Origin of the sequence: uncultured Microbulbifer sp. (assembly GCF_947498635.1) — a bacterium.
GTDB lineage: Bacteria > Pseudomonadota > Gammaproteobacteria > Pseudomonadales > Cellvibrionaceae > Microbulbifer > Microbulbifer echini.
Map to the genome: position 1 here is coordinate 1 of NZ_CANMKV010000025.1, position 57,671 is coordinate 57,671.

The window sequence follows — 57,671 nt, forward strand, 5'->3', positions numbered from 1 at the left end:
TAGGGTCTATCCCTACGCCGCAAGTTTTCGTATAGGGCTCCACCATGCTGTTTATCAGCCCAGACATGCAGATAAATGGTTTCATGGCTGATTAGCAGGTTTTCTTCTTGCTCTAACCAGCCGGAAATTTGCTCTGGGCTCCATTGCAGCTTCAGCTTGCACTCTATCAGTGCAATGGTCTTGGGTAGCATCTTTGTTGGCTCTTTCGCCTGTCTACGACGCTCTTCTGCCATCTGTTGCGCTTGTTTATAGCGGTAGCCATTGCCACCTCGATTGCGAGCCAATTCCCTACTAATCGTAGGTTGGCTAACCGCAGTCTCTCTAGCGATTGCTCTCTGGCTCCAATCACTTTTCTTTAGTGCCCAAATCTGGCATCGTTGCTCTTCGGTCAGCTGTCGGTAGCCTTCTGTCATCACTTAATCTCTTGGCGGAGAAGAAGCAGCAGATATTACCTTCAGCTGACCGTTCTTTTCCAGGTGATTAACTGATGCACTTCAGAGTTGAATGCAGGCAAATATACCATCAGGATACCATTTAGTAAGTAAGCGGAAAACTTGCCTTGATTTAACTTCCTCCATCCTAACTTCAACCCGAAGGGAATTAGACCCTCATGCTACATATTTAATCGAGCAAGGACTGATGCAAAGTGTTATTCTCTGCAAAACCATATGCCTGCCATGTTATGGGTATCAACTATTCCACTAGATTCTATCCCCCCCACCACCAGACACAAACAAATTTAAGACAAATTCAACATACTCTCAAATAGAATTACGCTTTTATTACCACTTCCTTAATCTTAGGGAAATTGTCCTGACTCACGGATATCCCACCCAGACCTACCCCCCACTCAACCACTCTACGATTAAGCTTTAACCTCCTACATTAACCCTCTAAAACCTTTCATAGCACCTCTCCAGACAAATAAAAACTAACAAACTTATAAATATACTGTTTATCTCAGGCACTAAAAGACAGCAAATACTCCACCTGGAGCTCACCGGTTACTAGATTAACTATTACCTTAATGAAAAATCATGAATGGAAGTATGCCAAACCATCACAAACACCGAATTCACACCCATATGTGTCAAATTTATTTCAAAACACATGAAAAAACCAATTATTAAGGGTATTAGATACTCTTAAGGTAGCAAGGGCACAATTGATGACTACGGATTCCAGTATGAGAAAGCACTTAAATATCAATCTGACGCCAACCATTGAAACAAGCGCCGGCCTCATCATCGGCACAAATGTCAGAAATCTGGGTGTTTATAAATTCCTTGGGATTCCATACGCACGGCCTCCGATAGGGGAGTTGCGCTGGCGACCACCAGCGGAACCCCCTACTTGGGAGGTTCCATTTCATGCAGAAGATTTTGGCAAGCCAGCCGCGCAAAACCCTTCCAGTCTAATGGAGGTACGTGGCCGAAATGGGGAAACTCCAGAGAGCGAGGAGTGCTTACACCTCAATATATTCTGCCCAACTATTTCCCCACTAAAAAAACTCCCAGTAATGTTCTGGATTCATGGAGGCTCTTTCTACATGGGATCTGGCTGTCAAGCCATTTACAATGGCTCACACCTAGCAGCTACTGGCCGAGCCATTGTTGTCACTTTCAACTATCGTCTAGGTTCTTTCGGTTTCTTACGTCTAAAAGATCTCAGCAACATACCTTCTTCAGGTAATGAAGGAATTATGGATCAAATTGCCGCTCTAAAATGGGTCAAGAATAATATTGCAGCATTTGGTGGCAACCCCAACAACATTACTCTTTTTGGTGAATCCGCCGGTGCCATGAGCATTACCTCTCTACTGAATATTCCAGGATGCCATGGGCTTTTTAGTCGCGCCATAGTTCAAAGTGGACACCCTAAAGCTCTCCACACCATCGAAAGTGCCAACAATATAGCTGAAGCTTTTATCTCTCATCTCGATAAAATTAGCCGTAAAAAGCCGCTACTCAAATGCTCCAGTAAAGAGCTTCTAGAAGCGCAAGATATAATCATCAAAGATAAAAGCATGTCCAATAAATGGGGGCAACTGCCTTTTAAACCCGTCGTTGATCATGAACTCATAGATAATATTGAGCATATAAATACTGCAAAAAATAGTAAACAACCGCCCCTGCTATTAGGTAACAACCTGGAGGAGTGGAATTTATTTAGTGTCCACATCCCAGACACATACACGCTTAACTATAAAAAGATTTGCCAGCATTTAGAATGGTTAATACCTGAAAAAAAACTAAAGCCTATTATCCTTTACTACCACCAACAAGCCGAGCAAGCAAAAGATAATTTATGGCCTGCATGGAGTAAAACCTGGAACTTAATGCTGACAGACATGATATTCACACTGCCAGGATTGAGGCATCTGGACCGTCATCAGGGAGACTGTTATCATTATCACTTCACTCAACCTCTTGCTGCACAGCCTATACTAGGCGCCTGTCATGCCGTAGAGCTTGGCTATGTCTTTGGAACTCATGCAGAAGAATCACTGCAAGTACTTTATGGTGGTGAAACTGACCCCCATCTACTGAGTGCCACTATCCAGGAGGCTTGGTTGGGCTTTGCTGAAAGAGGTATTCCTGGAGATGACTGGCCTGTATATACAGGTATAAACAGTAAGTGTTTTGGCAAAAATCCAAAAGGACGCGAATTTAACACGGAAAAATTACTCAATTTATGGCAAGATATCCCCGATGAGACTTTAAATAAGTATCTATAACTCTCTATTAATATGATACAAATTTTATTAGCACGCCACGGTGAGGCCGCCAAAGGCAATTCGATTGTTGATCCTGCACTCACGCCCCTGGGGCACAAACAAGCAATTCAATTGGCTAGCAGTTTCTCTAAAAACACTTACTTAAAATTAGTAAGCAGCCCTAAATTACGCGCCCAACAAACCGCAAAACCCTTAGCTGATAAGTTAGGCACCTCTATCTCCTTAGAAAATCGAGTGAGTGAAATCCCCAGTTTCATTAGAACAACGCCTCTCCTGGATACGCTCACTGCTGAGTAAGGAGTGGGACCCGAGTAATCGACAACAAAAAGACTGGCGAGATGGAATTAAAGATTACTTATTGAGCATTGAAGAGGACACCATCATATTTTGCCATTTTATGGTCATAAATTCGGTTGTTGCACATATATTAAATGATAACAAAGTACAACAATTTAGGCCCGACTATACATCTGTTACTCAACTTCAACTCAGTGACAGTCATCTAAAGTTAATTAAGCTTGGCAGTGAAAGAGACTGTCAAATCAATTAACCATTAAAAAACCTCACCACTCACCAACTTAAGCTACCAAGCGCAATACACGAATATGGAGCCAAATCTAGGCCCCACACCAAAAGTAAAATCTATATCAAACTTTTATTGACCACCTCGAAAACATCCTTTGAGAGACTACCTGAGTTAAGAACATCCTGAAGTGCGTTTTTCATTTTATCTGATAGATTTCCAGTATATTTTTTCCACCGCGTGATAGGAATCACAAGGCGGGCAGCTATTTGTGGGTTCAATTTATCCAGGGCAACAACCTGCTCTGCGATAAATTTATAACCACTTCCATCTTCCTTATGGAACTGTTTGTAGTTTCTATTAGCAAAACCACCAATAACTGCTCGAACTTTATTAGGGTTTTTGAGTTCAAAGGCCGGATGCTCCATCAAGGTTCTGATATTTTCCAAGCTGCCGTAACGTGAACTACTACTTTGCAACCCAAGCCAGAGCTCCACAACCTGAGTATCCCCTTGCCAATGTTGATAAAAGCTTTGTATTGCTGCTTCGGCTTGAATTGCATCCCCATGATTGATCAGCCCTCTAAGGGCAGCCGCACTGTCGGTCATATTCTCAGCCATATCGAACTGCTTTTCCACCAAATCTAATGCATCATCTTTTTCTGTTACTGCGAGATAGGATAAGCAGATATTTTTTAAACTACGCCCAGCAATATCTTTTGCATTTGGATCGTAGGGTTTAACCACATTAAGCTCTAAGTATTTTTCTTTCAATTCAGGCGCTAAAGTATTCGCCAGAGTTTCACTTAAAAATTCTCGAGCCGCCACTATAGCCCCAGCATCGACAGAATCATACATTTCCGAAATCGACTGTTCACTTGGTAAAGTTAATATCTCTGCCACTAGAGCCGGATCCAATATACGGCTTTTTAATACATTCCGGTAGGCTTCAATCAGTTCAGACGACACCTGTAAAGCTTTACCATCTCGGTAATCTTGCTGGATATTAGATAAAGCCATAAATGCCAACCGCTGAGAAGCATCCCAACGATTAAATGTATCTGAATCATTACGCATCAAGAAGATGAGTTCTTTCTCTGTATATGAATAACGCACCTTCACTGGCGCAGAGAAGCCACGCAACAGTGAGGGTAGAGGCTTTTCTTTTATTCCATTGAACTCAAAATTCTGCTCAACATTCCTAACCTCCAAAATTTCCTCGGTGGATCCTTCATCACTCAGTATACGGTCATGGCCATTTCCATCTAGAAGGCCGATTTTTACCGGTATGTGAAACGGCAACTTTTCCTTTTGATCTGGAGTAGGAGGACATGTCTGGCGAATATTTAGAGTGTAAATACCTTTTGATTGATCAAAATAATCGCTTACAACCAAAACTGGGGTTCCAGCCTGACTGTACCAACGACGAAACTGAGCCAGGTCAACCTGATTGGCATCCTCCATCGCCACAATAAAGTCTTCACAGGTTACCGCACATCCATCATGACGCTCAAAATATAGATCACTCCCTCGACGGAATCTCTCCTGCCCCAGAAGGGTATGAATCATACGAACAACTTCAGCACCTTTTTCATATACGGTTAAAGTGTAGAAGTTAGATATTTCCATGTAGGATTCAGGCCGAATTGGATGAGCCATGGGTCCGGCATCTTCTGCAAACTGACTGGTACGCAGCAGAGACACATCCTCAATTCGTTTTACCGCCCGTGAATTTAGATCTGCAGAAAATTCAGCATCTCGAAATACTGTAAACCCTTCTTTCAAACTAAGCTGAAACCAATCTCGACATGTCACTCTATTGCCAGACCAGTTATGGAAATATTCATGACCAACAATTGACTCTATCCGCTGAAAAGCCGAATCCGTTGCCGTTTCAGGGCTAGCTAATACACAGGCCGAATTAAAAATATTTAGGCCCTTATTTTCCATGGCACCCATATTAAAATGGTCTACCGCCACAACCATAAATATATCCAGGTCGTACTCTCTGCCATACATTTCCTCATCCCAACGCATCGCTTTTTTCAAAGAGCGCATCGCGTGATCGCATTTCCCGATATTTTTTTCTTCGGTATAAATCCTTAGCTTTACTTCGCGTCCACTAACAGTGGTGAAAGTATCATCTCTATGTTCCAAATTCCCAGCCACCAAGGCAAACAAGTAGGCGGGCTTGGCAAAAGGGTCTTCCCAGGTGACAAAATGTCGCCCATCCTCACAATAACCACGATCAATTTCATTACCGTTAGAAAGCAATACAGGAAGTATTTTTGACGACACTATCGTGGTGGTGAACTTTGACATCACATCAGGTCTGTCAGGGTAAAAAGTAATTTTCCTGAAACCCTCGGCCTCGCATTGCGTGCAGTACATGTCGTTGGAGAGGTATAAACCCTCTAGCGAAGTGTTGTCCTCTGGATTGATTCGGTTGTAGATTTCCAGTAGAAACTCTGGCTTCTCAACGGTGAGGATCAAACCTTCGGGTGTTTCTTGATAAGACGCGGGAGGAAGAATTGAGCCATCGACAGCAACAGATATCAGCTCCAAGTCAACGCCATCTAATAGCAATGGTGGCAAGCCTTCGCCCGCCTCATGATTCCGACGAACGCTAAGCTGAGATTTTACCAGGGTGGCCTTGGGCTCCAGTTCGAAGTGTAGATCGGTACTATCCACCAAGTAATCTGGAACTTGATAGTCCTTAAGATAGATAGTCTTCGGCTGGGCATCTTGCATGATTGAAACATCCTCAATAAATGTGTTCCCAACGGAACGGTAAGGATTCAATAAATTGGGGTTAAAACTGTCATTACAAGTTAAGAATTCCCGCCGACGGCCCTAGCCGATAGTTCATAAGCCAGCTGGACCAGCTTACGTTCTTGTGAACCTACTTAGAACCCATCTCGACACTAGCATAATTCAAATTTATCTAGCTATTACATACCCACGTTCAACACCAGGTAAAGGACGGATAGATGTTGACTTGCAAATAACACAGAAGGTACCCGTATGGGTAACAAGTTGATCGCTTTACTATTCCTAGTTGGGACGCTGCTGTTCAGAGTAGGTACTCCCAGCTCCGCATCCACCTGGCTGAGGAAGTTAAATCCCGCATGGATACCCTTAAATTGGCATGCATGTACAGTCACGCGCCCACAAAAAAACAATAGAAGGATGACAACCAATAGTTAAAAGCTATTTAAAAAGACCTTAACTCTAGAGTAAATCCCCGCAAAATTTAGGGCCCTACATATCAAAAAGCACCCTTTACCAGTTCGTAATAATGCCTTTGGGGCCCAAGACTGCTTTAATGACTATGTACACCTCTTTTGAAGGCAGTCTTTAAAACCATCCCATTACCTCATGGCTATTCACTTCAAACCTATGCGTAATAGAGCTGAATGTGTGGCGCTTGCAGCTGTTACAGGAGACGGTGACTGAAGCTCCATGACTGAGCATTCAACCCCGCTTACGGTGACCGATTAATGAACCATCCCAATAGTTAACAATCGAACAGGCATAATCTTTTATTGTAATTTTGATAAGATAACCCTTTGCAAAGCCTGCAGAATACAGGTTCTCATGTTCTGCAGCTTTTTAGCGATCACACAAAGATACCTCCTTATCTGGAGTTTAGAGGTTTAACGTGCGAAAACCCCGCATTGTTGTCATTACAGTATCCGTATGCCTAGCCACCTTAGTTCTTGGTAGCTGGTGGAAAAAAGACGCGGTTGCCCCCCATCTAATTAACCTACTGGCTGGGGAGGTTATCATTCAACAAATATCTGGGCTCGAACTGAGTTTTTGGGAAGCATCAATCGAAAAAATCCAGATTAAGCAGGACCGAAATAGTGATCTAGTGCTTGACAAAGTTAAGATATCCAATCCTTTTTATTTAATCTTTAACCGGGGTAAAACTCGAAAAACTGCGTTATTTATCGATAAGCTGACACACGTTACACGAAAAGAAGTTGACTCTGACACACAAGATACTCTTCCAAACGACCCTATCGATGATAATATTTTTTCTCTAAGCCAGGCTATACAAGACATAATCCTCTATATACCAGACAATATATCCGTAAAGACAATAGAGCTTAACGAAGATATCTTTTTTGGACCTCTTGAAATTTCCCGTAACGAAAAAACTATCCGTATAAAATCCCCCTACAAATCGGCAGAATATGGAACATTTTACTTTTCATTACTTGCAAAATTATCTACAAAAAAAGTTAATTTTAATCTAGAATTTGGTTCATCCCTCCATACTTCGTCTTCCGAAGCCGTGCTAACGCTTTTAAAAGGGGAAAATAGTCAGTGGAATCTCGACGCCCATTTAATCTCAAACCTGAAATTAATTGCCCCCATACTGGGGGTTGTACAAGGGCTGACTGTAACACCATCAGATATAATAGAGACAAACGGACAGCTTTCTATCAACACCAGCGCTCTTGTTCCGGATAATCTTTCCTTTAAACAAGACTATAAAAATATTTTTTTTCAACTTGAAAGTAATGCACTGGAAGTGTCAATCCCCACAAAAGTATTGAATAGCAAGTTTAAGGCTCGACTATCCACTCACTCACCAATAGCCGTCAGACTTAGATCTCTCTCTCCCCTTCTACTCGAATCCGCCACAGGATCTGGATCAATTGAAATCTCATCTGAAGACGGCATAGCCGGCGAGAATCTCCTAGTAAACATGACATTCGACGCTATCAAACAAGGGGCTCCTCCCATAATTCAGGCAGAGGGTTCTCTTTTCCCAACTGCGTTTGAACCTGTATTACAGTCCACTCTAGGGAGAAGGTACACAGCCCCATTACACTTAACCCAACCAAAAGGTGAATTAAAATTCAAAGCCGAAGCTTCTTTGAATCCCATTGGAGCCCCCTCCACCGAGCAAGACTGGCTCAATAAGATTAGCCTTACCCTACTGCCAGGAAGCAATCTTCAGTTCGATATTAAAATACCCGAACTGCCAAAAAAGTCTCCCTTGTATTCAACTGGCCTGAACCGAAGTCAGTTTAGAATGGAGATCAAAAATAAAATTCAGCTCACAGGCGAGCCTGCTTCATCTTACCCTCTTGCAGTCAAGATCACTGAGGGGGCGTTTGACTCTCAATTAAAGTCAAGAGATTACGCTGTATCAATGTATTCACAGCTGAGGAATATTCGTTGTCATATTGATAAAAACGCTGAATGTATGTTTGAGGTAAATACGAAAATTCCAACTATTGTTGATCCTTCAACAGGGTCCACCTTTAACAACCTAGACTCCTCCGCCAAAGTACACATTCAATCAAGCAGTAACACTCAAGAGTTAGTGCTTGAGCAGGTCAACGTTGTATATGAAGAACTAAAGGATAAAGATTTTATAATCAACAAGGGAGATGTTCAAATACCTAAAGTCAATTGCACCTTTTCAGTGAACAATACTAACTGCGCTATTAATCAGTGGAATATCCATTTTGAAAAATTTACTAGCGAATATTTCACTTTATCCGGCGGTATTAACTTTAGTAAGTTTTATTTTAAGGAAACCGAAGGCAACACTGAACTTAGCAGCAACTATTCAGCGAGCAAATTAAAAGTAGAAACACCTGAAGACTACTCTTTTGAAACCTCCCTTACAGGCTCTCTTTTCCTCAGCGGGGATAAGATACAGGGGCAAAGTCAACTCCAAGCCAACGCCCTAACAGTAAACTCACGCTGGCATCACGATGTAAAGTTAGCTACCGGTGCCATTCAATTCTCATTACCCAAAGCCAGTTTTAACTCCGAGATACCACTAAGCCAGACGGTCCAAGGTTTACCAGTGGATCTCGTTTCTGGAGCACTTACCGCCGAGGGAACCCTATCCTGGCCTCAGCATCAAAATGATACTGTCAACTTAATTCTCTCTAATATTGCCGCTATCCATGGTGGTAGTTTCGCTACCGGAATAGAGGGGAAAATCCAATTGGAAAATGATGGCAGGCATTGGTTTACGCAAGAGCCTTATCCCCTGACAATACAATCTATTGATGCCGGACTACCTTTAAGCAATATCCACTTTTCACTGTCCCTTAACAAGGAACAGGATCTTCTGTTGGAGAATTTTACTGCCGAATTTCTTGACGGAAAGTTGAATTCTGAAACCTTGAGCTGGAATCTAACGAATAAAGAGCGCAGCAGCATCCTGCATGCCCAGAATGTATCCTTAGAAAAACTGGCTAACGAGACCGAGTCGGAAAATTTCAAGGCCAGCGGGCGTCTCAACTTGACAATCCCTATCTCTACAGGCCCAGATGGCGTCACCGTAAAGAATGGGTCCCTGGAAGCAATAGAGCCTGGTGGACGATTGAGATATTACGATGCATTTTCTCCCCAGATGCTCGCAAGTAACCCACAGCTTAAGATGATTGCCAGTGCTCTCGAAGACTATGATTTCCGGACGCTGGAGGGCAACTTACAATACCCTCCCAGTGGAGACCTCCAACTAAGTCTAAAACTTGTGGGGCATAGCGAGTCAATGGACTCCGAGCGGGATCTGGTTATTAATCTCAATCTCGAGAATAATATTCCTGCGATGTTACGCTCTTTGCAAGCCAGCCGCGACCTGACAGAAGCCCTACAAAAGCGACTGGACCAATAGGTTGGAGGTGAAGTAGGCTCTCACCAGCCAGGACAGAAGACCTGTAAATTCAGAGCTGGTTAAGGTTGAACCAATATAATAGGGGCAATGTGGCCACCTCCGACACAGATGGCGAATCTGGCCTGAATTTTGAAACAACGACTCAAGATGTAATAAATAAAAGGTACCTGTGCGGTACTGTAAGGAGTATCAGATGAGGGCCAGCCGGCTGATTCCCATAGGGTTACTATACGCTATGGTTGCTACAGGGTGTACGCCAACGGTGGCGGTTAAGGCCCCCAGTGAGCCAATTACTGTAAACCTGAATGTTAAAATTGAGCATGAAATCCGAGTCAAAGTAGACAAGGATCTCGAAAACTTGTTTGACGACAAGGAAGGCATTTTTTGAGGAGGCACAAGATGAGTATGGTAAAAAGAGTTCTCTTATTGTGGGGCTTGATCCTGGCGTTACCCGCCTTGGCAATCTCCCTGGATGAAGCAAAAAAACAAGGGCTAATAGGAGAGGCTAATAGCGGTTATATCGCTATCGTAGACGCTAGCTCGCCGGAGCTGGAAAAACTGATAAAGAAAATCAATGCCGAACGCAAGCAGGCCTACACCGAGATTGCCAAAAGCCACAATGTTGATATCGCTCAAGTCGCTGCTCGTGCGGCTGAAAAGTTAGAGGCCCGCCTATCCCGTGGTGAATACTATCAGGATAATCTTGGGCGCTGGGTAAGAAAATAATTTTGGTAAGGCTAAACGGCCTACCAGCGCATCAGCCTTACATCAGCAGCCTCTCCCAGAAAACCCCACGAAATACGACTTTCATGGGGTTTTCTTTTTGAGGGGCCAAAATTAGAGATTTCCAAACAGGGATTGACCATCAAGCCCCTGCTTTTCCATTACTTCACGTAGGCGCTTGAGTGCATCAACCTGGATTTGACGAACGCGCTCACGTGTAAGGCCTATTTCACGCCCTACTTCCTCCAGAGTACTCGCCTCAAAGCCACGCAATCCAAAACGCCTGGAAACAACTTCACACTGCTTGTCAGGAAGTTCACCAAGCCAACGGTTAATGCTATCGAAAAGGTCGCTATCCTGAAGCAACTCTGCAGGATCAGACTCCTGCTGGTCAGGAATAGTATCGACCAATGTCTTCTCTGAAGAGGGGCCAATAGGGGTATCTACGGAAGTAACCCGTTCATTGAGCCCCAGCATCCGCTCAACATCTTCTACAGGTTTCTCCAGTAACGTGGCTATCTCTTCTGCAGATGGTTCGTGATCCAGCTTTTGAGCAAGCTCACGGGATGCACGAAGATACACATTTAACTCTTTTACCACATGAATCGGCAGGCGAATAGTCCGAGTCTGATTCATTATGGCTCGTTCTATTGTCTGACGTATCCACCAGGTGGCATATGTAGAAAAGCGGAAACCACGCTCTGGATCAAACTTCTCAACAGCGCGAATTAACCCGAGATTACCCTCTTCGATTAGGTCCAATAGTGCCAAGCCACGACTGACATAACGACGAGCAATCTTCACAACAAGGCGCAAATTACTTTCAATCATGCGCTTTCTTGCCGCAGCATCACCACGTAAAGCCTTGCGTGCGTAATAGACCTCTTCTTCGGCAGTCAGTAGGGGGGAAAAGCCAATTTCATTTAAATAGAGTTGAGTAGCGTCCAGGTTTTTCTGTAAATGGCCATCGCCATCCAACCTGCTGACCCTGCTCTTCTCGGCGGGGGAGGAGACGGAGTTATTTTTTGCCGTATTTCTCCGCGTACGGCCGGTACCTTTTCCTTCTTTTGGGTTTAGTTTCTGCTCATCATTCTCTACTGCCAACTCAGGAGGAAAGTCTTCTGCCTGGCCAGCCACTGACTGGTCTTGCCGTTGTGCTTCCATTTCCCCTGCTCCTTGTACTTTGCCAATATCAACCGCGTAGCATGCACTCAGAACCGATCAAATATCGACCAGATCTCTGCACATGTGCGACAGCCACTGAATCGGCCTGACCCTTCGGTCGCCACGATTTCAGTGACTACCTCAAGTGGTATTAGTTAAAAGTCCATTTTTATTTACAGAGCTTCGCGACCCCCTTCCGACTCACGGTAGATAAGTGAGAGGATTCACTGGCTGACCGTTCTTACGTATTTCAAAGTGGAGCTTGTCGCGGTCGGTACCACTTGAACCCAGTTCCGCTATCCGTTGCCCCGCTTTGACCTTGTTGCCCTCCTTCACCAATAAACGATGATTGTGGGCATAAGCACTCAGATACATCTCATTGTGCTTGACGATCAGCAGTTTGCCGTACCCTCTCAATGCACTACCAGCGTAGATAACAGTGCCATCAGCTGCTGCCAGTACAGATTCTCCCTTTTCACCCGCGATATCAACACCCTTGCGCAGGGGGTCTCCAGAGCGGAACTTGCTAATGACTTGCCCACGGGCAGGCCAGCGCCAATGGATCGGCCCTGTGTGCTTGGTTAGCGCTTTTTGGCGCGTAGAATTTTTCGTTAAAGATTTTTTATTCTTGGCGGAAATAACTTTTTTTGAGGGTGCTGGCTTGTTCGCCGTTTTAGCTGGGGTTATCACAGGTCTGGAAGCAGTGCGGATAGGTGCGCTACCGCTGAGTTTAAGACGCTGGCCAGGATAGATGTTATAGGGCGTTTTGATGCCATTGATGGCCGCAAGCCGGCGAAAATCTTTACCGTAACGCCAGGCGATCGAATACAGGGTATCCCCCCGGCTCACAGTATGATAGTTGAGCCGGATGCTGGGAGGCTGCTTTAGGGAACTGCTGGGCGCTCTGTGGCCGGCGCAGGAAGCCAGGGCCACGATCATGGTACTAACGCCCAATATCTTTAACACCAAAGTCAAAAAATGACCAACATTAAGGATATTGTTCCGCCAAAAAAGGCCTTCAATACGTCGTAAAAGATGACATTCCATTATTCTCTTTTTACATCAGACCACGGCATTTATGGAAAAAGTGTCTAAAGAAAAGCTCTAAAAATCACTGAAAAAGCTTCATAAAAAGCTGCCACACCGAGATATTCCAGATCTTATTGCGGTGTGGCGCAGGATTTTCCTCGTTGAGCCCCTCCAAAATAATCAATAGCGAGAACCAGTACCACGGCGACCAGCGCAACTGTAATTGCGGCACCTATATGGGCGCTCTCGCCGGTTTGCGCCATAAAGTTTGATGGAGAGGTATTACTCAGAAGAGGGGCTAGCTTAGTGGAAACCCCCTCCGCATTATCCATCGGTAACTTCCATGGCCAAATGATCTTCAGGCTGCCCAGTAGAATTCCGCCAAGAAATGCCAGTGTGCGGGCAATATATTTATGCATCAACCAAGAGAGTAATCGACTAAAGAGCATCAGTCCCAGGGCGGCGCCTGCTGCGAAGCATAGTAAATTCGTTATCTGTAGCGTATGTACCGCTGTAAGTACTTTTGGGTAAATTCCTATCATTAACAGGATGAAAGCACCGGAAATCCCAGGCAAAGTCATGGCACAAATCGCCAGCGCACCCGATAAAAATAAAGTGAGTGGCGTCGCAGGAATTTCGCCTGGACGAAGCTCACTCAGAGCAATAGCCAGGGTAACACCCAACAATAGGAAAGCTATCGTCGATGGAGACCACCTGGGTATATTGCGCAGTATGGGTAGGATTGAAGCCAAAACTAAACCGAAGAAGAATGCCCAGACCAGTATTGGATACTCCTGCAGTAGGATGCTGATAACGCGTGCAAGGCTGAAAATACTGATCAACACCCCTAAAAACAGGGATAAAAGGAAGCTTCCATTAATATACTTCCAGGCTGCCGATAGCCCTTGCTCTCGCCATATTGTGAAGCAGTGCGGACCAATCCGGCTGAGAGATTCGATTAATTCCTGATAGATACCGGTGATAAAGGCGATAGTACCGCCGGAAACACCCGGAACCACATCTGCGGCCCCCATCCCCATCCCGCGTAGAACCACGCCTGGGTAGCGGCTTTTGAAGAGCCCAATAAATTTCATCGAACAACACCACTGAGCAGAGGTACAAAGCGCACTGCCTCTAGTTTTTCTACATCGAATTGATCGCTATCCTGGCGACGCGAAATCATCATCAAGTACTGTGTCTCTGCCCCCACCGGAATAACCAATACACCATCAGGACCCAACTGTTGCTTCAGCTCATCGGGGACTGTCGTAGGTGCCGCTGCTGCCAAGATTGCATCGTAAGGCCCTTTTTCGGGCCAGCCAAAACCACCGCTGCTGAGATTGTACTCAATATTTTGATAACCCAGCTCAGTGAGACGTCGGCGTGACTTCTCTAGCAGGGGTTCGACACGCTCAACCGAAAAAAGTTGTTCAACCAGCCGAGAGAGTATTGCAGATTGATAACCAGAACCAGTACCGACTTCCAAAACTCGACGCAGGGACTTGGCCCGGCTCAGCAGCAGTTCGGTCATACGCGCGACAATGTAGGGCTGGGATATCGTTTGGCCATAACCAATCGGTAAGGCTGTATCCTCATAGGCACGGATAGCCAGGGCTTCATCCAGGAATAAATGTCTGGGGGTTGAAGCCATCACATCGAGGACAACTTCATTGCTAATGCCCTCATCCCGCAGTCGCTGTATCAGGCGATTGCGGGTACGCTGGGAGGTCATTCCCAAACCTTCGTGTCTCAAGCGGTCCATATGCTGTTTAATTCCTTCGCCTATATATCACTCTCGCTTTCAGTCACAAATTTTATGTGTCCGAGTTCACATTGACCAGCTGCGCTACCTCCCTAAGCAGGGCCGTTGCGAATGCGCCGGGAGGCAGAGCAAACTCCAGAACCAAGTCGTCAGACTTCCATTGATAACGGAAAGCTTCAGGACACAAAATTAATGGCCGGCGCTCCTGCTTGAGTCCACAGTGCTCCAGCCAGTTACACCAAGCCTGCCACGCCTCCAGAGTACTCTGTTCCAGTTCGCCCTGAGCACCACTGGAGAGGTTTCGTCCACGCCCCCACAGTGGGCCACTGGGCCCGCTCTGCGGCTCACCATCGAGACACTGTTGCCAGCTTCCACGACTCACTCTCTCAGCTAACACCTGATTGAATAGCCAGCTGCGCGCAGCCGACATGGCAAAAGCTTTTTCACTCTTACGGCAGCGTCCCTCTTCTTCTGCAAGTTGGCGTGCCAAGTCCAGATTACCGCCATCAATGCCGAAACGCTGTTCGCCAAAATAATTTGGGATGCCATTGCCAATTCGCTCGAGAACGCCCTCTGCAGCCTCGCGATCACCGCGAACATTGCGTAGTCGAATTTTAAATCGATTTCCGGCGTGCTCACCGCGACGCAGCTTGCGTGCGCCCCGGAAAGCCTGTAACAGAGAAATTTCATCGCTGTTGATCTGTGACCAATCCGCCTCTGGCTTCTGCCCGAGCCAGACACTAAACCATTGGGTGGTAACCGCGTGTCTATCCTTCAACCCGAAATAGCTCACATCCAGCGGGCGGACTCCGGCAAGCTTGGATAGCTGTTTTGCCACCCAAGCAGTATTGGCACCGCGCTTTTTGATATGCAGGTATACGTGTTCGCCACCTTCAGCAGGCTCGGGAAATGCCAGCTCATCGACGACAAAATCTTCCGCTTCAGTACGAAAATCTGCAGTGATGGGTGCCCCACCCAAAGCATAGGGCCAATTTAAGTTCCAAACCTCAGACATCATGGCGCCCCAGTAAAACAATAGCCTGCGCCGCAATACCCTCGCCACGCCCGGTAAAACCGAGTGTTTCCGTTGTCGTCGCCTTCACGCTGATATCGGCAATATCGACACAACAATCCTCAGCAATCGCACTGCGCATCGCTTCAATGTGCGGTGCCATCTTTGGCGCTTGGGCAACCAGGGTGGTATCTGCATTTACCAGACGGTACCCCTTATCCTTCAGTAAAGCTAAAACATGTCGCAATAAAGTGCGGCTATCGGCACCGCTGTAGCGCTCATCGGTATCGGGAAAGTGGTGACCAATATCACCTAGGGCCAGGGCGCCTAGCAGCGCATCACACAGGGCATGCAGGAGTACATCTCCATCCGAGTGGGCCTTTAAACCATACCGGTGGGGAATCTTTACCCCACCCAGCACCACATGATCACCTGGGCCAAACGCATGCACGTCAAAGCCCTGGCCAATTCTAAAACTCACTATCGCTTATCCTCGGTGGGAGCGTAGCGCAGACGTAGGATTGCCTCTGCCACTACGATATCGGAGGGGTGGGTTACTTTGATATTGTCACTCTGTCCTTCAATAAGCTGGGGAGAGTGGCCAAAAAATTCGAGTGCGCTGGCTTCATCGGTTATAGCTGCGCCCTGATTCAAGGCCTGACTGATACAGTTACGCAGCAACTCTAAGGGTGCGCGCTGTGGGGTCTGCGCGAGCCAGATCTGAGTGCGATCTAGCGTGCGCTCAACAAAGGTCGCCCCCCCCGTATCACAGCCTTGTTTTACCGTGTCACCAGCCGGTCGCGCCAATAGCGCGGTGGCAGAGACTTCGCGATCGAGCAATGCGGTAATGTCCCCCAGCGCTACGCAGGGGCGTGCGGCATCGTGGACTAGCACTGGCGTATTCGCCGACTCCCGCTCAGAAAGGAATTCCAGTGCCGCAAGAACAGAATCCGCCCGCTCATCACCACCAACGACCCTATGGACCTTGGGGTGGTTCGCTTCTTTCAGGTGAGAGAAAAACGCATCCTCCGCCGATAAAGCCACAACAATTCCGGCAAGTCCGGGCCAACTCAAAATATTCTGTAATGTCAGTGACAATAGCGGGCGCCCCAGTAAGGGCAAATACTGCTTGGGGCGATCGGCCCCCATACGCTTGCCGACTCCGGCAGCGGGGACAACCACCCAATAATCTGTAATCACTTTTTAGCCTCTTCCGAATCCAGGAAGATAAACAGGGTTTCCCCTTCCTTTATAAATCCCAGGTCATAGCGCGCCTTGGCTTCGACACCATCGGTGCCCACTTTCAAGCTTCGTACTTCCCGCAACAGTTGACGATTTTCCCGCGCCAAAGCGGCATTTTTTTCCTGCTGCTGGGCGAGCTGTCGTTTGAGTCGGGTAACTTCGGCGAGACTGCCTTCACCGACCCAGAGGCGGTACTGAGTGGAGAGCAGTATGAAGGTGAGAATTGCCAGCAGCCATTTCATACGAGATTACGATATTTTGCTGAGCGTAATAAAACCGGCTGGTGGGGCATTACATGCCCCACCAGCCTACTTATGTTAAGCAATAGCGTTATTTGAATTCAGCACGGCCGCGGTAGGGGGCAGCACCATTTAGCTCAGCTTCGATACGCAACAGGCGGTTATACTTGGCGACACGGTCGGAGCGACACAGAGAACCGGTTTTAATCTGGCCTGCAGCAGTGGCAACAGCCAAGTCCGCAATGGTCGTGTCTTCAGTCTCGCCGGAGCGGTGGGAAATCACAGCGGTATAACCGGCGTCTTTGGCCATCTTAATTGCATCCAGGGTTTCGGACAGAGAGCCGATCTGGTTGAATTTGATTAGGATAGAGTTGCCGACACCTTTCTCAATGCCTTCTTTAAGGATCTTGGTGTTGGTCACAAAGAGGTCATCACCTACCAGCTGTACCTTGTCACCGATTTTATCAGTCAGCGCCTTCCAGCCGTCCCAGTCGCTCTCATCCATACCGTCTTCGATGGACAGAATCGGGTAGTTAGAAGACAGGTCGGCCAGGTAGCTGGCAAAACCTTCGCTATCGAACTGTTTACCTTCGCCGGCCAAGTCATATTGGCCATCTTTGTAGAATTCGGAGGCGGCGCAATCCAGAGCCAGAGTAATATCATCACCCAGGGTATAACCGGCTTTTTCCACCGCTTCAGCAATAACTTTCAAGGCAGCTTCATTCGAAGGCAGGTTTGGAGCAAAGCCACCTTCATCACCAACTGCGGTATTAAGATTGTTGCTGGATAGCACTTTCTTCAAAGCGTGGAAAATCTCCGCTCCCTGGCGCAAGGCTTCTGCAAAGCTCTCCGCCTTAACCGGCTGCACCATAAATTCCTGGATATCCACATTGTTGTCGGCGTGCTCTCCACCGTTGATGATATTCATCATCGGAACCGGCATAGAGTATTCACCAGGTGTACCGTTTACTTCAGCAATGTGTTGGTACAGAGGGATTTTTTTCGAGGCTGCCGCCGCCTTCGCTGCCGCCAGAGAAACGGCGAGGATGGCATTGGCACCCAGCTTGGCTTTGTTTTCGGTACCATCGGCGTCGATCATGGCCTGATCGAGTGCACGCTGATCGGCTGCATCCATACCCTTAAGCAGGTCGGCAATGGTCGTATTGATATTTTCAACCGCCTGCAATACGCCTTTACCCAGGTAGCGACTCTTATCACCATCGCGCAATTCGAGAGCTTCACGGGTGCCGGTAGAAGCGCCGGAAGGAGCACAGGCGGAACCGATAGAACCGTCTTCCAGGATTACATCAGCTTCGACGGTAGGGTTACCGCGGGAATCCAGCACTTCGTAGGCTTTAACAGCGACAATTTTGCTCATTGACAATGGGCTCCGTATTGGTACTAACTTAAACAGTTACTAACTATTAAATAAGTTACCACCTGAAAGTGGTTACTTTTTAGAAAAGAATTCGTAAATTACTCGCGCCTGGCCTGTTACGGCGATGCTCCAACAATTCCAATACTGGAATTTACATACCCATTTAAACTTTAGTGAAATGGCTGTAATTAGAGCACCGCGCGTCCAGGCCGGGCGCGGGCAAAATTTTTCTTACCGTTATTTTGTATCCAGCGGCGCAAAACCTTTAATCAGGTCGTCCACGGCTTTCATTTGTGCGAGGAAGGGCTCCAGCTTATCCAGTGGCAGTGCGCTGGGGCCATCGCACAGGGCTTTATCGGGATTCGGGTGTGCTTCTAAGAACAGGCCAGCAATACCTATGGCCAGCCCTGCACGACCAAGCTCAGTGACTTGCGCACGACGCCCACCGGAAGCGGCACCGGAGGGATCGCGCATCTGCAGAGCGTGAGTCACATCGAAGATCAGCGGGGCACCGCCAGAAGCATCGATCATGGTGCGGAAGCCCAGCATATCGACAACTAGATTGTCGTATCCAAAGCAGGCACCGCGCTCGCACAAAATAATATTCTCGTTACCGCATTCGGCAAATTTCTCCACCACATTTTTTACCTGGGGTGGGCTCATAAATTGCGGCTTTTTCACGTTGATCACCGCACCGGTGGCCGCCATAGCGGCAACCAGATCAGTTTGACGGGCGAGGAAAGCCGGCAGCTGGATAATATCCACTACCTCGGCCACAGGCGCCGCCTGGTAAATTTCGTGAATATCGGTAATCAGGGGAACGTTAAAAGTGTCTTTGATTTCCTGGAAAATCTTTAGGCCCTCGTCCATTCCCGGTCCGCGATAGGAATTAATGGAGGAGCGGTTGGCCTTGTCAAAAGACGCTTTAAAAATATAGGGAATACCCAGTCTTTCAGTGACCTTAACGTAGTGTTCCGCGACCTGCATAGCCAGGTCGCGGGACTCCAAAACGTTCATACCACCGAAAAGGACAAACGGCTTGTCGTTGGCAACCTGGATATTTCCAACTTCAATAGTTTTCATTTTATTTCCCTATTATCTCACCCCCAGCCACCTGGGCTGGGGGAAGGAATGACGACTTCAGCCCTGGTTTTCACGCTGCTGCATTGCCGCGGCCACAAAACTTTCGAACAACGGGTGACCGTCCCGAGGAGTCGAAGTGAACTCCGGGTGGAACTGACAGGCAACGAACCAGGGGTGATTCGGCAACTCAACCATTTCCACCAGGGTATCGTCCGCAGACCAACCGCCGATTTTCAAGCCGGCCTGCTGGAGGCGATCAACGTAGTTGTTGTTCACTTCGTAGCGGTGGCGGTGGCGCTCCACAATGACGTCGGCACCGTAAATATCACGGGCTTTAGAGTCTTTGGCGAGACGACATTCCTGCCCACCCAGGCGCATGGTACCGCCGAGGTCAGACTGCTCGTCGCGCTTCTCGATCTTGCCTTCGCTATCGATCCACTCGGTGATCAGGCCGATCACCGGGTGCGGGGTCTTGGTATTGAATTCAGTGCTGTTGGCACCTTCGAGGCCGAGCACATTGCGAGCGAATTCGATAACTACAGACTGCAGGCCAAGGCAGATACCCAGGTAAGGGATATTGTTCTCTCGGGCGTAGCGGACAGATTCCAGCTTACCCTCGAGGCCGCGCTCACCGAACCCGCCGGGGACCAGAATCGCATCGGCCTCTTTGATCAGATCCGTGCCGTTCTCGCCTTCAACGTCTTCTGCGTTGATAAAATCGATATCCACCTTACAGCGGTGTTTGATGCCCGCGTGGGTGAGAGATTCGATCAGGGACTTGTAGGCATCCAGCAGCTCCATGTACTTGCCAACCATGGCAATTTTCACTTCATGCTGCGGATTGAGTTTGCCATCCACCACCTCGTCCCACTCGGACAAGTCTGGAGCCTGGCATTCAAGTTGCAATTTCTCCACGACGATATCGTCGAGGCCATAGCTGTGCAGCAGACGCGGAACACCGTAGATAGTCTTAGCATCGGGCAGCGGTACTACAGCACGCTCTTCGACATTGGTGAACAATGCGATCTTACGGCGGGAATCCTCGTCGATTTCGCGTTCAGAGCGGCACAGCAGGATGTCTGGCTGCAGACCAATGGAACGCAGCTCTTTCACCGAATGCTGAGTCGGCTTGGTTTTAGTCTCACCCGCAGTGGCGAGATAGGGCACATAGCTCAAATGAATCAGCAGTGCGCGATTGGTTCCCATTTCCACACGCAGCTGGCGCACAGATTCGAGGAAGGGCTGGGATTCGATATCGCCAACGGTACCGCCGATCTCGACGATAGCTACATCCACATCCCGGCCACCTTCCACTACACGACGTTTGATCTCATCGGTAATGTGGGGAATCACCTGAACGGTGCCGCCCAGGTAATCGCCGCGACGCTCTTTGCGCAGCACGGTCTCATACACACGGCCGGTGGTGAAGTTATTGCGCTTGGACATCCGGGTGCGGATAAAGCGTTCATAGTGACCCAGGTCCAGGTCCGTCTCGGCACCATCCTCGGTGACATACACCTCACCGTGCTGGAAGGGGCTCATGGTACCCGGGTCTACGTTGATGTAGGGGTCCAGTTTGAGGATGGTAACCTTGAGGCCACGGGCCTCGAGAATGGCGGCCAGAGAGGCGGAGGCGATACCTTTCCCCAACGAGGAAACCACGCCACCAGTTACAAAAATATAGCGCGTCATGCAAAACCTTGGTCAGTTGAGCGCTCGATGAATGTCGAGCTTACAGGGCTGGCCCGGGTGCGGATAATCCAGCTTCTCCCGGTGCCTTTTAGACGGGGCGCCAAGGTAGCAGAAAACCCTTTTTCACTCAATCGTAAAACCGCCAACCGGGTGGCTCGATCAAAGTTGCATCGCCCGCTTTACAGCAAAACAGCCCGGCAACGGCAACCAACTCGCCGCCCAGGTATATCAGCGGTACTCTGTCTCGCAGCCAGGGCTCCAGGGCCCTCTCCTGCAGAATCTTCTTGAGGGTCTGGGAACGGTCGCGGTCGCGGGGCTGGGTGCGCTCCCCACCCCGGCGGTAACTCACCCGATAAGCTTTCAATGGCCAGCCGGGCGCCGGCTCCAATACACCACCTCGAGTCAGCGCTAACGCCGACACGCCGTCCCATTGGAGCACTGTATCGGTGCCGGTAAAGGATTCCAAACCGGGGGTCAGATAGAGGCGTCGCTGAAAGCGCCGCACAACGCGCCCCCCCAAACGCACTTCCATTTGTGCATCGACACTCGCGCTCCCAATTTGCGCCATAGCCTCCTGTAGGGCCATGGATTCAGGAGTCATGCCACCTTGTCGCAACACCCAGCTCCGCAATAGGTTTTTGCGGCGCGCAGTACTCAAATCGCAAAACGCCGATAAAAGGAGGCTCTCCCCAAACCTTTCCGGCCTGACACCACAAGCCTGTAAGTCAGCAAGTGCCAACTCCTCCAGCAACTGCGACGCCTCTCTCAGGTTATCCGCCGCTCGCTGAATACTCTGCCGAGCCGGCCAGCGCGCGGACAACAGTGGCATCACCCTCCGGCGTAAATAGTTGCGTTCTAAACTCTCATCAGTATTGCTCTCATCCTCAATCCAGCTGAGCCCATGCGCAACCGCCCAAGCTTCCAAATCACTTCGTCCGGCTGACAGCAGGGGGCGAAGTAAGGATTTACCTTCACCCAAGTCCCGGCTCTCCGACATACCCGCCAGCCCGAGAACACCAGCACCTCGCATCAATCGCTGCAAAAAGGTTTCCGCCTGATCATCCCCGTGATGGCCAAGCAAAATTTGATCGCCCGATGACATCACCGAATCAAATGCCTTGTAGCGGGCCCTGCGCGCTCCCTGCTCCACCCCTCCGTCGCCTCTATCGACTAATACTCGCACTGCCATAAAAGGAACTTGAAGCTCACGGGCAAAGGCCTCGCAGTGGCAAAGCCAGCGGTCAGCATTGTTGCTAAGGCCGTGGTGTACATGGACTACGCGAACGGGAATACCACTGAGGGCAAGAAGGTGCAGCAGCACAGTGGAATCCAGCCCGCCGGAAAAACCAACCCACAACTGCCCCTGAGTCGGGTGACGCTGCAGTGCGGACTTTATACGCTCTCTTAGAAGATGTGTTGCGGACTTGGAGATCACTGCCTATATCCTGGAACTGAGATCGCCACAGTATACCGTTGCTGGGAAGCCGCGATGATACGCTTCTGAGTGAAACCGGGGTATTGGATAACGGCACCTGCAAACGGTAAGCAACACCGACGAATAATCAGCAAGGTGATGACTCACCACTGATACGCTCCCTTTTAGGTGGGCGCTTTGGGCTCTATGACTTAGCCTTTACGAAAAGAGTTTCAGGAGGGTACAACGGCAATAACCAGAAAAAACCGCCTGGGTCGAAGTATTTCGGGCCCAGGTACTTTCTAATATAAAGACAGTTAACCTCCACAACGGATGTCGGCAGAAACTGCCGCATCGGGTACCAACCGCACATTGACTACAGCGATAGCGGCAGCTCCCTCGCTCTCTAAACGGAAAGCGCTCAACAACTTGCTGAAGTCGGCGTCGGCGTCGGCGTCGGCGTCGGCGTCGGCGTCGGCGAAACATTGCAGGTCTACCGAGAGACGGGTCCAGTCATTTAACGGCATGGTTTTCAGAATGGGCTGCAGTGGCACCCTGGCAATACAGCGCTCCCCACAGGTCACTGCAGCCTGTACCGGTTCGCGCACTTCCCAATCAACGCGAATGTTCAGTCTCAGGGCCGAGCCCTCTTCCAGGTACATATCCAGGTTCTGCCTATACTCCGCCGACAGCTGCACCGCACCCGGACGCAAACCCTTCCATTGGATCAAGCGCGCATCTTCCTGGGAGGACATATCGATCGAGGTCACAACGATATTGTTATCCTCACCACTGGCCGCTTGATTGCCATTGACCGGGATCACCTCAGCGCCCTCTTCGGCAATATTTAATACCCAGGGAGCGCGCGGGCGGGCAACCAACAGCCAGGCGTCTTTCAGCGCGCCCGCCGCCATACCGTCACCGGCCTCAGGAAGGGTGTTACTCACCAGCGACTTGTCATTGGCACTCGATCCATAACCCAGGGCGAATAATGGATCAAAGTGATCATGGTAGGGATTCAGGACCTTCTGATTGAGGTGCATCGGCCAGCTAAATGGCAACCTGCCGGTGAAATCGTACCGAACCCCATCCGCGCTATCCCGGAATAATATATCGGCTACACCGGCACCTTCGGAACCCGGCAACCATGCGGCAACGAAAGCAGCCGATGCATTCAGTTCACTGTTCACCCAAAGCGGACGACCGGGCAGGAAAACACTGGCCAACGGGATTCCCTGCTCACGCAGGGTGTTCAGCTGAGCCAGATCTTCCTCATTACCTCTCTGATATTCAAGGTTTGTGATATCCCCATGCCATTCCGCATAAGGTTCCTCACCATAAATAGCGATAGCCACCTGAGGCCCCTTGCCGTTGGCAAAGCTGGCACCGTCAAAGCCCCCATCCGCACTTAGAACGGCTTCACCACCTGCCCTCTTCACCGCGGTGGCAATACCTTCAAAGATGGACGTGGCACCGGGGAAATCTTCACGGGTATTGCCGCTCCCCTGCCAGGAAATAGTCCAGCCGCCACTCTGCTTGGAGAGGTTATCGGCCCCATCGCCGACAACCAGGACATTTTGATTGGGAGCCAGGGCCAACAGCTGGTCATTGTTTTTCATCAAGACCAAAGACTTGCCCACGGCTTCTCTGGCAATAGCTCGGTGCCCCGCATTACCGAGAATGCCGGCCTTACCCGCCAGGGGCATATTGCGCTCGAACAGGCCCGCGCGAAGCTTCACGCGCAATATACGCCGTACCGCATCCTCCAAGCATTCAGCTCGAATTTCACCACTCTTCGCCTGGGCCAGGGTATTGCTGTAAAGAGCCTTCCAAGCCGGCATTAATTGCGGCAGCGCAGCTTTGCAGGGTGCAAGCGGGTACGAAACTATGGCCATTCCAGTCACCCACAACAAAACCATCGAATCCCAAACGCCCCTTCAAGACCTCGGTCAGTAGATATTTGTGGCCGTGCAGTTTCTCACCGTTCCAGCGGTTATATGCTTCCCTCTTTGTTTTTCTTTTCTGGAGTGCACTTTACTGCGGTGTGAAATATCACTTCCTGCTTCAGGGGGAACATAAAAAATGCTTGAGATAGCCGCGGTTAACGAGCGAGAACAACTGTGAAGGCTTCAGGCGGTTGGGCGCCGTGCGCTCATCGCCCAGGGTGGTGACATCAGGGTTTGCCGACACCTGCAAATTGGTAATACCTGAAGCCAGAATAAACAAAGCGCCAAGGAACAACCCATAAACTTCCATGCGCTCCGCTGGAATAAATAACGAGCAGCCCAAAACCGCAATAGCAAGCCCCTTGACAATCCCTTTTTGATAGCCAATTTTACCCACTAGGCTACCCGTCGGCAGGGAAACTAAAAAATACGCCCCAAAGCAACAGAATTGCCTGGGCATAATTAAGTTCAAAAATGCCTTTGAGGTCGGGGATCAGTATATCGTTCAGACAAGTAATAAAGCCCCATATAAAAAACAGCGAAGTCAGGACTAACAACGCAAATTTTTGGCCCGGTTCATCGCCCGTTTGCAACTGCCCAGTATCCGTTGCCGTATTACTTGGCAAAATTGCCATATTGATTTTCCGGAACCTTCTTTCGCGGCTATCTCGCAAGCCGAAAGCCAATACCTAAACACTTGTTTTCTTTTTACTTTCCACCATGGGGACATAGGCACGCCGCAGCGATTTTCGATAAAGGGGTCAAAATGGGGGTAATAGGGATATGTCAAAGTACCATCGCCACTATTTCGGAGGGAGGCTTTCAGGGAATAGTAAAACACAGTGTCCCAGCCTAACGCCAGAGAGGGGAATTAAATTGAAAAGAGCGAGGGCTCCTAAGAGCCCTGATAGAGGGGCAGTTCGATAATCGAAAGTTACCCCTTAGAAAATATCAAGAAATGATATTGCCGTAGCTCATCAGACGCTGGTAGCGCTTCTCCAGAAGCTCATCGATTGGAATAGCACTCAGCTGATCGAGTTGCTCGCTGAGGCGCTCTCTCAAGCTCGCCGCCATGGCGTCCGGGTCGCGATGAGCACCACCGAGGGGTTCGGCGATGGTTTCATCCACAATACCCAGCTCTTCCAACACACTGGAAGTCACCCCCATGGCCTCGGCGGCCAGCGGCGCCTTCTCCACAGTTTTCCAGATAATGTTGGCGCAGCCTTCCGGGGAGATCACAAAGTAAGTCGAGTACTGCAGCATATTGAGTTGGTCACCAACGCCAATAGCCAAAGCTCCGCCGGAGGAACCCTCACCAATCACCGTACATATTATTGGCGTGCGCAGGCGGGACATCACGGCCAGGTTCTGGGCAATAGCCTCGCTGATTCCACGCTCCTCACTATCGATACCAGGGTAGGCTCCCGGTGTATCGATCAGAGTGAGCACCGGCATCTTAAAGCGCTCGGCCATCTCCATAATGCGTAGGGCCTTGCGATACCCTTCGGGCTTCGGCATACCGAAGTTGCGCGTCACCTTCTCATTGACGGAGCGGCCCTTCTCCTCGCCAATTACTGCCACCGGCTTACCATTCAGGCGCGCGATGCCGGCGATAATCGCCTTATCGTCGCCAAAATGGCGGTCACCGTGCAGCTCGTCCCAATCGGTAAACAGGCGCTCGATATAATCCTTGGTATAAGGACGCTGCGGGTGTCGGGCCACCTGGACTACCTGCCAGGGGCTCAGATCGGAGTAGATGGACTCGGTCAGGGTTCTACTCTTATCCCGCAGCCGGGTCACTTCATCAGCGATATTCAGCTCATTGTCGTCACCGACGAGCTGCAATTCTTTAATTTTGCTTTCCAGCTCTGCAATCGGCTGCTCAAACTCGAGAAAGTTGAAATTCATGAAATCTGCGCCTTAACTCTTATCAACGCCACCGGGCAATTACAGCGGCATAGCTTAACTGTACAGAACCGACCAGTCGAGTCCGGTGGATTTTAACGCCGTTCTGCGTATTGCAGCGCCACCCGCTCTCGCCCCAACAGCTCTTTTAATGATTGGACCATCTGGTCATTCGGCTCCACATTCCACTGTGGAGGTAGGCGGTAGAGACCTCGCGCATCGTGGCGTAACACTTCCAGACTGACCCCGCACTGCCCACCGGTATAGGGCTGCAGACAAGAGGCTAGGCGTTTGCCCAGACCCGGCGCTATTGCACCGGTATCGATTTGCAGCCGCACGCCGGTCACCCGGCTCTGGCGAAGCTCATCAAGGGTGGAAACCCCATTGACAGTCATCTTCAACCCACCGCTGTAATCGTCATTGCCCACGGGGCCTTCGAGTACCAGCAGAGCATCTTTTGCCAGTTTGTCGCGATGCTCGCCAAAGGCCTCACTGAACATAGCGGCCTCAATGCGACCGCTGCGATCATCCAGGGTAACAATAGCCATAGAGTCGCCGCGCTTGGTTTTCATCACCCGCATGGCAACGACCAGGCCGGCCACTTTTTGCGCTTCGCGGCCGGGTTTTAAATCGGCGATACGCGCCTTAACTAGGTGCTGCAGCTCACCGGCATACTCATCGATAGGGTGCCCGGTCAGATACAGCCCCAAGGTGTTTTTTTCCCCCTCAAGACGCTCGCGAATACCCCAACAGCGGGTGCGGCGAAAATCCTCGTACACATCACCATCGGAAGACTGCGGCACCACTTCGCCGAACAGGTCCATCATGCCGGCATTGGCATTGGCTTTCTGTTGCTCGGCCGCTTTCACCGCTTCATCCAGTGCGTTAAACAACACAGCCCGGGAATAATCCAGGCCATCGCTACCGCCGGTATCGGGCCCAATGGTGTCGAAAGCACCGGAGCGTACCAACGCCTCCAGGGCGCGCTTATTTACCTTGCGCGGATCGACACGCGAACAGAAATCGAACAGGTCGGTAAAGGCCCCCCCCTCCGTGCGCGCCGCGATAATATTTTCAATCGGTCCCTCGCCGAGCCCCTTGATCGCACCGAGACCGTAAATAATGCGGTTATCGATATCCACCGAGAACTGGAAACTGCCCAGGTTCACATCCGGCGGCACCAGCACCAATTCCATGGCGCGGCACTCTTCGATAAAGGTCACTACCTTATCGGTCTTGTCCATATCCGAGGACATGGTGGCCGCCATAAACTGGGCCGGATAATGCGCCTTCAGCCACGCAGTCTGATAAGACACCAGTGCGTAGGCCGCCGAGTGAGACTTGTTAAAGCCGTAACCCGCGAATTTCTCTACCAGGTCGAAGATCTTAATCGCAAGATCGGGGTTAATGCCCTGCTCTTTTGCCCCATTTTCAAAAGTGGCCCTCTGTTTGGCCATTTCCTCGGGTTTCTTCTTACCCATTGCCCGGCGCAACAGGTCGGCGCCGCCGAGGGTATAGCCCGCCAGCTCCTGGGCGATCTGCATCACCTGCTCCTGGTAGACGATAACCCCGTAGGTGGGCTCCAGGATGGGCTTCAGTTTCTCATGCTGGTATTTGGCATCCGGGTAGGCCACCTGGGCGCGGCCGTGTTTACGGTTGATAAAGTCATCAACCATGCCCGACTGCAGCGGGCCCGGACGGAACAGGGCCACCAGGGCGATCATATCCTCGAGGTTATCCGGCTGCAGACGCTTAATCAGATCCTTCATACCGCGGGATTCCAACTGGAACACCGCTGTAGTCTCCGCCCTTTTGAGCATCTTGAAGGTTTCTTCATCGTCCAGCGGCAGCGCGGCGATATCCAGGGGTTCGAGCCCCTCCCGCCCGCGCTGCTCATCCACCATGCGCTTGGCCCAGTCGATGATGGTCAGGGTGCGCAGGCCGAGGAAGTCGAACTTCACCAGGCCCGCATCTTCCACGTCGTTCTTGTCGAACTGGGTAACCAAACCGGCGCCGGTCTCATCACAATAGAGCGGGGCGAAATCCGTGAGCTTGGTAGGGGCGATCACCACACCGCCGGCGTGCTTGCCCACGTTGCGCGAGACTCCCTCGAGCTGCACGGCCATCTCCCAGATTTCCTGGCCCTCGTCATCGCTATCGAGGAATTCCCGCAGGATCTCCTCCTGGTCGAAGGCCTTCTGCAGGGTCATACCCACATCGGGGGGAATCATCTTGGAGAGCTTATCGGCGAGGCCGTAAGACTTGCCTTGCACCCGCGCCACATCGCGCACCACTGCCTTCGCGGCCATGGTGCCGAAGGTGATAATCTGGCTCACCGCCTGGCGGCCATAGTTATCCGCAACGTAGCCAATTACCCGGTCGCGCTTTTCCATACAGAAGTCGATATCGAAGTCGGGCATCGACACCCGCTCCGGATTGAGGAATCGCTCGAACAGCAGATCGTATTGCAGTGGGTCCAGATCGGTAATATCCAGCGAGTAGGCCACCAGTGAGCCGGCACCGGAACCCCGCCCCGGGCCCACCGGGATATCCTGTTCCTTAGCCCACTGGATAAAGTCCATCACGATCAGAAAATAACCGGGGAACCCCATCTGGATGATGATATCCAGCTCAAAGCGCAGACGCTCTTCATAAACCTTGCGCCGCTCGGCATAGTCGGCAGCGGTTTTGTCAAGAATCGCTTCTAAGCGCCGTTCCATGCCGTCATAGGAGACTTTTTCAAAGAACTGGTCTTCGGTCATCCCCTCGGGAATCGGGTATTCCGGCAGGAAGTATTTGCCCAGCTGAATCGGCGCGGAGCAGCGCTTGGCGATCTCCACGGTATTTTGCAGGGCCTCGGGGAGATCGCTAAAGAGCTCCCACATCTCCTCGGGCGTACGGAAGTACTGCTGGGCGGAATAACGGCGCTCGCGGCGGGGGTCATCCAGGGCACGACCCTCGTGGATACACACCCGCACCTCGTGAGCCTCGAACTCACTTTCCTCCATAAAGCGCACGTCATTAGTGGCCACTACGGGTAGGTTCAGAGTTTGTGCCAGCTCCACCGCCGAGTGCAGATAGTCTTCATCGCCGGCGCGGCCGGTGCGCTGCAATTCCAGGTAGTAGCGGCCTGGGAACAATTCTGCCCACTCCCGTGCCAGCTCTTCCGCTTGACCGCGGCGCCCCGCAACCAGAGCCCGGCCCACATCGCCGTACTTGGCCCCGGACAGCATCAACACCCCTGTGCTGTATTCCTTTATCCACTCGCGCTTGATATAGGCGTTACCGTGGTACTGCCCTTCCATCCAGGCGCGGGAGATCAGCTCGGTAATATTGCGATAGCCCTCGCCATTCATGGCGTAGAGGGTGATCAGTGTGGGCTTACCCTCGCCGCCCTCACTAAGCCAGAAGTCGGCGGCGGTAATCGGCTTAATACCGGCGCCCAGGCAGGCCCGGTAGAACTTAATCTGGCCGTAAAGATTGCTTTGGTCGGTAATCGCCAGGGCCGGTATTCCCAGCTCCTGAGCGCGAGCAACCGCCGGCTTGATACGCACCAGGCCGTCAATCAGGGAAAATTCAGAGTGAATTCTTAAGTGGACAAAGGGTTGGGTCATAGTCGCGTTTAATTCCGGGCCCTGCGAGGCACGGCCCCAACAAAGCGCTATCGATTGTTTACCAGAGTCGGCCCATCTGCCGAGCGCGCTCGGTGCAGAGTTTCAGTACTGCACGACGTTCCTCATTGTTCATAGTGCCCCAGTGGCTGATCTCAGTTCCGCTGCGGAAACAGCCCTCGCACAAATCCTGTGCATTCAGGGCGCATACGGAGATACAGGGGGACTTTACCGGGCGCTCTCTGGGCACCACGGTTTTTACCGGTTGTTCAGACAACTTTTTTAAACCTCAAGATTTAGCCCCAAGAGACTCGAGCGGAACCAATTCACTGGCAAAGTACTTGCCGTTGGCCGCGTAATGATCACTACTGGCTTTGAGTAGCTCATAGGTGGCTGGATCGAGGGTTTTAATGATCTTACCGGGAGTACCCACCACCATGGAGTAATCGGGAATCCCCGTGTCTTCCGTCACCAGCGCGTTGGCGCCGATGATACAGCACTTGCCGATTTTGGCTCGGTTTAGAATCACGGCATTGATACCAATCAGGCTGTAATCGCCAATCTCACAGCCGTGCAACATCACTTTATGGCCTACGGTGACACCCTTGCCGATAGTGAGTGGCGTACCCGGATCGGCATGCAGGACCGCACCATCCTGCACATTGCTGTGCTCGCCGATAGTAATCGGTGCACAATCGCCGCGTACCACGGCGTTAAACCATACGGAACTGTGCCCGAGCAGGCGTACATCGCCAATCACCTGGGCACCGGGCGCAATGTAGTGGCCCTCACCTTCCAGTTGCGGCTGTTTATCCCCCAATCTGTACAGCATTTGGCCTCCGGCTCAATCTGATTACGAACCGCTTATTATCCCGTGCCCGAGAGAGTCTGGCTAGCGGATGAAGTTTGCGCTTTTCACTTACCGTCGACTAAAGCAACTCGCCCTGCCTGGCAAAATTGGCACCTTCGAGCGTAAGCAGGCGCGCCTTCAAAGGTAGGCCTCCCGCGTATCCGGTGAGGCTGCCATTCGCTCCAATCACTCGGTGACAGGGAATGATCACGGCCACCGGATTAGCGCCATTGGCCCTGGCCACCGCGCGGATGGCGCGGGGCTGTCCCAACCACTGGGCCTGCTCGCTGTAGCTGCGTGTTTCGCCAAAGGGGATCTGCAACAGTGAATCCCATACCCGGCGTTGGAATTCTGTGCCTCTTGGCGCCAATGGTAAGTCGAAGCTTTTCCGTCGGCCGCTGATATATTCACGCAATTGCTGGGCGGCCATATCCGTCAGTGCAGAGGCCTCCCTCTGCCACCCGGCTCCCAGGCGCAATGGGCGCTCGGCATCATAAAACTGCAGTGCCACAACACCTTTTTCTACGCCCTCATGACCATCTTCACTGGCGGCAATAGCAACATCACCCAGCTCCGTGGTGTAACTTTCATAAACAATCATTTCTGTTCTCCAGATTTCAGGGACTGCCACAGCAAAATGGCGCCGTAAGCCCGCCAGGGCCGCCACTGCTCTGCCCGCGCCAGGGCCTCTTTAGGTTTTGCTTTTTCTCCTTCACTGCCGAGTGCCTGCAGGATACCCAGGTCTGAAGCGGGAAAGGCATCCGGCATCGACAAGCCGCGCATGGCAATATACTGGGCGGTCCAATCGCCGATACCCGGCAGCGAGGTGACCTGTGTGCACCAGTCTTCCAGGGATTGCTCGGCAAAATTTACGCGCCCATCCAGCGTTGCCGCAACAAACTCACGCAACGTTTTTGCTCGGGTTCGCGTCACGCCCAGATCCGAGAAATCCGCCTCGGCCAACTGTTCCGCCTGGGGAAATAAAAACCACTCCGTGCCCGAGTCATCCACAAAGGACTCCCCGTAGCGGGTCACAAGGCGCCCGGCAATTGTACTGGCCGCGGCCACGCTGATCTGTTGCCCAAGAATCGCCCGCAACGCATATTCGAATGGATCCCAGGCACCGGGCAGGCGCAAGCCCGGATTTTCCCGCAACTGGCTGCTCAGCAGCGTGTCTTCCTTTAATATCGCCTGGATTTCCTCGATATCCGCATCCAGATCAAACAGACGACGCAACCGCTGATTGAGTAGATACAGGCCCGTACCACCCTCCTGCCCAGAGATCTCCACGACCAGGCGATTTCGCTCAGCATCGTTGTACACCCGCATGACTCCGCGGTAGCGCGCCAAATCACCGGTATCTACTGCAAAACTGCGCGAATACACCTCCCCCTCTACCTGCTCCACACCTGTTAGGGCGCGAACTCCCAGGAAAGCCAATAACGACTGCCAGTCCAGCGGCGGGCGGTAATCGAGATACAGCCGCACTGGCGTGGCTGCACGCACATCCACACGGCTGGAATGCCCCTCCCGGCGTACTTCCGATGGCGTGCGCTGATATATTTGTTTAAAAACACCATTAAAGCGGCGCAAGCTGTTAAAGCCCGATTCGTAGGCAATGTCGGCAATTGGCAAGTGGGTATCACGCAGCAAACGAAAAGCAAAGAGCGCTCTCTCTGTCTGCCAAACCGCCAGGGGACTCACCCCCAGATGTTCGGCAAACAGGCGTCGCAAATAGCGGCTGCTGACACCGAGCCGCTCCGCCAGTCTCTCCACCGACTGCGGCTCCCGCTCACTGCGCATCAGCTTCAGCGCCCGCTGCACCGTGGTGGATACGAGGCCCCAAGCTGGACTGCCGGGCGCGGAATCTGGCCGACAGCGCAGGCAGGGCCTAAAACCCGCATTAGCAGCCTCCGCCGCCGTGGCAAAATAAGTAACATTGCGCTCCAGTGGTGGACGCGCCGGGCAGATCGGCCGGCAGAAAATCCCAGTGGTCTTCACTGCGGTAAAAAAGCGCCCATCGAAACGCCGGTCGCGGGCCAAGCGCGCACTGGAACAAACTGCTGCATCAATCTTCATAAGTTTCTCTCGTTTCTGGCAACCAGTGTATGGATTCCACACCACCGGAACTAGTCAAAAACGGAACCGACCACCACAGCGTATCGACCAACAGGTCAGAGCCCCCCAATACAGCGCGAAGTCGCATGTTTGTGCGCGAGTGCATTATTCATTTTTCTACTGGATATCGCCCCACAAATGCTCAGCGTCATCAAAGTTAAAACCGCCTTTTTTTCTAACGGCACGGACAGATCTGCCCTGTGAATAGCTTTGTCATAGTTCTCTTCTTATAGATGGCGGCCGTGCTGTTTTTTTCATTAACGGAGTAAGAACCCCATCAAAAAACCGCCATTATTTAGCCAACAACCACATTTATGCGGAGAAAAAACGCATATTTACCCACATCAAAATCCGGTTCCTTATCTATTTTGAAAAGAACTAAAAAAAATAGAAATCTATTCCACCGGAATCTATCTACAGGGAAGTAGAAACTTGGAAGCCATTCATTTATTTGCAGCATGCTCTTACTACAGCAAGGCGCCAGGTCACCTCTTCTTCTCTGACAGATAAAAATCCACTCGGAGAATTTTTATATGCAAAAAATACCGCTGATCGTATTTTTTTTCTCTCTACTGCTAATAAACGCCTGTGGTTCGGATAGCGGTAGTAGAGCCAGTACACCCGACGATCCACTCCCCGGACCCAATATTTCTGATGGAGATGGTGACGGTATTCGAGATACTGAGGATAACTGTCCAAATACCAAAAACGCCTCCCAGAATGACCTCGACAGTGATGGCCTTGGCGATGCCTGTGATAGTGATGATGACAACGACAATCATCCAGATTCCGAAGATAACTGCCCACAAGTAGAAAACCCCGATCAGGCAAACAGTGACGGCGATCACTTGGGCAACGCCTGCGACGCAGATCTAGACGGCGACGAAGTTGCAAACGAAAACGATAACTGCCCCGCCGATGCCAACCATACGCAAGGCGATATCGACAGCGATGGCGTGGGCGATAGCTGCGATAATGATCGCGATGGTGATGACTACACCAATACCCTGGATAATTGCCCCGAGGTGCCCAACCCAGACCAAGCCGATCAAGATAGTGATGGTATTGGCGACCTTTGCGATAGCGATAGCGATAGCGATGACGACGGGCTGGACGACGGTGTAGACAACTGCCCGCAGGTCCCCAACGAGGATCAGAGTGATACCGACGGCGATGGCATTGGCAACGCCTGCGATAGCGACGATGACGGCGACAGTATTGACGACAGTAGCGATAACTGTCCCAGCACGCCGAACCCCGCTCAGGAAGATCAGGATAACGATGGTCTTGGTAATGTCTGTGACCCCGATCGAGATAACGATGGCGTAGACAACCAGGCTGACAACTGCCCGGCCATCGCCAATTCGGGGCAAAGCGATCTCGATTCTGATGGAAAGGGTGATCTCTGCGACAGTGACGATGACGCCGATGGCATTGATGACCAAAACGACAACTGCCCGATTGATGCCAACGCCGATCAGACCGACACCGATGGCGATGGCAGCGGCGACCTCTGCGATACGGACCGGGATGGAGATGGCGTCAATAACGATGCGGATAACTGCCCACTGGAGCCCAATGACGATCAGGTGGATAGCGACGGTGACGGTTTCGGCGATGCCTGTGATGACAACTCTGATATCGACGGGGATTTAATTACCGATACCGTCGACAACTGTATCAACGTCCCCAACACCAACCAATTCGATCATGATGGTGATGGTATCGGCGACGCCTGTGACAGTGATCTGGATGGTGACGGCAGCGATAATCAGGCCGACAACTGCCCGGCAACTCCCAACCAAAATCAGGAAAATAACGATGGGGATGAGTTCGGTGATATCTGTGATACCGACGATGACAACGACGGTATCAATGACCTGATCGACAACTGTCGTTTTGCCTCCAATGCCAACCAGCAAGACAGCGATGGAGACACCCTGGGCGATGCCTGTGATTCCGACCTGGATAATGACGGCATCGAAAACGCAAATGACAATTGCCCCCATATCTCCAACACTCTCCAGAAGGATGGCGACGGGGACAGTATCGGCGATGCCTGCGACACAAATACCGATAGCGACAGCGATGGGTATGACGATGGGGAGGACAACTGCCCGGCAACCGCCAACCCGGATCAGACCGATCAGGATAACGATGGCAGTGGCGATGCCTGTGACAACGACTGGGATGGTGACGGCACCAATAACAGTCAGGATAACTGTCCCCTTGTGCCCAACGACCAAACCGATAGCGACGGCGATGGCTCTGGTGACAACTGCGATGGCGACCTCGACGGTGACAGCATCGAGGACAGCATGGACAATTGCCCGCAAGTGCCAAACCCGGATCAGACAGACGGGGATGGCGATGGCAACGGCGATGTCTGTGATAGTGACGCGGATAATGACGGCTCGGATGGCAGCGCAGACAACTGCCCAGCTATTTCCAATCCTACACAAACCGATAGCGATGGAGACGGACTGGGCGATGCCTGCGACCCCGATGTGGATAACGATGGGGCAGACAATAACATCGATAACTGTCCGCAAACCTGGAATCCCGGCTGGGAAGACTCTGACCAGGACGGCGTTGGCGATGCCTGTGACTTCGACACCATCCTCTCCTGCACGACCTTCGAGGGTCTTGAAGTAATGGAGGGCGCCAGCATTGCGCTAGAGTATGGAATCAATGCCCCCTGCGATGGCTGTTCAGTAATTTCTGCAGCCAAGATAAGTAACGGCCTACCCGCTGATGCCGCCAGGATGGAAGTAGTCAGTGGCGCTGGAGGTAGCACTTATATTCAGGTCAACCATAACAGCGTGAAGACAGGTCGCTATATGGTCAGCTTCCTGGTGGAGAATGCCAATGCTCTGCTGGATCTTATTTACCTGAATAGTATTACCATCAGTACCTATCTTGATGGAACTGCCACAGGAGAGAGCATTAGCGGCTATCGATTAGCGCCTTTCAAGGTGAATGGTGCCTACAATCACCGCCTATTGCTGGCCAATACCCTGGCGGACTTTAACCAGGTGCGGTTGAGTCTTGATGGCCTTGATCTGATCAACAACACGCTCGATGTCTATCTCGCCTGTGCGGTGCCTATAAACCAACCCTAATTAAGCATCGTTCCGAATAAACAAAGCCCCGATTTTTGGGGCTTTGTTTATTTTAAGCATCATTTAAAAGGTTATTTGACCACGCATATAATCCACCGCTTGGCCAATCAGTATCACCTCATTATTCACAACTTCACAGGTAAGTACACCGCGCCGCTGTGACAGCTGGACAGCGTTGAGCGTTGATTTCCCCAATACTCGACTCCAATAAGGGGCGAGCTCACAATGTGCAGATCCGGTAACTGGGTCCTCATTCACTCGCAACTTGGGGAAGAAGCAGCGACTGACAAAATCACAGCGATCCCCTGGCGCAGTAATAACAACACCTCGTAAATCCAGTTCAGCAAGTCTCGTAAAATTGGGAGTTACACGCTTCAATTCAGCCTCGCTGTCCAACACCACTATATAATCGAACGCCGCCAGGGTTTGTACAGGGGTTATATCCAAGGCATCTGCCAGGTTTTGTGGACAGTTGATAGGCTTGGGGACAGTGGATGGAAAGCGCATTTTATAACCCCGCTCACTGCGCTCGACCTTCAATGTGCCACCGCGGGTCTCGAAATGGATAACGGACCTTGTATAAGATAAATGCTTAAAGAGCACATGCGCGGCAGCCAGAGTCGCATGGCCACAAAGATCAACCTCTGCCTCGGGTGTAAACCACCGCAATCTGTAACCTCCTCTCCCCTCGGGAGCGAAGAACGCCGTTTCCGAAAGGTTATTTTCCTCAGCAATTCTCTGCATCAGTGCATCAGGTAACCACGTATCCAGAGGACAGACCGCAGCCGGATTACCTGTAAACACTTCAGCCGCAAAGGCATCGACCTGAAAAATACTAAGCTCCATTTACTCGCCCTCCACGGCATCATCACCATTGCCACCACTGAACGGGATACCCCTCAGCTTACTGTAATAGTTATACAGAAGCTCTCTTTACCACAAACTATTGCGGAGAGCACAAAAAATGCAGCCAATAAAATTGCCCCTAAATAATTCCGTGAACTCGTTACTCAATGAAGCCCTTAGACACTTTCCGATAAACGCCCTACAGGCGGTGGGGAGATCGCTTCAGTGGTGTCCTTGCTTATCAATAATACGGAGGAGCCATCTGCCCAGACACTATCTGGCTCTATCTGACAGATTCCCTCCCCCAAATGCCGGTATACCATTAACAGCAAAAGCCAACCAGCAATGCACTCATCTCTACAGGCCACAATGTAATTGTATTATTTAAAGTGAATGTTAGAATCTCACTAAGAGGGATCAAGAGTACCCCAATGCTAGTGAGTAGCAGCAGCTCTCGCGCGGCAATAACTGGCCTGCGAAAAAATGACCAGAAAATCGCAACCATAAAACCTGCATAATACGCCGCGTGCTGCCAAAACCCGATATCAACTTGCCAGTGCGGTAGCCATTTAGCCGCAAGTATACACATCGCAAAACCTAAAACTGTACCCAAACAAACTCCCACGGTAAGCCTCGTCATAGGAACAGAAGCGTTGACTTGTGCAGGAATACACTCCCTATCCCTGTGCTTTCTGCGCCGGAATTTAATCCACAAAAGATTTCCCGATAAAAATATCAACGCCCCCATAATCCCCAGTGAGAAATAAATCCAACGCACCGGCTTACTGCCAAAACTGCCAAAATGGAAAATAAACAAGCTCACAACTATCCCGCTATAGCCATTTACATGGTTGGGCAAAATACTGCTATAGGGCACTTGTGCAGTAAATGGGTTATCCACCGCATAGGCATACTCCGCACCTCGAACAATGTAGCCCTCGATAGGACCACCTATCCGGATACGTGGGTTGGTGCTATCCAGATTCATAAAAATAATCACCGCCAACTGGAATTCAGGCTCTCTCGCCTGAACTGCGCGCTCCAACTCAGCAATGGTTGCCAGATCGCTGGGAGACCTGACCTTCTGGGCCGGGGGCCGTGTGAACATGGCAATATCGCCATAAACTACTAATTGTAAGGCTTCGAAAAGAGGGTCATAAAAAGCAAACACAAAAGCAGTAAAATCGATCAGCAGATGAAATGGCAGCGCAGTGATACCCTATACATTGTGGAAAGCCAACCAATCCCTGAACCAAGTCGGCAGGAATATAACAAGCTCAGAAATCAGTGCCGTAAAATACAGTGCGGAAACCACACCCAAGACATAAGTGACAATCGCATCGTGCCCATCACCACCAGGGATGCCTTCGTGCGGTGTAGATAGTCAAAGAAATCTCCAACCCTGGAGAGTAAGAATTTTTCAGTTAACAGCTGGCCTTTTTCATCTTTACTCGCAAACCAACATGTCGATTGATGGGTTTACGGATCCACCTGCTCCCAGCTAAGTGGTGCCGCCTGTGCACCAGAGCTGGGTAAATACACGGTCAAACGCTTGGCAGCCTGGAGAAATTTCCGCAATACATCCTGAATAAGATTGTCATAAAGATCACGGGACACACTCGACAATATAGATTCAGGTTGCTCTTGAACATCGTATCAGTGCGCTCAAAGGTTGTAGCGCCGCGGGCGGGGGCACTGTACTTTAATGTGGGTAATTACTATTACTACGATGAGGAAACGGTCAATACCTATGAGATCAGTGGACGCAGTACTTTAGCCAATGGCGATATCAATCTCAGCGGAAATATATTCTACAACGACGACCCCGGTTACCGGGCCTTGAGTTCCTCCAAAGTCATTATCAATAGAGAGAAAATTGAAACTTATGGCGCTGAGCTTGAAGCCATTGCTATGCCTCACACGCAGCTTGAGATAAGGGCAGGATTAGGATTACTGGAAAGTGAGATCATTGATGCCGGAGAAAGCTATTCGGATACCGATGGTAACGAATTGAACTCCGCACCTGGATTAACTGCAAATCTTGGTGTCCGATACTGGCATCAGCGATGCCTTCAGCATTGGCCTCTCTGCCAATTATATTGGAAAATACTATGGAGATTTCACCAACACCGAGGAGCGTATCACCGGGGATTACGCCGTAGCAAGATTCAATATCAATTTTGAGCAAGACAACTGGTTTATCGCTGGATTTATCAATAACGCCTTCGATGAAGATGCGCAGGTAAGCCGAGAGCCTGTCGGCGGACGCTACCCTCAAGGCTATGCCGCTATTGTCGATCCCCGTAATCTTGGGTTCTCTATTACCTGTCACTTCTAACATAGTGTGGACAGATACCTAAAGCAGGGCCACAAGGAGCCTGGTTTTAGGTATCTTGGTAGCATTGAGACCAGGTGAGACCTGAGAGCGCCCAACTAGAAACCAGCTCTTTAAGAGAGCCTGATAAAAATATCGACCCCATACTCGCCATGCCAAGACATGAACATCGTTATTTTAAATACCACTCAATCGACAGGACAGACCTTCTCTAGCGACGTGGTAAATGCCCGTTTCATAAACGCGAACTGCTCATTGCTTTCCATATGCTTACTCAGTGAATTTCTAGCAGAAAGAAAACGCTTCTTCTCCTCTTCCGTCATACCCTCATGATACAGGTACAATCTTTCAACCGGCTTCATCGCGTTTTTTTCACTTCGATAAAATGGATCATCGGACATTGCCAAATCGACTTTATCCCGAATCGAACCATCCTGCATAATTTGAACAGACACACTGGGTACAAAATTAGCTATTGGTCCCTTGATATTTAACACTTCTGGATTTAATTCATTCAGCTTTTTAGCAATATACACTTTCAGCTTGTTATTTCTAACCTCCAGCTTCACAAAGGGTTTTATTGTTTTAAATTTCCCTCTATCTTCTTCAAACAACTGCACAGACGCCTCCAGCATCACCAGGCTCTGGGTATTCAGAAAACGCTCATACTCCTCCAACTGGCAGGATGCTTGCACGCACTGACAAAAAAGAAAAGCGAAAATCAGGGCTGGTATTTTCATTGTCTGAATAATTATCCTTAATATTTAAATACTGTACGCCCAACTCCATCGGGCGAGCTTTTTATATACCCCAATCCATTTTAGTCGTCTTTTTGTCTGGGACATTCTATCGGTTCACATTTGAGGATTTCTCCGCAAAAAATTCGCAACCTCCTTCTTTTTCCTGGCTAAATACGCCACCCAGAAATATAAACTGTTAGATGGTAACTGTCCTGTCATCGATAAAGCCATTAACCCCTTTTAAGAGGATGAAGAGGGCTATACGGCATCTATCGGTAGTCATTAAGAATAACTGGCGGCAGGTCTCTCGCTGCAGACATCCACTCCTCCACACTCTCCCTACTCAAAAGCCTCATTATCCATTGATGTGTGAGTGGCCAAGAATGAACTTGGGGGGAATGGCTATAAATCCTGATTACGGTTGGCACCAGCGCTAAATCTGCCAGAGATAAGTCTCCATACAAATAGGGACCACCACCCTGTACAAGCTCTTGCTCCAAAAACCTAAAAAGCCGCTTTGTATCATTGTGCTCTTCATCCGTCATTGGGCGAGTCTCGGGATAAAAGGCACTTTCGAAGGAAAGACGGGGGCAAAGCCCGGAGAGTCCCCCGTGCTGCCAACTTAACAGGGAGCGCGCTCTTGCTCTCAGTAAAGCGTGCGCCGGTAACAAGCCTCCACCACTGATGTCGTTGGCGTACTCCATAATCGCCAGGGAATCAAAAATCGCACACCCATCATCAATCAATACCGGCACCGATGCAGAAGGTGAAAATTCAGTAATTCTCTGCAGATTATCGAACCTCTGCGGCCTGCGAATATCAACCACCCGCTCTTTAAATTCAATACCAGCTTCTCTTAAAGATAGCCAGGCACGAAATGCCCAACTGGAGGCATTTTTAGTACCGGTGTATAAGATCCTTTCCATATTGTGTCCTTAAAATGTTATGAAAGAGACTTTACAACACGCTAAATATCTAACCGCACCAGCGTCTCAGTAGCGTTGCGGTCTGCTTTAGCTCTACTAACTGTTTAAGCTCAACTTACATTGGCAATCAAATTATGAATAGAATCAATCCCAAGGGATGAAATTGTCACAGAAGTAAAATAACTAGATTATAAAAAAGCCCGGCAACTGCCGGGCTTTTTCAAAAGAATCACTCGATAGAGTTTATTTCAGCCCAAGTACTTCTTTACCCTGAATAAAGGTGACATCAACCGGGATATTCGCCTCAGCCAGTCGATCGAGATCGCCTTGTAACTCCGGGCCAATTACCCCTTTCTCCGCCAGCAGCGTTTTGGCCTGCTCGTAGTTACCATCTCCCTGAATAGTAAGGATTAGACGAGAGAGGTTTGTCATAGCCTGCTGCATTTTTTCAAAATCTACGCTGTACTGCCCACTCTCTGGATCACGGCTAAAAGCGCCCTGCTCCTTAAAGAAGTTGAAGCGCATCATATTGGCTTTACCATGCGCGCTGGCAGCACCAAAGCGAACACTACGGAAGATACCGGCGAGGAAGGTGACATAGTTGTCCATCAACGCACCCTCATCAAGTTCTCCCTTTTCATGCAGACGGGTCACCATATACAGGCCGAGAATATCCGCTTTGCCTTCTTCAAGGGAGGAGGAGGTTTCTTTCAATACCTGACGAACGTTATCACCACCCGTCACCGTTTTCTTAATACCAAGGCCATGGGCTACCTCATGGAACATGGTATTGGCAAAGAAGGCGGGGAAGGTAATGTGCTTGCGCTGAGCCGGGGTAATCAAGACTTCACTGATGGGCACCAGGATCTTATCGAATTTCGCCCGCATTGCATTTTTCAGCTGTAGGCGACGCGTCCCTTTGGCCAACTGGACTTCTTCATCATTGGGCAGGTTGATGGCGATGGTCTTGGAACCCGCATTACTATGGCCGGCGTAGTAAAGCACATCGTAAGCATTCAGGTCGGAGTCGGTACCGGGCTCTTCGGATTTGTACTTGTCCTCTACCGGCAGGCCTTTCTGTAACTCCGGTAGTAATGCGGCAAACTTAGCCAGCTTTTCACTCCACTCTTTATCCTTGAGGAGTACGTAGGACTCATAAGCGGTACGATAGGCGAACATCTGGTCTTCATAGTTTTCAATGGGGCCGATCACTACATCGATTGCATTTTCCTTCATATCCATCCAAGCCATATCACTGGGACGGAAATCATCGGTAAGTAATGCGTCTGCACGCATGGTCAGGTAATTGGCAAATTCTTTATTTTCTGCCAGCGCGGCGGCCTGACGCAGGATATCCGCAGCTTTTTTCAGATCGGCATTGTAAGCTTTGCTGTAGGGAATCAGCTCCAGCTTGCCGGCATCATTACGGCGCACCAGGGAATAGAGGCCGTCTTTTCCCGGTTGGTCCCAGTTTTCAAATTCTTCACGGGTCATGTCCGCCGGGTAAAAATTGGCGCCCAGAGGCTTGGGTCCGTAGCCTGTAATAAAGGGCTTGTTGTCATTGAGGCGGTCCCAGGGGCCGTAATTGATATCGGCAAACTTGCGTGCACGGTTGTCCTCAATATCCGGCAGGAGTACTTCTGCCGGGCCATAGGACTGCAACCAGAACAGGCGGTCCATAACCTGGCTGGCGTCGATGAGCAGACCGATCATCTTGCGCTGATTCTCGGTGAGATCACTCATATCCGCGGTGAGCTCTACCGGTACATAGATATCAAAACGTTTGTTGGCGTTTTCAATGGTTTGCCCTGCGGGAGGCGCGACCGTCTCGGATTCAACAATCTGTGCCTCCGCTTCGTCATTGGAGATTTCCTCGGCCTGCTTGTCTTTACTACAGCCACCCACCAGCGCCAGGGCTAGCAGCGCGGCAGCGATTTTGGTGGTGTGAAAGGGAATGGTCATATCGCTCTGCCTATCTTTTTTTGTGTCGGCGCCACATTAGTCCGGCTGCGCACATTTATCAAGATAGGGCCCTCAAGGGCCGACAAACTGAGGAGCCTCTGGACTTTCCTCCCCCATAACCGGCGTGCGTTCCTGTTGCTGCATACGCCACAACATTGCGTAGTGGCTGTCTTGCTCCAGTAGCTGACCGTGGGAGCCCTGCTCCACAATCCTGCCCTGATCCATCACTAAAATTTTATCCGCATCCACAACCGTGGAGAGGCGATGGGCAATCACCAAGGTGGTTTGCTCGCGGGCAATCTCCTGTAAAGAGGCGACAATACCGCGCTCAGAACGGCTGTCTAGAGAGGAGGTGGCTTCATCAAATATCATAATTGGTGGTTTTTTGAGCAGGGCCCGCGCTATGGCAACCCGTTGTTTCTCGCCACCGGAAAGCTTGAGACCTCGCTCCCCCACCAGGGTATCCACCCCCTGGGGAAGCTGCTCAACAAAATCTGCCAGCTGGGCATGGCGAATTGCAGCCATCACCTCTTCATCGGTGGCATCCACCCGTCCATAGCGCACATTCTCTCGGATCGATTGATTGAACAGCACCGCATCCTGGGGCACCACACCAATAGCGCGGCGCAGGGATTCCTGGCTGATGCTGCGTATATCCTGCCCATCAATACGGATAGCACCACCACTGGCGTCATAGAAGCGAAACAACAACTTAAACAAGGTGGACTTACCAGCCCCGCTGGCCCCCACAATGGCGACTTTCTGGCGCGGCAGTACTGAAAAGCTCACCTGACTGAGAATCTCGCGGCTATCGTTGTAGCCAAACTGTACGGCTTCAAAATCAATACGGCCTTCCCTCACCTGCAAGCTGGGCGCCCCAGGGGTATCCGCCACAGCCGGTTTCACCGTAAGCAGTGAAAACATTTTCTCGATATTGGCAAGTGCACCTTTCATTTCCCGATAGACAAAGCCGAGAAAATTTAGCGGGATAAATATCTGCATCATAAAGGCGTTGACCAGGACAAAATCGCCTATCGTCATCTTTCCTTTGACCACACCCATAGCAGCAAGGACCATGGCGGCACACATAGCAATGGCAATAATCAGAGCCTGGCCGGTATTCAGACTAAACAACGACAAGCGATTCTTGCGCCGGGCCCGCTCCCATACCGCCAGCTCGCGATCGTAGTGGCTCGATTCATGCCTTTCATTAGCGAAATACTTCACCGTCTCATAGTTGAGCAGACTGTCTACCGCACGGCTGCTGGCTTGGGACTCCGCTTCGTTGAGCGCCCTGACAAAACGTGTACGCCACTCAGTAGCGACAACAGAAAAACTGATATAAACAACCACGGCAGACACAACAACCAGAGCAAATACACCACTGTAATTCCACCAAAGCAGTCCTGCGACCATGGCGATTTCCACCAGGGTCGGCACAATATTAAATACCATAAAGCGCATTAGAAAGCCGATGCCACTGTTACCGCGCTCAATATCCCTGGACAACCCCCCGGTGCGGCGGTCCAGGTGAAAATCTAGGTCGAGTTTATGCAGATGCTGAAAAACCTCCAGTCCAACCCGACGCTGGGCACGCTCAGTCACACGACCAAAGATCGTATCCCGCAACTCTCCGAATAGGGTGCTGGAAAATCGCACCGCACCATAGGCCAGCAAAAGCCCCAATGGCAGGGCCACGGCCTGGGCCAGGCCTCCTACGTTATCCAGGTCATCGACTATGTGTTTAAGAATAAACGGCAGAGTGACACCGGCGACCTTGGCGCCGATCAGGCACAAGAGTGCAAGGGCCACAGCGCGGCGAAATTCAAGCAAATAGGGGAAGAGTGTCTTCAGCGCACCCCAGTGCACCTCATCCAGAGAAACGGTGGACTTAGGTCTCGGCATAATCGGTTCCGGAAGGGAAAATTGGCGCCTATTATAAATAGACGGAAAGACTTATATAGATGCTCAACCGCATATGCCCGCAGGACTCCCTCCCCAGAACCGACTACCTAATCACCAGACCTCAGACCTTAGCCACCAAACCGCCATCCACATTAATCGTATCCGCGGTAATAAAACGGGAGTCCTCAGAGGCCAGAAAGACGGCAGCATTGGCTACATCAAGAGGATAACCAGGCCCCTGTAGCATTTGCGCGGGTTCAAGTACGCTGGAAAAAATATGTTTGCCCTGCGGGGAAGTCACCGTCTGTGTCAATATCTGCCCCGGCCTTAAGCAGTTGGCACGAATATTATGACGGGCACCAATCCCTGCTATGTAGCGGGTAAACGCCTCCACTCCCGCCTTGGAGGCATAATAAGAAGCAGAGGGCAGAAACCCAACCTGATCCAGCTGGCTATCGGTAGGGGCACTGAGTGCCGCGAGAGAAGAAATATTGATGATGGCGCCACCCCCGGCGCCTATCAAATAGGGCCACACCGCCTTGCACATTAGAAAAACACCCGTCAGGTTTACCCTGAAGACGTCCTCCCACTCCTGCAAAGGCTCCTCAGGGAACATCTCGGCTGCACCGGTACCCGCACTGTAAAACAGTATATTGATGCCGTCATAACAACCAACCACCTCGGAAACTGCTTTTGTAACCGCTGAAGTGCCTGTTACATCACAGGGGATATAGGTCGCATCACCGCCAGACGATCGAATAGCCCGCTCAACCGTTTTCCCTTCCAGCTCTCTCCGCGCCAGAATAGCGACCTTGGCCCCCTCTTCAGCAAAGCGATGGGCCGTGCTTTCACCAATACCCTCATTGCCTCCGACGACTATGGCGACCTTGCCTTGAAGTTTTCCTGACATACGAATAGAGCTCCAGAGAGAAAATAGGGTCTCACTCAGTTTAGTCGCACCCATGCCGGCAATGAGGTAGGCGGCATGATGGATCACTTTTTTCACTCAAAAAAACCCAGATTCAATGAGCTATATAGGCGCCCTAAAAAGGGGAATATATTGGACAGGCATTCTCGACATATCGCCTTTTTGTAATGGAACGTGATTCGCTTAATCTAACTTCACCAAGAACTGTAAAAATGCACTAAACATCTATTGTCCGTTTTTACATAATTAAAGAGGAATCCCAAAAAAATAACCATATCGCGCCTTAAAACAGAACATAAGCTGAATTGAGCTAAGGGGGCATTAAGTCCTTGCCGCACCTTTCTTTTGACAATATGTGACTTACCCTTTTTTTGGTTTATACCCCACAAGCTGCCTCCACCCTTAATCGGCATGGACACTCACTCGTTTAAGCGCTGCGAGATCGCAACCCACTATAAGCTCTAGGTTTTCTGTGATTTTCTCTGCACTCCAATCCCACCAAGCAATATCTAATAGTGCATCAATTGTATTTTCATCAAAGCGATATTTAATGACCTTAGCTGGATTACCCACCACGATACTATAAGGCGGAACATCATTAGCCACCAAAGTCCTAGTACCTATAATGGCGCCACTGCCAATGGTTACTCCAGGCATGATGGTCGCCTCAAAACCGATCCAAACATCATTGCCAACAAGAGTATTTCCTTTATAAGGCAGCAGGTCCGCAGCTGGCGCCCCTCTCTCCCAGCCATTGGAAAACAAATAAAAGGGGTAGGTCGAAAAACCAGACAGATTATGATTCGCCCCATTCATAACAAACTTTACGCCTTGCGCAATAGAACAGAACTTCCCGATTAAAAGCTTATCTCCAATATGAGGGTGGTGATACAACACATTATGCTCAAACCTCTCAGGGCCTTGCACATCATCATAGTAGGTATAATCTCCAACTGAGATGTTTTCAGAGGTAATATAGTTCTTTAAATATCCCGTTCTTGGGAACCCTTTTCTGGGGCTTTTTTCTTCAGGGCTCGGACCTTTCATAACATCTCCAAAGTACGCTTCATGCACTTATTTACTAAGTTAAGGGGACTCTAAAAGAATAGCCACGATTATTGAACTTCACTTATTACAACAGAAGGGGATTACTCCTTAAACGTCAATATAGTTTCACATGGATTCCCCGCCAAGCCTTAACATTTGGCAGAAATGTATATTTTTTACACCTAATCGCACCATATAGAAGACTTCATTTTTATTTGCATTACGTCATTCACGAAGCTACTTACTATGAAAGCAAATGTCGAAAAATCCGGGCAAATAAAATGCGCCATTGAAAGTACCTAGAGCATCTCCAGAGACACCAAACCGCCCCAGTCTATCTCGTGCAATTTTGCCAAAAGCTGGCCTTCAAATAAATTCCGATCGAGTATACAACCGATGAGCTTCTCGACTCTGCTCCTCTTCCTTCAATACCGAAGTCGTTGCGCGCTATATCTGGCTTACCGCGGACTTCATCGAAGCATTGTTACCTCAACTCTCAGCCATATGGTAGCCGAGCATATGACAGCAAAGGTCTTTCAAAGAAAAGGCCCGGCAAAAAAAGAAACTTACTCGTTGGAGAACCATTACACAGTCGCCAAGGATATAAATCATTCTGGACATATGCTAAGCGCATTTTTAAGCCTGAAGACATCTATCGAAACCGATAACAGCCCCTCTAGTTAACGATTTACGATCCAGTTTTGTAGACCAGCAATGGGCCCCAATATTAGATTGTAATATTCCTCTGTTTTCCCTGCGAGAAGCCATTCCAGGGCTCTTGGATTTCTATTCAATTATTTAGCATTTGGATCTATAGCTTCAAAATGATCTTCACGCAGGCGCATGGTGCCATCATCCTGCAGGACCCAGAGTTCCCGCGTGATTACTCCCTGTGCATTGTTCATTTCCCAGTGGCTAGAAAGCACCGTTGACGAATCATCTATTGCTTCAATTTTAGTATTCAGGTAAGTCACATCTGAGAACCCCTGCGCGACTAAATTTTTCCAGAAAGCCTGTATTCGCTCTCGCCCTTGGAACAAACCAAATGGCTTGGCCACCATTTGCGCCTCCTTCTCATACATAGAGGCACAACCTTCTGCATTTCCCTGATTGAAAAATGACTTCCACTGCTCACTAGCCACTATGGTTTTTTCAATTAACACCTTGCTCATATGAGATTCCTTTTTTCGATAACTCAGTATTGACGGTCTGAGGGCATATTGCCCCAGCTCCACCTCTGTGATAAACAGAGATTCAATCAAATTAGTGTTTAGAAAAATTGAACAATGAAACCCAATCTTGAGGACATGCAGGTATTCCTGGCTGTTGTAGAGGCGCGCAGCTTTACTGCTGCGGCCGACAATCTGGCACGCACCAAGTCGGCAATTAGCCAGGCGGTAACCCGATTAGAGGAGGATCTCGGCACCAGGCTGCTTTACCGTAGTACACGGGCACTTTCCTTAACGGAATCCGGCACCCAGTTCTACACTCACTGCCGTGAAATCCGGGATATCTATAACGCTGCCCTGACAGACTTAAAAAGTACCAGTGAAAAGCTCTCGGGTACGCTGACAGTGACGGCACCTCTCGCACTCTGCGAACCTGTCATTGTTCCGGCAATTGCGCAGCTCACAGAACAACATCCACAGCTCGGTGTTCGCTTGCTGGCTGACGATGCCCCCATAGATTTGATTGAATCCCAGGTGGATCTGGCAATCCGGGTGGGCAGTCTGGATATGCAATCGGCCAAGGTATCTAAACTGGGTACTCTTCAAGAAAGTCTCTATGCCAGCTCCAAGTATATAGAAAAGCAAGGTGGTCTACCTGACGAACTCTGCGAATTACGCCAATGGGAGCATATAGCCAATGACTGGCAGGGTACTCCAGTAAAGTATGACCTTGGCAATAAAAATATAATTCGGGTTACACCAAGGATTCGCTGTAATTCCCTTCACGATATATTGCAAATGACAGAGGTGGGGCTGGGAATTGCCAGATTACCTGACATGACTGCCAAAAAATTTATTCGTAATGGTTCACTGGAGCATGTGGTTACAGTGGCTTCAACTCCGATTCACTATATGCACCTATTTTCAAAAATCCCCCCCGTAAAAGTACAGCGCTTTACCAAAATAATTAAATCTCTTTTGGCTTCCTATTAGCAGCTTTATCCTTCGGAATCACTGGATTACTCAACCACATAAAAAACCATTATCCAATCAGACACGATCTGTATGGACAACAGAGTGAAATAAAGGTCTTTATCTCTTGTGGTTTTTTGCCTCCGGATCCATCTTCTCACCCAAACAGCTCACTTAGAAACATCATGGGTGATTTTCAACCATGTGTTGAAAGACTCGCAAGACTCACTCTGTGCATCAATGACCGCGAGGCCGGGAGTTAGGTCCCTCTGCTTACGGAAAATGGGGGCATTGATAACGGCACTTTAAGGATTAAGGGGTGACAGAAACTACATCAATAGATACATATCCGCCATCAGCTATGGCACTCGGCATATCACTTCCTCACCGCTCTATATAGTCGCTCCCGAGAGATCGAGCATCGCCGGTAAAGCAACTACGAAGCGATACCCCTCAGGTACCATGTGGTTTTGGCCGGGTGGCTGATAATGAGCTGGTCAACATTCACGGCAACCGGCTGCTCCAGCACCGGAGTACGGAGGCGTTTGATTTACCTGGTGATCCAGAATTTTCACTAATAAACGCAAATCCGGAGTCAGCAAGTTTAATAAACACCCTACTCGACGCCTGGCAGAAATTTGATGAGTCAGTCATAAACTGAGTGGCCCGGCTGATATTTTTTGATGCAGTTTTAAACAACCATCTCACCGATAAACCAACACTCTTAACACTGAAAATTCACTCTTCAAGCTTTAACAATTCTTCTTTCTCAGCAAATGAACGCTTCACAAACTCAGAAGCACTAATGCCTAATTCCTCCCTAAACGCTCGGGAAAACTGGCTGGTACCATTAAATCCACAATTGAATGCCACCTGTAAAATACTGGCATCGCGGCCTGTAGACAGAAGTTGTGCCGATGCCGCCTCGATCCTGGCACGCCTCAACAGGCTCACATAGGAGGTTTGGTGGTAGCGCAAAGCCCTGTGCAAATAAGAGGGACAAATACCCAGAGAGACCGCCAACTGGCGGGCAGATAAGTCGGTGTCGCGACAGTGTTTATGTATCAACTGGCAAGCCCCACGAAAAATAGCGTTAAGCCGACTGGGGCTTTCCGATTCGGACGGCAAATTGCCACGCCTCTCCTGCAGACAGGCAATAATTAAATCCGAGATCGGATTGAAAAGTATTTCCGGTGCCACAAAGGCACACTGTTGTTTTGCTTGGGGAAACAACAACAAATAATTGCGTAGTAATAAACCAGGACCGCGACTACCATCAATTTCCAGAGGGCGACTATCCTCTGGCCCCAAGAAATACTTCTCGATTTTTCCTCGGGGGATACGGCACAGCAATGAGCGACTTTCGTGCACCAAATCATGGGTAATTGTCTGCGCCAAATCCACCAGGTAAAGGCCGCCGGCATTCATTGGAGTGAAATATTTACCTCGCTGTATGGCTCCCCTGCCCGCCAATAAGTAAATTAGCGTAAAGTTACTATACCCATCACTCAGGTGGTTACTGGCGCGCTTGAAGGTATTTCCAGAAAAACAGGCGCGCGCAAACGCCTCGCCAGTTTCAAGGTTAGCAGAGACTGCAAATTCACCTGAGTACTCCTCATTGTGATGGGACTTGAGTTGTAATTCACAGCGATACGGCAAACCCACTTCCATCAACTCTTTCCAGCGCCACCAACGCTCTTTAACCGAAAAATTATCAGTCTTTGCCGTCCACTCAAAAAAAGCGCCTTGATGGTTGCCCGGTACAAAGTTATTTTGCATGACTTACTTACCCCGAAGCTGTGTATTCACCGCATTCGCCAAGAATATTACATTCTAATCGTTTTACTGGGAGCACAAAGGGTTTTTGATGGCTAACGATCTTGCCAGCTTTACGCTGCGCAGATATCCGCCGCAAACAACCGATCAAAATTAGCAACAGTGACTATTTTAATTAGCATCAGCTTGCCAAGCATTCATTTAAATATCAGGTAAAAAAATGGACGAACTTCAGTTGTTCAGGGATCGATTTGCAATTAGCGACCTTCTGTCTCGGTACACATTAACAATTGATAATTGTGATGCCCGTGGTTGGGCATCACTGTTTACACTTGATGGCCACTTTCAACACGGCAGTCGTGTAATTCGTGGGAGGGAAAAGCTAGAGCGCTATGCGCTAATCCACAATAAACTAAGATGTCGGCATATTACCTCTTCACCCCTACATCATCTTTCTGAAGATGGGCAATCTGCTTCCGGTAAGGCAACTACAGTAGAAATAAATGCAACCCGGTCTGGCTACCGTATTGCAGTAATCGCGGAATACCGGGATGAATTGGTCAAGGTCGATGGCAACTGGCTCATTCGATGCAGACGCGGAGAAGAGGTTAAGCTAGTCGATGATCCTGATTTCCCAATTCTCTTTGCCGACCCGAACACTCGTGATCAGGTAAAGTTATTAATGGATGCATGGGATGAGTTGGGCGAAACCGTATCAGATTAACTCTGTACCCAATCATAAAATTCCAGAGAAAATCCTAGATTACACTTACATCAAGGCTAATTTAAGGCACGCAATGGCACATCGTCCCTGCGCCCGATTGAGGCGCCCAATATTTTCACCAGAAACTCGGTCAGTACTCCGGCGGTAAAACCCCAAATTTCAAACTCGCCAAACTGGTAGGCGGGCAGGTAAATAGCCTGATTATCAATAGTGATTCGATCGGTGCGGATACGGGGATCGGCGAGGAAAAAGGATAGTGGTACACGGAAAATTGCATCCAATTCACCGGGATTTGGGCTGAGGTGAATGTCGGCAGGAATGACCCCAACCCAAGGGGTTACATGCACCTGCCAGCGGGTGGTACGGGGCCACAGGGGGCCGAGCATACGCACCCGACTCATGGGTAAAGCCACCTCCTCCTCGGCTTCACGCAAGGCGGTGTATTGCAGGGAGGGGTCTGTAGCATCCCATCGTCCCCCGGGCAGGGAAACTTCGCCAGAGTGGGTGGAAAGCGTATCCGCGCGCTTGGTAAGTACCACATGAGGGTCCGGCTCGTTGGTCAGGGCAATCAATACAGCCGCGTGGCCATAAAGCTCCGGCCCAGTCGGAACCCCCGCCTCCAGATCTTCAATTTGTTGGGAAATTTTCTTTTCAATAATCGATAACATAAACACTTGTCCCACCTCTTTCACCTAGAGGCTCCCTAACATTCATCTTACTGATTCCCGGTGATAACACCGAGTCGTATGCCGCAATCTCCATTTGCGACTCTCGGCCGATTACTGCCGCTCAGACATTGGGGCCCCCTGCTGGGACTCTGGGGTATAGCCCCCTTTGAGCCTTTCCCGAATCGCTTGCACCAAGGCGTAATACACCGGCACTAACAGTGTGGCAAACAGGCTGGCCGCCAACATACCGCCAAACACCACCAAGCCAAGGGAGATACGACTCACGGCACCGGCGCCAGTAGCCACCAGTAACGGTATCACTCCGAGAATAAATGACATAGCCGTCATCAATACCGCTCGGAAACGCAACCGGGTGGCTGAGATGGCCGCTTCGGCAATGGATTTGCCCTTATCCCGCTCCACACAGGCGAATTCCACAATCAGAATGGCACTCTTCGCCGCCATACCAATTAGCAGCACCAAGCCGATTTGGGTGTAGAGATTATTAATGGAACCCGCTAACCACACCACCAGCATGGCGCCGCAAATAGCAATGGGCACACACAGGAGCACCGCGACGGGAATACTCCAACTCTCATACTGGGCCACCAGGAACAGGTACACAAATACGATGGCCAAACTGAACAAAATGGGAGCCAGATTACCCGAGGTCACTTCCTGCAAACTAATGCCGGTCCACTCATAGCCATAGCCTTCAGGCAGCCTGGAAGCCAACTCCTCCATGGTATTCATCGCCTGACCACTGGAATAACCCGGCGCCGGCGCGCCGTTAATCGTCACGCTGTTATAGAGGTTGTAGCGGGTAATGGTCTGTGGGGCCACTACGGGCTCAATGGTAGAGACGGAGGTGATTGGCACCAGGCCCCCACTATTCGCGCGCACATAGAAACCCGCCAAGTTTTGTTCATCATCGCGAAATTGCGCGTCCGCCTGAGCGATAACACGGAATACTTTGCCGTATAAGTTAAAGTCATTGATGTAATAGCCGCCCAGGAAAGTTTGTAGTGTGGAATACACTTCCGGCAACGGGACACCGAGCACATGGGCCTTTTCCTTGTCGATTTTTAATTTCAACTGCGGAGTGGCGGCCTGAAAACTGGTGAAGGCCTGAGAGATTTCTGTGCGCTGATTGGCTGCGCCGAGCAGATCGAAAAGTACCTGGGATAACTCTGTAATACTGCGCCCCTGCAAATCCTCCAGCACAAATTCAAAGCCCCCCACGGTGCCGATTCCCGGCAACGGGGGAATAGCAAATGGCATAATTTGCGCATTGGGAATTTGTGCCAGCTTTTTTTGGACCCGTTCCATAATCGCGAACTGGTGATCTGCTTCGCTGGGGCGGTCATCCCAGGGTTTTAATACCGCAAACATCATCGCGGTGTTGGAGGAGACGCTGCTGGTCAGTAGGTTATATCCGGGCACCCCCACCACATGAGCCATGGCGGGCTCTTCCAGCAATATATCGGTAACCTGATCCACAACCGGCCCGGTGCGCTCCAGGGAGGAACCATCCGGCAGCTGCACATGCAGCATAAACGTGCCCTGGTCCTCATCGGGAATAAATCCAGTGGGGATACTCATAAACAACCAAAAAGCCAACAAGAAAACCCCAATAATCGTTGCCACTCCGATTAGAGGAATTTTTACGCAGGCTTTGACCATACCCACATAGAAATTTGTGGAATGGTGTAAAGACCGATTAAAGAAACCAAAAATCCCTGTCTCTTTAATACCGGCCACCTCTCCATCTTTACCCGGCTTGAGAATACTGGCGCAGAGTGCCGGGCTCAGGGTGAGTGCATTCAAGGAGGAGATCGCCACCGACATAGAAATAGTAACGGCAAACTGCTGGTACATTTTGCCGGTAATCCCCGGCATCAACATCACTGGTACAAATACCGCAAATAAAACCAGCGTCGTAGCGACCACTGGGCCGGTCACTTCGCGCATAGATTGCAGCGCGGCCTCTTTTGGCGTCATACCATCGCCCATAAGACGCTGGGTGTTCTCCACCACAATAATCGCGTCATCCACCACAATGCCAATAGCCAGAATCAAGGCAAACAAAGTGATGGTATTAATAGTCATGCCAAATGCCAGCATGAGTGCAAAGGTGCCGATCAGGGAAACCGGAATAGCGATGGCAGGAATCAGGGTAGAACGCCAATCCTGCAGAAACATGAAGACCACTAAGATAACCAGAATCAGGGCGACAAACAGTGTCCGCACCACCTCCTTGATGGAGGCCTCCACAAACAGGGTGGTATCGTAGAGGATTTCCGCTTTCAAGCCATCGGGAAAACGCTGTGACAGCTCCTTCACCTTGGCTTTTATACCATCGGCCACATCGATCGCGTTGGCTTCCGGCAGCTGGTAGACACCGATCACCGCCGATGCCTCGTTATCCAGCTGGCCATATGAGGAATAGGACTCACTGCCCAGTTCCACTCGTGCTATGTCTTTCACTTTCACCATGGCGCCATCAGGCTTGGCGCGAATGGTAATGTCCTCAAATTCCTCGGGTTTTATGAGCCGCCCCTGCACAAGAATATTGTATTGAAACTGCTGCTCTTTGCGGATGGGCGGCGCGCCGATCTGCCCTGCAGCCACCTGGATATTCTGTGCCTGTACCGCACTGATCACATCCTGAGTGGTGACATCGAGAGAGGCCATCCGGTTCGGGTCCAGCCACAGGCGCATAGCGTAATTGCGCGAACCAAATATAACGACACTGCTCACCCCCAATACGCGTGCCAGCTCATCCTTTAAATAAATTTCGGCGTAATTGGCCAGAAAAAGTTCATCGAATTTCTGATCTGGGGAAAATAGATTCACCACCAACAACAACGTGGTGCTCTGCTTGGAGACCACCACACCATCGCGCTTTACGTCTTCCGGCAATTGTGGCGTGGCTTGCTCCACCCGGTTCTGCACATTCACTTGGGCGATATCGTCGTCGTAGCCGGATTTGAACGTTACCGTCAGACTGTAGGAACCATCGTTACCGCTGGTGGAAGACATGTATTCCATGCCCTCTACCCCATTGACCTGGGATTCTATTGGCACGGCGATACTATCGCGCACCACTTCGGCGCTGGCTCCGGCGTAATTCGCGGCAACATTAATGGTCGCCGGTGTAATTTCTGGAAATTGCGCCACCGGCAATAGCGGCAGGGAGAGGATGCCCGCAAGGGAGATCAGTATGGAAATCACAAAGGCGAAGCGTGGTCGCCGTATACAAAAAGCACTGATCATAAAATCGCTATAAGCCCCTCCACCGCAACCGGGCTACTTGTAATCATCCGCCTCTCCCTCGTATTGGGGGCGTTCACCCTTCTCGCTACCTTCATCGGGTAGTAGCGTTCCCCGGCCGGTACCCATGGGCTGCTTTGATCCCGGCATATGTACTGGTGAACTCCCGCCGCGTGCGGGCTCTGCGGGTTTGTCCGCAACATCGTAGGGATTGCGCGGAGTGTTCTGCGGCGTCACCGGCTTGCCGGCAACTACCCGTTGCAGACCGTTCACAATGACCGATTCACCAACCACCACACCGCGGTTGACTGCCCAGAGTTCTCCCTCGCGCTGGCCCAGAGTGACATAGCGCTTTTCCGCAATATTGTTTTTGCCCAGCACGAAGAGGTAGCGCCCCTGCATGTCCTCCATCACCGCCGATTGCGGCACCAGCGGTTTGAGCGCCTCACTGCCGGTATACAAGCGGATGGAAACTCGCGCGAACTGCCCCTGTACCAACAGGCTTCCCGGGTTGGCAAAAAGTGCGCGCACCGCCACAGAGCCGGTATTCGGGTCAATCTGGTTGTCGATAAAGACAATCTTGCCCGGATAGGGATAGAAATTTCCATCCGGTAGTTCGATACGCACATCCAATTCTGTAGGGGGCAAGCCCTCGCGACGGCGGCGCTCAGCATCCACTTGTACGGCGAAAAGTTGGTCCTCCGGCACTTCGAACAACACGTAGATCGGGTCCATCTTGACGATGGTGGTAAGCGGGTCCGAATTGGGTCCCACCAGGGAGCCCTCGGTAAATTGGGTGCGGCCTATACGGCCGGTGAGAGGCGCATAAATCTTTGTAAAGGAAAGATCGAGCTGGGCGCTTTCCACTTTAGCGCGGTCCGCATCTACTTGGGACTTGGCCTCTTCGAAAGTCCCCATCAGTTCATCCATCTGTACTTGGCTGATGGCACCCGTGGCCACCAATGTGCGGCCACGTCGATAGTTGCGCTCGGCAACCCGGAGGGATGCCTGAGTGCGCTCCAGGTTTGCACTCTGGTTGTCCAGTTCGGCAATAAACGGACGTGGATCTATTTCGAATAGCAAGCGCCCTTTTTTGACGGTCTCCCCCTCCCTGAAATTACGACTCTCGATGTAACCTTGCACGCGGGGGCGCACCTTATACTCATCGGTGGCCTCCACCCGGCCGACAAATTCAAAGCGCGGAATCACAGGCTGTTCGCGCACCACCAATACCTCGACCGGAGGCGGTGGTGGCACCTTTTGCTCATCGTCTTTGCCGCCACAGGCAGACAAGAACGCCAGCACAAGCCCAATAAATAAAAAACGCGCCATGGCAGGGTAGATACCGCCTTATGAATTTCAATATCTCTATCAACTATAGGCGTCAAAAAGCTGGAAGCTGGCGCTGGAATCTTGCATAGGTATACTGACGCAATGAAATTTTGTAGCCAATGCGGCAGCGATGCCGTCACATTTTCCATCCCAGAAGGCGATGATCGCCCGCGTCACCTATGCGGTAACTGCGGGACTATTCACTACATTAACCCACGTGTGATTGTCGGTGTTCTACCCTACCTGGAAGACCGGATCATGCTGTGCAAGCGCGCTATCGAGCCGCGTTTGGGGCTTTGGACTCTGCCCGCCGGGTTTATGGAAAACGGTGAATCCAGTGAAGAGGGGGCGCTGCGGGAATCCTGGGAGGAGGCTCGTGCCAACATTCGTGTCGATGGCCTCTACTCAGTCTATGACATTCCCTATATCAACCAGGTCTACCTGATCTATCGCGGTGAACTGACCGATACCAATTTCGGACCGGGGCCGGAGTCGTTAGAAGTGGAGCTATTTCGCCAGGAGGAAATTCCCTGGAAAGAAATTGCGTTCCCGATTATGCACAAAACCCTCGAGCATTATTTCGCCGACAGCAAACTTGGTCAGTACCAGCTGCACCGGGGCGTTATCTCGCGAAAACTGTAACCCGCGTTTTCGCGTGCTGAGCGGCCGGGAGCGCAGCTCCCGCTTCCGCATATCGGAAATACAAGGATATTCCAATGAAATACGCCTATATGCTCGCTGTCCTGCTATTAGTGGGCGTGGGTTTACCCATGCTTATCCCCGGACCCGATGGCAAGCCGATCATATCGCCTCAGGACTGGCTGCCGGATCAGCAGACTCTGGATACAGTACGCCAGCAGGGCCAGC

48 protein-coding genes and 1 pseudogene (1 of these 49 running past the window's edge) are annotated in these 57,671 nt (G+C 50.4%); 12 read left to right on the forward strand and 37 right to left on the reverse strand.

Annotated features, from left to right (window positions below; translation table 11 throughout):
- On the reverse strand, nt 1-413 hold a 413-nt coding region (locus Q1A69_RS13420; RefSeq protein ID WP_299586201.1), incomplete at its 3' end, for a helix-turn-helix domain-containing protein.
- Nucleotides 414-1,186: 773 nt separating this feature from the next.
- Between Q1A69_RS13420 and Q1A69_RS13425 the strand changes: the two genes are divergently transcribed.
- A complete protein-coding gene (locus Q1A69_RS13425) occupies nt 1,187-2,737 on the forward strand; it encodes a carboxylesterase family protein (protein ID WP_299586203.1) in 1,551 nt (516 codons plus the stop codon).
- 12 nt (nt 2,738-2,749) lie between these two features.
- Nucleotides 2,750-3,034, forward strand: a complete 285-nt coding sequence (locus Q1A69_RS20390) for a histidine phosphatase family protein (RefSeq protein WP_366525582.1) — start codon at nt 2,750-2,752, stop codon at nt 3,032-3,034.
- 345 nt (nt 3,035-3,379) lie between these two features.
- Here the strand turns inward: Q1A69_RS20390 and pepN are convergent, their stop codons facing one another.
- A complete protein-coding gene (pepN, locus tag Q1A69_RS13430; protein ID WP_299586205.1) occupies nt 3,380-6,010 on the reverse strand; it encodes an aminopeptidase N in 2,631 nt (876 codons plus the stop codon).
- A 910-nt stretch (nt 6,011-6,920) separates the two neighbouring features.
- Here pepN and Q1A69_RS13435 point away from each other — a divergent pair.
- The 3 genes from Q1A69_RS13435 (at nt 6,921) to Q1A69_RS13445 (ending at nt 10,637) form a co-directional block, all read left to right on the forward strand.
- Entirely contained in the window at nt 6,921-9,911 is a 2,991-nt protein-coding gene (locus Q1A69_RS13435) for a YdbH domain-containing protein (protein ID WP_299586207.1), read from the forward strand.
- Nucleotides 9,912-10,104: 193 nt separating this feature from the next.
- A complete protein-coding gene (locus Q1A69_RS13440; protein ID WP_366525583.1) occupies nt 10,105-10,299 on the forward strand; it encodes a YnbE family lipoprotein in 195 nt (64 codons plus the stop codon).
- An 11-nt stretch (nt 10,300-10,310) separates the two neighbouring features.
- The gene (locus tag Q1A69_RS13445) at nt 10,311-10,637 is read left to right on the forward strand and encodes a YdbL family protein (protein ID WP_299586210.1); all 327 of its coding nucleotides are present in this window, start codon (nt 10,311-10,313) and stop codon (nt 10,635-10,637) included.
- 111 nt (nt 10,638-10,748) lie between these two features.
- Here Q1A69_RS13445 and rpoS read toward each other — a convergent pair whose 3' ends face one another.
- From rpoS to Q1A69_RS13555, 22 genes are all read right to left on the reverse strand, one after another.
- Nucleotides 10,749-11,798 carry an RNA polymerase sigma factor RpoS gene (rpoS, locus tag Q1A69_RS13450; RefSeq protein ID WP_299586213.1) on the reverse strand — a complete coding sequence of 350 codons (1,050 nt, stop codon included), beginning with the start codon at nt 11,796-11,798 and terminating at the stop codon, nt 10,749-10,751.
- A gap of 201 nt (nt 11,799-11,999) precedes the next feature.
- Complete coding sequence (locus Q1A69_RS13455; RefSeq protein WP_299586216.1) at nt 12,000-12,737, reverse strand: peptidoglycan DD-metalloendopeptidase family protein; 738 nt, start codon at nt 12,735-12,737, stop codon at nt 12,000-12,002.
- A gap of 221 nt (nt 12,738-12,958) precedes the next feature.
- On the reverse strand, nt 12,959-13,921 hold the full coding sequence (locus Q1A69_RS13460; RefSeq protein WP_299586218.1) for a DUF368 domain-containing protein: 963 nt from the start codon (nt 13,919-13,921) through the stop codon (nt 12,959-12,961).
- The gene (locus Q1A69_RS13465) at nt 13,918-14,589 is read right to left on the reverse strand and encodes a protein-L-isoaspartate(D-aspartate) O-methyltransferase (protein ID WP_299586220.1); all 672 of its coding nucleotides are present in this window, start codon (nt 14,587-14,589) and stop codon (nt 13,918-13,920) included. The genes Q1A69_RS13460 and Q1A69_RS13465 overlap by 4 nt, the downstream gene beginning before the upstream one ends.
- Nucleotides 14,590-14,641: 52 nt before the next feature.
- The gene (locus tag Q1A69_RS13470) at nt 14,642-15,604 is read right to left on the reverse strand and encodes a tRNA pseudouridine(13) synthase TruD (protein WP_299586223.1); all 963 of its coding nucleotides are present in this window, start codon (nt 15,602-15,604) and stop codon (nt 14,642-14,644) included.
- Nucleotides 15,597-16,082, reverse strand: a complete 486-nt coding sequence (gene ispF / locus Q1A69_RS13475) for a 2-C-methyl-D-erythritol 2,4-cyclodiphosphate synthase (protein ID WP_299586225.1) — start codon at nt 16,080-16,082, stop codon at nt 15,597-15,599. Before ispF ends, Q1A69_RS13470 begins: the two co-directional genes overlap by 8 nt.
- Nucleotides 16,082-16,801, reverse strand: coding sequence for a 2-C-methyl-D-erythritol 4-phosphate cytidylyltransferase (gene ispD / locus Q1A69_RS13480; RefSeq protein ID WP_299586228.1), 720 nt, complete (start codon nt 16,799-16,801; stop codon nt 16,082-16,084). The genes ispF and ispD overlap by 1 nt, the downstream gene beginning before the upstream one ends.
- On the reverse strand, nt 16,798-17,085 hold the full coding sequence (locus Q1A69_RS13485) for a septum formation initiator family protein (protein WP_299586231.1): 288 nt from the start codon (nt 17,083-17,085) through the stop codon (nt 16,798-16,800). Before Q1A69_RS13485 ends, ispD begins: the two co-directional genes overlap by 4 nt.
- An 88-nt stretch (nt 17,086-17,173) precedes the next feature.
- Nucleotides 17,174-18,460 (reverse strand): phosphopyruvate hydratase, encoded by a 1,287-nt coding sequence (gene eno / locus Q1A69_RS13490; protein WP_299586233.1) that lies wholly within the window; start codon nt 18,458-18,460, stop codon nt 17,174-17,176.
- A 237-nt stretch (nt 18,461-18,697) separates the two neighbouring features.
- The gene (gene kdsA / locus Q1A69_RS13495) at nt 18,698-19,543 is read right to left on the reverse strand and encodes a 3-deoxy-8-phosphooctulonate synthase (protein ID WP_299586235.1); all 846 of its coding nucleotides are present in this window, start codon (nt 19,541-19,543) and stop codon (nt 18,698-18,700) included.
- A gap of 57 nt (nt 19,544-19,600) precedes the next feature.
- Nucleotides 19,601-21,235, reverse strand: coding sequence for a CTP synthase (locus tag Q1A69_RS13500; protein ID WP_299586237.1), 1,635 nt, complete (start codon nt 21,233-21,235; stop codon nt 19,601-19,603).
- Between the two features lie 127 nt (nt 21,236-21,362).
- The gene (gene tilS / locus Q1A69_RS13505) at nt 21,363-22,670 is read right to left on the reverse strand and encodes a tRNA lysidine(34) synthetase TilS (RefSeq protein WP_299586239.1); all 1,308 of its coding nucleotides are present in this window, start codon (nt 22,668-22,670) and stop codon (nt 21,363-21,365) included.
- A 296-nt stretch (nt 22,671-22,966) separates the two neighbouring features.
- Nucleotides 22,967-24,490 (reverse strand): putative glycoside hydrolase, encoded by a 1,524-nt coding sequence (locus Q1A69_RS13510; protein WP_366525584.1) that lies wholly within the window; start codon nt 24,488-24,490, stop codon nt 22,967-22,969.
- On the reverse strand, nt 24,435-24,590 hold the full coding sequence (locus Q1A69_RS13515) for a glycoside hydrolase family 3 N-terminal domain-containing protein (protein ID WP_299586241.1): 156 nt from the start codon (nt 24,588-24,590) through the stop codon (nt 24,435-24,437). Before Q1A69_RS13515 ends, Q1A69_RS13510 begins: the two co-directional genes overlap by 56 nt.
- Before the next feature lie 123 nt (nt 24,591-24,713).
- Nucleotides 24,714-24,992 carry a hypothetical protein gene (locus Q1A69_RS13520; RefSeq protein ID WP_299586244.1) on the reverse strand — a complete coding sequence of 93 codons (279 nt, stop codon included), beginning with the start codon at nt 24,990-24,992 and terminating at the stop codon, nt 24,714-24,716.
- A gap of 4 nt (nt 24,993-24,996) precedes the next feature.
- Nucleotides 24,997-25,230 carry a hypothetical protein gene (locus Q1A69_RS13525; protein ID WP_299586247.1) on the reverse strand — a complete coding sequence of 78 codons (234 nt, stop codon included), beginning with the start codon at nt 25,228-25,230 and terminating at the stop codon, nt 24,997-24,999.
- A gap of 316 nt (nt 25,231-25,546) precedes the next feature.
- Nucleotides 25,547-26,503: an acetyl-CoA carboxylase carboxyltransferase subunit alpha gene (locus Q1A69_RS13530; RefSeq protein ID WP_299586249.1), complete on the reverse strand. Its 957-nt coding sequence runs from the start codon at nt 26,501-26,503 to the stop codon at nt 25,547-25,549.
- Nucleotides 26,504-26,595: 92 nt separating this feature from the next.
- Complete coding sequence (gene dnaE, locus Q1A69_RS13535) at nt 26,596-30,114, reverse strand: DNA polymerase III subunit alpha (RefSeq protein ID WP_299586252.1); 3,519 nt, start codon at nt 30,112-30,114, stop codon at nt 26,596-26,598.
- 58 nt (nt 30,115-30,172) lie between these two features.
- A complete protein-coding gene (locus Q1A69_RS13540; RefSeq protein ID WP_299586255.1) occupies nt 30,173-30,388 on the reverse strand; it encodes a DUF1289 domain-containing protein in 216 nt (71 codons plus the stop codon).
- A 12-nt stretch (nt 30,389-30,400) separates the two neighbouring features.
- Complete coding sequence (locus Q1A69_RS13545) at nt 30,401-30,943, reverse strand: gamma carbonic anhydrase family protein (protein ID WP_299586258.1); 543 nt, start codon at nt 30,941-30,943, stop codon at nt 30,401-30,403.
- A 97-nt stretch (nt 30,944-31,040) separates the two neighbouring features.
- Nucleotides 31,041-31,562, reverse strand: a complete 522-nt coding sequence (locus Q1A69_RS13550; RefSeq protein ID WP_299586261.1) for a methylated-DNA--[protein]-cysteine S-methyltransferase — start codon at nt 31,560-31,562, stop codon at nt 31,041-31,043.
- Nucleotides 31,559-33,040, reverse strand: a complete 1,482-nt coding sequence (locus tag Q1A69_RS13555; protein ID WP_299586264.1) for a DNA-3-methyladenine glycosylase 2 — start codon at nt 33,038-33,040, stop codon at nt 31,559-31,561. The genes Q1A69_RS13550 and Q1A69_RS13555 overlap by 4 nt, the downstream gene beginning before the upstream one ends.
- A 572-nt stretch (nt 33,041-33,612) precedes the next feature.
- Here Q1A69_RS13555 and Q1A69_RS13560 point away from each other — a divergent pair.
- Nucleotides 33,613-36,201: a thrombospondin type 3 repeat-containing protein gene (locus Q1A69_RS13560; protein ID WP_299586267.1), complete on the forward strand. Its 2,589-nt coding sequence runs from the start codon at nt 33,613-33,615 to the stop codon at nt 36,199-36,201.
- Between the two features lie 63 nt (nt 36,202-36,264).
- Here Q1A69_RS13560 and Q1A69_RS13565 read toward each other — a convergent pair whose 3' ends face one another.
- Together Q1A69_RS13565 and Q1A69_RS13570 are read right to left on the reverse strand one after the other, a co-directional pair.
- The gene (locus Q1A69_RS13565; protein WP_299586270.1) at nt 36,265-37,047 is read right to left on the reverse strand and encodes a PhzF family phenazine biosynthesis protein; all 783 of its coding nucleotides are present in this window, start codon (nt 37,045-37,047) and stop codon (nt 36,265-36,267) included.
- A gap of 322 nt (nt 37,048-37,369) precedes the next feature.
- Nucleotides 37,370-38,263 carry a PepSY-associated TM helix domain-containing protein gene (locus Q1A69_RS13570; protein ID WP_366525586.1) on the reverse strand — a complete coding sequence of 298 codons (894 nt, stop codon included), beginning with the start codon at nt 38,261-38,263 and terminating at the stop codon, nt 37,370-37,372.
- 491 nt (nt 38,264-38,754) lie between these two features.
- Here Q1A69_RS13570 and Q1A69_RS20395 point away from each other — a divergent pair.
- Together Q1A69_RS20395 and Q1A69_RS13575 are read left to right on the forward strand one after the other, a co-directional pair.
- Nucleotides 38,755-39,048: pseudogene (locus Q1A69_RS20395) on the forward strand (hypothetical protein); the annotation flags it as partial.
- Between the two features lie 43 nt (nt 39,049-39,091).
- The gene (locus Q1A69_RS13575; protein WP_299586272.1) at nt 39,092-39,385 is read left to right on the forward strand and encodes a hypothetical protein; all 294 of its coding nucleotides are present in this window, start codon (nt 39,092-39,094) and stop codon (nt 39,383-39,385) included.
- Between the two features lie 185 nt (nt 39,386-39,570).
- Here Q1A69_RS13575 and Q1A69_RS13580 read toward each other — a convergent pair whose 3' ends face one another.
- The 7 genes from Q1A69_RS13580 to Q1A69_RS13610 form a co-directional block, all read right to left on the reverse strand.
- Nucleotides 39,571-40,122 (reverse strand): hypothetical protein, encoded by a 552-nt coding sequence (locus Q1A69_RS13580; protein WP_299586275.1) that lies wholly within the window; start codon nt 40,120-40,122, stop codon nt 39,571-39,573.
- Between the two features lie 269 nt (nt 40,123-40,391).
- Nucleotides 40,392-41,048, reverse strand: a complete 657-nt coding sequence (locus Q1A69_RS13585; protein WP_299586277.1) for a glutathione S-transferase family protein — start codon at nt 41,046-41,048, stop codon at nt 40,392-40,394.
- 243 nt (nt 41,049-41,291) lie between these two features.
- Entirely contained in the window at nt 41,292-43,010 is a 1,719-nt protein-coding gene (locus Q1A69_RS13590; RefSeq protein WP_299586279.1) for a Zn-dependent hydrolase, read from the reverse strand.
- Between the two features lie 72 nt (nt 43,011-43,082).
- The gene (locus tag Q1A69_RS13595) at nt 43,083-44,915 is read right to left on the reverse strand and encodes an ABC transporter ATP-binding protein/permease (RefSeq protein WP_299586282.1); all 1,833 of its coding nucleotides are present in this window, start codon (nt 44,913-44,915) and stop codon (nt 43,083-43,085) included.
- 121 nt (nt 44,916-45,036) lie between these two features.
- Nucleotides 45,037-45,921, reverse strand: a complete 885-nt coding sequence (locus Q1A69_RS13600) for an SDR family oxidoreductase (protein WP_299586285.1) — start codon at nt 45,919-45,921, stop codon at nt 45,037-45,039.
- A 324-nt stretch (nt 45,922-46,245) separates the two neighbouring features.
- On the reverse strand, nt 46,246-46,890 hold the full coding sequence (locus tag Q1A69_RS13605; RefSeq protein WP_299586288.1) for a CatB-related O-acetyltransferase: 645 nt from the start codon (nt 46,888-46,890) through the stop codon (nt 46,246-46,248).
- Between the two features lie 794 nt (nt 46,891-47,684).
- Nucleotides 47,685-48,062, reverse strand: a complete 378-nt coding sequence (locus tag Q1A69_RS13610; protein WP_299586290.1) for an isochorismatase — start codon at nt 48,060-48,062, stop codon at nt 47,685-47,687.
- Nucleotides 48,063-48,176: 114 nt separating this feature from the next.
- Here Q1A69_RS13610 and Q1A69_RS13615 point away from each other — a divergent pair, with 114 nt between their 5' ends.
- Nucleotides 48,177-49,052, forward strand: coding sequence for a LysR family transcriptional regulator (locus Q1A69_RS13615; protein ID WP_299586292.1), 876 nt, complete (start codon nt 48,177-48,179; stop codon nt 49,050-49,052).
- Between the two features lie 717 nt (nt 49,053-49,769).
- Here Q1A69_RS13615 and Q1A69_RS13620 read toward each other — a convergent pair.
- A complete protein-coding gene (locus Q1A69_RS13620; RefSeq protein WP_299586294.1) occupies nt 49,770-50,810 on the reverse strand; it encodes an AraC family transcriptional regulator in 1,041 nt (346 codons plus the stop codon).
- A gap of 217 nt (nt 50,811-51,027) precedes the next feature.
- Between Q1A69_RS13620 and Q1A69_RS13625 the strand changes: the two genes are divergently transcribed.
- Nucleotides 51,028-51,531: a nuclear transport factor 2 family protein gene (locus Q1A69_RS13625; protein WP_299586296.1), complete on the forward strand. Its 504-nt coding sequence runs from the start codon at nt 51,028-51,030 to the stop codon at nt 51,529-51,531.
- A gap of 56 nt (nt 51,532-51,587) precedes the next feature.
- Here the strand turns inward: Q1A69_RS13625 and Q1A69_RS13630 are convergent, their stop codons facing one another.
- The 3 genes from Q1A69_RS13630 to Q1A69_RS13640 form a co-directional block, all read right to left on the reverse strand.
- Nucleotides 51,588-52,223, reverse strand: coding sequence for a CoA pyrophosphatase (locus tag Q1A69_RS13630; RefSeq protein ID WP_299586298.1), 636 nt, complete (start codon nt 52,221-52,223; stop codon nt 51,588-51,590).
- A gap of 87 nt (nt 52,224-52,310) precedes the next feature.
- Nucleotides 52,311-55,475, reverse strand: a complete 3,165-nt coding sequence (locus Q1A69_RS13635) for a multidrug efflux RND transporter permease subunit (protein ID WP_299586300.1) — start codon at nt 55,473-55,475, stop codon at nt 52,311-52,313.
- 33 nt (nt 55,476-55,508) lie between these two features.
- Nucleotides 55,509-56,804 carry an efflux RND transporter periplasmic adaptor subunit gene (locus tag Q1A69_RS13640; protein WP_299586302.1) on the reverse strand — a complete coding sequence of 432 codons (1,296 nt, stop codon included), beginning with the start codon at nt 56,802-56,804 and terminating at the stop codon, nt 55,509-55,511.
- A 102-nt stretch (nt 56,805-56,906) separates the two neighbouring features.
- On the opposite strand from Q1A69_RS13640, the gene Q1A69_RS13645 reads away from it, so the two are divergent.
- Together Q1A69_RS13645 and Q1A69_RS13650 are read left to right on the forward strand one after the other, a co-directional pair.
- Nucleotides 56,907-57,446, forward strand: coding sequence for an NUDIX hydrolase (locus tag Q1A69_RS13645; RefSeq protein ID WP_299586305.1), 540 nt, complete (start codon nt 56,907-56,909; stop codon nt 57,444-57,446).
- A 74-nt stretch (nt 57,447-57,520) separates the two neighbouring features.
- Nucleotides 57,521-57,671, forward strand: partial view of a hypothetical protein gene (locus Q1A69_RS13650; protein ID WP_299586307.1) — the beginning only. 380 nt of this gene lie beyond the right edge of the window; 151 of the gene's 531 nt are visible here — the first part of the coding sequence; it begins with the start codon at nt 57,521-57,523; its stop codon lies beyond the right edge, outside the window.

What these genes read in the sequence shown, in the direction of transcription:
- Q1A69_RS13425 (WP_299586203.1), top strand. Translation starts at nt 1,187, where the DNA reads ATGAGAAAGCACTTAAATATCAATCTGACGCCAACCATTGAAACAAGC.
- Q1A69_RS20390 (WP_366525582.1), top strand. Translation starts at nt 2,750, where the DNA reads ATGATACAAATTTTATTAGCACGCCACGGTGAGGCCGCCAAAGGCAAT.
- pepN (WP_299586205.1), bottom strand. Translation starts at nt 6,010, where the DNA reads ATGCAAGATGCCCAGCCGAAGACTATCTATCTTAAGGACTATCAAGTT.
- Q1A69_RS13440 (WP_366525583.1), top strand. Translation starts at nt 10,105, where the DNA reads ATGAGGGCCAGCCGGCTGATTCCCATAGGGTTACTATACGCTATGGTT.
- Q1A69_RS13445 (WP_299586210.1), top strand. Translation starts at nt 10,311, where the DNA reads ATGAGTATGGTAAAAAGAGTTCTCTTATTGTGGGGCTTGATCCTGGCG.
- rpoS (WP_299586213.1), bottom strand. Translation starts at nt 11,798, where the DNA reads ATGGAAGCACAACGGCAAGACCAGTCAGTGGCTGGCCAGGCAGAAGAC.
- Q1A69_RS13455 (WP_299586216.1), bottom strand. Translation starts at nt 12,737, where the DNA reads ATGATCGTGGCCCTGGCTTCCTGCGCCGGCCACAGAGCGCCCAGCAGT.
- Q1A69_RS13460 (WP_299586218.1), bottom strand. Translation starts at nt 13,921, where the DNA reads ATGAAATTTATTGGGCTCTTCAAAAGCCGCTACCCAGGCGTGGTTCTA.
- Q1A69_RS13465 (WP_299586220.1), bottom strand. Translation starts at nt 14,589, where the DNA reads ATGGACCGCTTGAGACACGAAGGTTTGGGAATGACCTCCCAGCGTACC.
- Q1A69_RS13470 (WP_299586223.1), bottom strand. Translation starts at nt 15,604, where the DNA reads ATGTCTGAGGTTTGGAACTTAAATTGGCCCTATGCTTTGGGTGGGGCA.
- Q1A69_RS13485 (WP_299586231.1), bottom strand. Translation starts at nt 17,085, where the DNA reads ATGAAATGGCTGCTGGCAATTCTCACCTTCATACTGCTCTCCACTCAG.
- eno (WP_299586233.1), bottom strand. Translation starts at nt 18,460, where the DNA reads ATGAGCAAAATTGTCGCTGTTAAAGCCTACGAAGTGCTGGATTCCCGC.
- kdsA (WP_299586235.1), bottom strand. Translation starts at nt 19,543, where the DNA reads ATGAAAACTATTGAAGTTGGAAATATCCAGGTTGCCAACGACAAGCCG.
- Q1A69_RS13500 (WP_299586237.1), bottom strand. Translation starts at nt 21,235, where the DNA reads ATGACGCGCTATATTTTTGTAACTGGTGGCGTGGTTTCCTCGTTGGGG.
- Q1A69_RS13510 (WP_366525584.1), bottom strand. Translation starts at nt 24,490, where the DNA reads ATGCCGGCTTGGAAGGCTCTTTACAGCAATACCCTGGCCCAGGCGAAG.
- Q1A69_RS13525 (WP_299586247.1), bottom strand. Translation starts at nt 25,230, where the DNA reads ATGGCAATTTTGCCAAGTAATACGGCAACGGATACTGGGCAGTTGCAA.
- Q1A69_RS13530 (WP_299586249.1), bottom strand. Translation starts at nt 26,503, where the DNA reads ATGAATTTCAACTTTCTCGAGTTTGAGCAGCCGATTGCAGAGCTGGAA.
- dnaE (WP_299586252.1), bottom strand. Translation starts at nt 30,114, where the DNA reads ATGACCCAACCCTTTGTCCACTTAAGAATTCACTCTGAATTTTCCCTG.
- Q1A69_RS13545 (WP_299586258.1), bottom strand. Translation starts at nt 30,943, where the DNA reads ATGCTGTACAGATTGGGGGATAAACAGCCGCAACTGGAAGGTGAGGGC.
- Q1A69_RS13550 (WP_299586261.1), bottom strand. Translation starts at nt 31,562, where the DNA reads ATGATTGTTTATGAAAGTTACACCACGGAGCTGGGTGATGTTGCTATT.
- Q1A69_RS13555 (WP_299586264.1), bottom strand. Translation starts at nt 33,040, where the DNA reads ATGAAGATTGATGCAGCAGTTTGTTCCAGTGCGCGCTTGGCCCGCGAC.
- Q1A69_RS13560 (WP_299586267.1), top strand. Translation starts at nt 33,613, where the DNA reads ATGCAAAAAATACCGCTGATCGTATTTTTTTTCTCTCTACTGCTAATA.
- Q1A69_RS13565 (WP_299586270.1), bottom strand. Translation starts at nt 37,047, where the DNA reads ATGGAGCTTAGTATTTTTCAGGTCGATGCCTTTGCGGCTGAAGTGTTT.
- Q1A69_RS13580 (WP_299586275.1), bottom strand. Translation starts at nt 40,122, where the DNA reads ATGAAAATACCAGCCCTGATTTTCGCTTTTCTTTTTTGTCAGTGCGTG.
- Q1A69_RS13585 (WP_299586277.1), bottom strand. Translation starts at nt 41,048, where the DNA reads ATGGAAAGGATCTTATACACCGGTACTAAAAATGCCTCCAGTTGGGCA.
- Q1A69_RS13590 (WP_299586279.1), bottom strand. Translation starts at nt 43,010, where the DNA reads ATGACCATTCCCTTTCACACCACCAAAATCGCTGCCGCGCTGCTAGCC.
- Q1A69_RS13595 (WP_299586282.1), bottom strand. Translation starts at nt 44,915, where the DNA reads ATGCCGAGACCTAAGTCCACCGTTTCTCTGGATGAGGTGCACTGGGGT.
- Q1A69_RS13605 (WP_299586288.1), bottom strand. Translation starts at nt 46,890, where the DNA reads ATGAAAGGTCCGAGCCCTGAAGAAAAAAGCCCCAGAAAAGGGTTCCCA.
- Q1A69_RS13610 (WP_299586290.1), bottom strand. Translation starts at nt 48,062, where the DNA reads ATGAGCAAGGTGTTAATTGAAAAAACCATAGTGGCTAGTGAGCAGTGG.
- Q1A69_RS13615 (WP_299586292.1), top strand. Translation starts at nt 48,177, where the DNA reads ATGAAACCCAATCTTGAGGACATGCAGGTATTCCTGGCTGTTGTAGAG.
- Q1A69_RS13620 (WP_299586294.1), bottom strand. Translation starts at nt 50,810, where the DNA reads ATGCAAAATAACTTTGTACCGGGCAACCATCAAGGCGCTTTTTTTGAG.
- Q1A69_RS13625 (WP_299586296.1), top strand. Translation starts at nt 51,028, where the DNA reads ATGGACGAACTTCAGTTGTTCAGGGATCGATTTGCAATTAGCGACCTT.
- Q1A69_RS13635 (WP_299586300.1), bottom strand. Translation starts at nt 55,475, where the DNA reads ATGATCAGTGCTTTTTGTATACGGCGACCACGCTTCGCCTTTGTGATT.
- Q1A69_RS13640 (WP_299586302.1), bottom strand. Translation starts at nt 56,804, where the DNA reads ATGGCGCGTTTTTTATTTATTGGGCTTGTGCTGGCGTTCTTGTCTGCC.
- Q1A69_RS13645 (WP_299586305.1), top strand. Translation starts at nt 56,907, where the DNA reads ATGAAATTTTGTAGCCAATGCGGCAGCGATGCCGTCACATTTTCCATC.